Source organism: Gilliamella sp. LMG 34360 (assembly GCF_984568995.1).
In genome coordinates, this window is sequence record NZ_OZ474900.1 from 2,306,862 (window position 1) to 2,364,532 (window position 57,671).

The 57,671-nt window shown below is 35.2% G+C and carries 47 protein-coding genes, 1 pseudogene and 1 riboswitch; of the genes and pseudogenes, 40 read left to right on the forward strand and 8 right to left on the reverse strand.

Annotated elements, in window-relative coordinates; genetic code table 11:
- Nucleotides 1-94: 94 nt before the first annotated feature.
- From htpG to AC5LW9_RS10430, 7 genes are all read left to right on the forward strand, one after another.
- Nucleotides 95-1,972 (forward strand): molecular chaperone HtpG, encoded by a 1,878-nt coding sequence (gene htpG, locus AC5LW9_RS10400; RefSeq protein WP_144090971.1) that lies wholly within the window; start codon nucleotides 95-97, stop codon nucleotides 1,970-1,972.
- 201 nt (nucleotides 1,973-2,173) lie between these two features.
- Nucleotides 2,174-3,016: a BglG family transcription antiterminator LicT gene (gene licT, locus AC5LW9_RS10405; RefSeq protein WP_198228028.1), complete on the forward strand. Its 843-nt coding sequence runs from the start codon at nucleotides 2,174-2,176 to the stop codon at nucleotides 3,014-3,016.
- Nucleotides 3,017-3,220: 204 nt separating this feature from the next.
- The gene (locus AC5LW9_RS10410) at nucleotides 3,221-5,125 is read left to right on the forward strand and encodes a beta-glucoside-specific PTS transporter subunit IIABC (RefSeq protein WP_198228026.1); all 1,905 of its coding nucleotides are present in this window, start codon (nucleotides 3,221-3,223) and stop codon (nucleotides 5,123-5,125) included.
- 3 nt (nucleotides 5,126-5,128) lie between these two features.
- A complete protein-coding gene (locus AC5LW9_RS10415; RefSeq protein WP_198236733.1) occupies nucleotides 5,129-6,520 on the forward strand; it encodes a glycoside hydrolase family 1 protein in 1,392 nt (463 codons plus the stop codon).
- 82 nt (nucleotides 6,521-6,602) lie between these two features.
- A complete protein-coding gene (locus AC5LW9_RS10420; RefSeq protein ID WP_198228023.1) occupies nucleotides 6,603-7,430 on the forward strand; it encodes a histidine phosphatase family protein in 828 nt (275 codons plus the stop codon).
- 161 nt (nucleotides 7,431-7,591) lie between these two features.
- Nucleotides 7,592-8,932 carry a hypothetical protein gene (locus tag AC5LW9_RS10425; protein ID WP_493455854.1) on the forward strand — a complete coding sequence of 447 codons (1,341 nt, stop codon included), beginning with the start codon at nucleotides 7,592-7,594 and terminating at the stop codon, nucleotides 8,930-8,932.
- Between the two features lie 15 nt (nucleotides 8,933-8,947).
- Entirely contained in the window at nucleotides 8,948-9,718 is a 771-nt protein-coding gene (locus AC5LW9_RS10430; protein WP_198228019.1) for a histidine phosphatase family protein, read from the forward strand.
- Between the two features lie 63 nt (nucleotides 9,719-9,781).
- Here AC5LW9_RS10430 and AC5LW9_RS10435 read toward each other — a convergent pair whose 3' ends face one another.
- Nucleotides 9,782-11,068, reverse strand: a complete 1,287-nt coding sequence (locus AC5LW9_RS10435; RefSeq protein ID WP_216355837.1) for an MFS transporter — start codon at nucleotides 11,066-11,068, stop codon at nucleotides 9,782-9,784.
- A gap of 173 nt (nucleotides 11,069-11,241) precedes the next feature.
- Between AC5LW9_RS10435 and AC5LW9_RS10440 the strand changes: the two genes are divergently transcribed.
- From AC5LW9_RS10440 to AC5LW9_RS10455, 4 genes are all read left to right on the forward strand, one after another.
- A complete protein-coding gene (locus AC5LW9_RS10440; RefSeq protein ID WP_144090960.1) occupies nucleotides 11,242-11,781 on the forward strand; it encodes a methylated-DNA--[protein]-cysteine S-methyltransferase in 540 nt (179 codons plus the stop codon).
- Between the two features lie 345 nt (nucleotides 11,782-12,126).
- On the forward strand, nucleotides 12,127-13,263 hold the full coding sequence (locus AC5LW9_RS10445; protein WP_493455855.1) for a hypothetical protein: 1,137 nt from the start codon (nucleotides 12,127-12,129) through the stop codon (nucleotides 13,261-13,263).
- Nucleotides 13,253-13,390, forward strand: coding sequence for a DeoR family transcriptional regulator (locus AC5LW9_RS10450; protein WP_198228011.1), 138 nt, complete (start codon nucleotides 13,253-13,255; stop codon nucleotides 13,388-13,390). The genes AC5LW9_RS10445 and AC5LW9_RS10450 overlap by 11 nt, the downstream gene beginning before the upstream one ends.
- An 87-nt stretch (nucleotides 13,391-13,477) precedes the next feature.
- Complete coding sequence (locus AC5LW9_RS10455; RefSeq protein ID WP_493455856.1) at nucleotides 13,478-13,864, forward strand: IS3 family transposase; 387 nt, start codon at nucleotides 13,478-13,480, stop codon at nucleotides 13,862-13,864.
- A gap of 60 nt (nucleotides 13,865-13,924) precedes the next feature.
- Here the strand turns inward: AC5LW9_RS10455 and clpB are convergent, their stop codons facing one another.
- Nucleotides 13,925-16,495 (reverse strand): ATP-dependent chaperone ClpB, encoded by a 2,571-nt coding sequence (gene clpB, locus AC5LW9_RS10460; protein ID WP_086326918.1) that lies wholly within the window; start codon nucleotides 16,493-16,495, stop codon nucleotides 13,925-13,927.
- Nucleotides 16,496-16,780: 285 nt separating this feature from the next.
- A riboswitch (PreQ1 riboswitch) is annotated at nucleotides 16,781-16,826 on the forward strand.
- Nucleotides 16,827-16,829: 3 nt separating this feature from the next.
- On the opposite strand from clpB, the gene queD reads away from it, so the two are divergent.
- The 16 genes from queD to surE all read left to right on the forward strand — a co-directional run bounded on the left by queD (nucleotide 16,830) and on the right by surE (nucleotide 29,821).
- Entirely contained in the window at nucleotides 16,830-17,258 is a 429-nt protein-coding gene (queD, locus tag AC5LW9_RS10465) for a 6-carboxytetrahydropterin synthase QueD (RefSeq protein ID WP_086271988.1), read from the forward strand.
- Nucleotides 17,255-17,869 (forward strand): 7-carboxy-7-deazaguanine synthase QueE, encoded by a 615-nt coding sequence (locus AC5LW9_RS10470; RefSeq protein WP_086308665.1) that lies wholly within the window; start codon nucleotides 17,255-17,257, stop codon nucleotides 17,867-17,869. Before queD ends, AC5LW9_RS10470 begins: the two co-directional genes overlap by 4 nt.
- 1,090 nt (nucleotides 17,870-18,959) lie before the next feature.
- The gene (locus tag AC5LW9_RS10475) at nucleotides 18,960-21,893 is read left to right on the forward strand and encodes a type VI secretion system Vgr family protein (protein WP_493455857.1); all 2,934 of its coding nucleotides are present in this window, start codon (nucleotides 18,960-18,962) and stop codon (nucleotides 21,891-21,893) included.
- 79 nt (nucleotides 21,894-21,972) lie between these two features.
- Nucleotides 21,973-23,202 carry a hypothetical protein gene (locus tag AC5LW9_RS10480; RefSeq protein WP_493455858.1) on the forward strand — a complete coding sequence of 410 codons (1,230 nt, stop codon included), beginning with the start codon at nucleotides 21,973-21,975 and terminating at the stop codon, nucleotides 23,200-23,202.
- A gap of 88 nt (nucleotides 23,203-23,290) precedes the next feature.
- Nucleotides 23,291-23,680 (forward strand): hypothetical protein, encoded by a 390-nt coding sequence (locus tag AC5LW9_RS10485; RefSeq protein WP_493455859.1) that lies wholly within the window; start codon nucleotides 23,291-23,293, stop codon nucleotides 23,678-23,680.
- 22 nt (nucleotides 23,681-23,702) lie between these two features.
- Complete coding sequence (locus AC5LW9_RS10490) at nucleotides 23,703-24,092, forward strand: hypothetical protein (protein WP_493455860.1); 390 nt, start codon at nucleotides 23,703-23,705, stop codon at nucleotides 24,090-24,092.
- 22 nt (nucleotides 24,093-24,114) lie between these two features.
- Nucleotides 24,115-24,504, forward strand: a complete 390-nt coding sequence (locus AC5LW9_RS10495) for a hypothetical protein (RefSeq protein WP_493455861.1) — start codon at nucleotides 24,115-24,117, stop codon at nucleotides 24,502-24,504.
- A 22-nt stretch (nucleotides 24,505-24,526) separates the two neighbouring features.
- Nucleotides 24,527-24,919, forward strand: a complete 393-nt coding sequence (locus AC5LW9_RS10500; RefSeq protein ID WP_198237263.1) for a hypothetical protein — start codon at nucleotides 24,527-24,529, stop codon at nucleotides 24,917-24,919.
- A 22-nt stretch (nucleotides 24,920-24,941) separates the two neighbouring features.
- Nucleotides 24,942-25,331, forward strand: a complete 390-nt coding sequence (locus AC5LW9_RS10505) for a hypothetical protein (protein WP_086351358.1) — start codon at nucleotides 24,942-24,944, stop codon at nucleotides 25,329-25,331.
- Nucleotides 25,332-25,353: 22 nt separating this feature from the next.
- Nucleotides 25,354-25,743, forward strand: coding sequence for a hypothetical protein (locus tag AC5LW9_RS10510; RefSeq protein WP_334324411.1), 390 nt, complete (start codon nucleotides 25,354-25,356; stop codon nucleotides 25,741-25,743).
- Between the two features lie 22 nt (nucleotides 25,744-25,765).
- Nucleotides 25,766-26,152 carry a hypothetical protein gene (locus AC5LW9_RS10515; RefSeq protein WP_493455862.1) on the forward strand — a complete coding sequence of 129 codons (387 nt, stop codon included), beginning with the start codon at nucleotides 25,766-25,768 and terminating at the stop codon, nucleotides 26,150-26,152.
- Between the two features lie 22 nt (nucleotides 26,153-26,174).
- Nucleotides 26,175-26,564, forward strand: coding sequence for a hypothetical protein (locus AC5LW9_RS10520; RefSeq protein ID WP_493455863.1), 390 nt, complete (start codon nucleotides 26,175-26,177; stop codon nucleotides 26,562-26,564).
- Between the two features lie 22 nt (nucleotides 26,565-26,586).
- Complete coding sequence (locus tag AC5LW9_RS10525) at nucleotides 26,587-26,973, forward strand: hypothetical protein (RefSeq protein ID WP_493455864.1); 387 nt, start codon at nucleotides 26,587-26,589, stop codon at nucleotides 26,971-26,973.
- Between the two features lie 22 nt (nucleotides 26,974-26,995).
- On the forward strand, nucleotides 26,996-27,382 hold the full coding sequence (locus AC5LW9_RS10530; RefSeq protein ID WP_493455865.1) for a hypothetical protein: 387 nt from the start codon (nucleotides 26,996-26,998) through the stop codon (nucleotides 27,380-27,382).
- A 789-nt stretch (nucleotides 27,383-28,171) separates the two neighbouring features.
- Complete coding sequence (gene ypfJ, locus AC5LW9_RS10535) at nucleotides 28,172-29,029, forward strand: KPN_02809 family neutral zinc metallopeptidase (protein WP_493455866.1); 858 nt, start codon at nucleotides 28,172-28,174, stop codon at nucleotides 29,027-29,029.
- Between the two features lie 9 nt (nucleotides 29,030-29,038).
- Nucleotides 29,039-29,821, forward strand: a complete 783-nt coding sequence (gene surE, locus AC5LW9_RS10540; RefSeq protein WP_176714272.1) for a 5'/3'-nucleotidase SurE — start codon at nucleotides 29,039-29,041, stop codon at nucleotides 29,819-29,821.
- Between the two features lie 70 nt (nucleotides 29,822-29,891).
- On the opposite strand, the gene AC5LW9_RS10545 is transcribed toward surE, so the two are convergent.
- Nucleotides 29,892-31,100, reverse strand: a complete 1,209-nt coding sequence (locus AC5LW9_RS10545) for an MFS transporter (protein ID WP_039128428.1) — start codon at nucleotides 31,098-31,100, stop codon at nucleotides 29,892-29,894.
- A 215-nt stretch (nucleotides 31,101-31,315) separates the two neighbouring features.
- Between AC5LW9_RS10545 and AC5LW9_RS10550 the strand changes: the two genes are divergently transcribed.
- Nucleotides 31,316-33,658 carry a zinc/cadmium/mercury/lead-transporting ATPase gene (locus AC5LW9_RS10550; RefSeq protein WP_493455867.1) on the forward strand — a complete coding sequence of 781 codons (2,343 nt, stop codon included), beginning with the start codon at nucleotides 31,316-31,318 and terminating at the stop codon, nucleotides 33,656-33,658.
- Nucleotides 33,659-33,709: 51 nt separating this feature from the next.
- Here the strand turns inward: AC5LW9_RS10550 and birA are convergent, their stop codons facing one another.
- The 3 genes from birA to murB form a co-directional block, all read right to left on the reverse strand.
- Entirely contained in the window at nucleotides 33,710-34,663 is a 954-nt protein-coding gene (gene birA, locus AC5LW9_RS10555; protein WP_039128422.1) for a bifunctional biotin--[acetyl-CoA-carboxylase] ligase/biotin operon repressor BirA, read from the reverse strand.
- The gene (locus AC5LW9_RS10560; protein WP_086318450.1) at nucleotides 34,629-35,780 is read right to left on the reverse strand and encodes an MFS transporter; all 1,152 of its coding nucleotides are present in this window, start codon (nucleotides 35,778-35,780) and stop codon (nucleotides 34,629-34,631) included. The genes birA and AC5LW9_RS10560 overlap by 35 nt, the downstream gene beginning before the upstream one ends.
- Before the next feature lie 84 nt (nucleotides 35,781-35,864).
- On the reverse strand, nucleotides 35,865-36,875 hold the full coding sequence (gene murB, locus AC5LW9_RS10565; RefSeq protein ID WP_493455868.1) for a UDP-N-acetylmuramate dehydrogenase: 1,011 nt from the start codon (nucleotides 36,873-36,875) through the stop codon (nucleotides 35,865-35,867).
- A 576-nt stretch (nucleotides 36,876-37,451) separates the two neighbouring features.
- Here murB and AC5LW9_RS10570 point away from each other — a divergent pair.
- The 10 genes from AC5LW9_RS10570 to AC5LW9_RS10615 all read left to right on the forward strand — a co-directional run bounded on the left by AC5LW9_RS10570 (nucleotide 37,452) and on the right by AC5LW9_RS10615 (nucleotide 50,450).
- Complete coding sequence (locus tag AC5LW9_RS10570) at nucleotides 37,452-38,681, forward strand: phosphopentomutase (RefSeq protein ID WP_493455869.1); 1,230 nt, start codon at nucleotides 37,452-37,454, stop codon at nucleotides 38,679-38,681.
- 51 nt (nucleotides 38,682-38,732) lie between these two features.
- Complete coding sequence (deoD, locus tag AC5LW9_RS10575) at nucleotides 38,733-39,446, forward strand: purine-nucleoside phosphorylase (RefSeq protein ID WP_025315976.1); 714 nt, start codon at nucleotides 38,733-38,735, stop codon at nucleotides 39,444-39,446.
- A gap of 152 nt (nucleotides 39,447-39,598) precedes the next feature.
- Entirely contained in the window at nucleotides 39,599-40,852 is a 1,254-nt protein-coding gene (locus tag AC5LW9_RS10580) for a nucleoside permease (protein ID WP_086309204.1), read from the forward strand.
- A 291-nt stretch (nucleotides 40,853-41,143) separates the two neighbouring features.
- Entirely contained in the window at nucleotides 41,144-42,307 is a 1,164-nt protein-coding gene (gene add, locus AC5LW9_RS10585; RefSeq protein WP_086309205.1) for an adenosine deaminase, read from the forward strand.
- Between the two features lie 33 nt (nucleotides 42,308-42,340).
- Nucleotides 42,341-44,320: a bifunctional 2',3'-cyclic-nucleotide 2'-phosphodiesterase/3'-nucleotidase gene (locus AC5LW9_RS10590; RefSeq protein WP_493455870.1), complete on the forward strand. Its 1,980-nt coding sequence runs from the start codon at nucleotides 42,341-42,343 to the stop codon at nucleotides 44,318-44,320.
- A gap of 28 nt (nucleotides 44,321-44,348) precedes the next feature.
- Entirely contained in the window at nucleotides 44,349-44,744 is a 396-nt protein-coding gene (locus tag AC5LW9_RS10595; protein WP_086309207.1) for a cytidine deaminase, read from the forward strand.
- 169 nt (nucleotides 44,745-44,913) lie between these two features.
- Nucleotides 44,914-46,215 carry a pyrimidine-nucleoside phosphorylase gene (locus AC5LW9_RS10600; RefSeq protein ID WP_086309208.1) on the forward strand — a complete coding sequence of 434 codons (1,302 nt, stop codon included), beginning with the start codon at nucleotides 44,914-44,916 and terminating at the stop codon, nucleotides 46,213-46,215.
- A 29-nt stretch (nucleotides 46,216-46,244) separates the two neighbouring features.
- Entirely contained in the window at nucleotides 46,245-47,930 is a 1,686-nt protein-coding gene (gene ushA, locus AC5LW9_RS10605) for a bifunctional UDP-sugar hydrolase/5'-nucleotidase UshA (RefSeq protein WP_493455871.1), read from the forward strand.
- Between the two features lie 131 nt (nucleotides 47,931-48,061).
- Nucleotides 48,062-49,609 carry a YjjI family glycine radical enzyme gene (locus AC5LW9_RS10610; protein WP_493455872.1) on the forward strand — a complete coding sequence of 516 codons (1,548 nt, stop codon included), beginning with the start codon at nucleotides 48,062-48,064 and terminating at the stop codon, nucleotides 49,607-49,609.
- Nucleotides 49,584-50,450, forward strand: coding sequence for a YjjW family glycine radical enzyme activase (locus AC5LW9_RS10615; RefSeq protein WP_493455873.1), 867 nt, complete (start codon nucleotides 49,584-49,586; stop codon nucleotides 50,448-50,450). The genes AC5LW9_RS10610 and AC5LW9_RS10615 overlap by 26 nt, the downstream gene beginning before the upstream one ends.
- 597 nt (nucleotides 50,451-51,047) lie before the next feature.
- Here the strand turns inward: AC5LW9_RS10615 and AC5LW9_RS10620 are convergent.
- Both AC5LW9_RS10620 and AC5LW9_RS10625 read right to left on the reverse strand, forming a co-directional pair.
- The gene (locus AC5LW9_RS10620) at nucleotides 51,048-52,517 is read right to left on the reverse strand and encodes a hypothetical protein (RefSeq protein WP_493455874.1); all 1,470 of its coding nucleotides are present in this window, start codon (nucleotides 52,515-52,517) and stop codon (nucleotides 51,048-51,050) included.
- Nucleotides 52,518-53,306: 789 nt separating this feature from the next.
- A pseudogene (locus AC5LW9_RS10625) lies at nucleotides 53,307-55,478 on the reverse strand (Tex family protein); the annotation flags it as partial.
- 44 nt (nucleotides 55,479-55,522) lie between these two features.
- Here AC5LW9_RS10625 and greB point away from each other — a divergent pair.
- Both greB and AC5LW9_RS10635 read left to right on the forward strand, forming a co-directional pair.
- A complete protein-coding gene (greB, locus tag AC5LW9_RS10630; RefSeq protein ID WP_039128773.1) occupies nucleotides 55,523-56,005 on the forward strand; it encodes a transcription elongation factor GreB in 483 nt (160 codons plus the stop codon).
- Nucleotides 56,006-56,271: 266 nt separating this feature from the next.
- Complete coding sequence (locus AC5LW9_RS10635; RefSeq protein ID WP_493455875.1) at nucleotides 56,272-57,372, forward strand: YcbX family protein; 1,101 nt, start codon at nucleotides 56,272-56,274, stop codon at nucleotides 57,370-57,372.
- The last annotated feature ends 299 nt before the right edge of the window (nucleotides 57,373-57,671 follow it).

The following is a 57,671-nucleotide window of genomic DNA, read 5'->3' on the forward strand; positions in this document are numbered from 1 at the left end:
TAAATCGATAAAAATCATATAGTTTTGTCGATAATAACGTTATGCAGCAGATAGCGTGAATTGAATTAACTAAATATAGTAGAGGAACTAGTCAATGAGTAAGCAAGGCACTGAAACTCGTGGATTTCAATCTGAAGTTAAACAAATTCTACATTTAATGATCCATTCTTTATATTCCAATAAAGAAATCTTTTTAAGAGAACTAATTTCCAATGCATCTGATGCAGCCGATAAACTTCGTTTCAAAGCATTAGAAAACCCAGATTTATATGCAGGTGACGGCGAACTTGGTGTGCGCATTTGGGTAAATAAAGAAGCAGGTACCCTATCAATTTCTGATAATGGTATTGGTATGACACGTGATGAAGTCATTGAAAACTTAGGAACCATTGCAAAATCAGGCACTAAAGCATTTTTAGAATCCATTGGAAGCGATCAGGCTAAAGATAGCCAATTAATCGGTCAATTCGGGGTTGGTTTTTACTCTGCCTTTATTGTTGCCGACAAAGTTACAGTGAGAACCCGTGCAGCAACCGCCAAAGCTGACCAAGCCGTTATGTGGGAATCAGCGGGAGAAGGTGAATATACCATTTCAGATGATAATAAAGAAACTCGCGGTACCGAAATCACTTTACATTTGAAAGAAGATGAAAAAGAGTTTTTAGATGATTGGCGTCTACGTTCCATTATCAGCAAATATTCTGATCACATTTCATTACCTGTTGAAGTGCAAACTACCGATGAAGAAAGTAAAGAAGTTAAATGGGAAAAAGTTAATAAAGCTCAAGCACTTTGGACACGTAGTAAATCTGATATCACTGATGAAGAGTATAAAGAATTTTATAAACACCTATCACATGATTATGCTGATCCATTAAGTTGGAGCCATAACCGAGTTGAAGGTAAACAAGAGTATACCAGTTTACTGTATATTCCAGCTAAAGCACCGTGGGATATGTGGAATCGTGATAATAAACACGGATTAAAATTATATGTTCAACGTGTATTTATTATGGATGATGCTGAACAATTCATGCCGAACTATTTACGTTTTGTGAAAGGTTTAATTGATTCAAATGATCTTCCATTAAATGTATCGCGTGAAATTCTACAAGATAACAAAATCACCCAAAGTTTACGTAATGCGTGTACTAAACGCGTACTACAAATGCTTGAAAAATTAGCCAAAGATGATAAAGAACAATATCAACAGTTCTGGGGTGAATTTGGTTTAGTATTAAAAGAAGGTACAGGTGAAGACTTTGCTAACCGTGAAGCGATAGCTAAATTATTACGTTTTGCTTCAACCCACACTGATAGTGATGCACAAACTGTATCGTTAGAAGATTACATCAGCCGTATGCAAGACGGTCAAGAAAAGATTTACTACATCACAGCGGACAGCTATGGTGCTGCAAATTACAGCCCTCACTTAGAGCTATTCCGTAAAAAAGGTATTGAGGTATTATTATTATCCGATCGTATTGATGAATGGATGATGAGCAACCTAACTGAATTTGATGGTAAACAATTCCAATCAGTCAGTAAATCAGACGAATCTATTGAAAAACTAGCTGATCAAGATAGTGAAGAACAAAAACAAGTTGAAAAAGAACTTGAGCCATTTATTGAAAGAGTCAAAACAGTATTAGGTGATAAAGTTAAGGAAGTTAAAATAACTCATCGTTTAACTAACACACCTGCTGTTGTCACAACCGCAGCGGATGAAATGAGCACACAGATGGCCAAATTGTTTGCTGCTGCTGGACAAAAAGCACCTGATATCAAATATACGTTTGAAATTAATCCAGATCATAAACTGGTGAAACGTATAGCAGATACTCAAGAAGAAAGTGAGTTCACTGATTGGGTTGAGTTATTACTTGATCAAGCATTACTTGCTGAAAAAGGTTCATTAAGCGATCCAAGTAAATTTATTCAAACTATGAATAAGTTATTAGCACAAGAATAAATAAAACATAAAATTGCGCCCCGATAAGATTGACTTAATCGGGGCTTTTTTATAGCTACTTTGGTTCATTGATAGAAAAAGAATTTATTGGCAACTAAATTCTGGCAAAAGTTTGATATTAATCACACTTTTTTAATTTTTTGCTTTTCATTTTTATTTAGCTATTCATAATAAAAAAAATTAAAAATTATCCTTAATTTAATGAAAGTTCATAAAATATTAAATAATAATGTAATTGTTACACTGGATGATAAAGGAAAAGAGTTAATCCTTACTGGGCGAGGTATTGGTTTTAAAAAACGCGAAGGTGATTTAATCGATATCAATCTGATCGAAAAACAATTTTCTTTAGATAACAAAGATATATTGCCTAAATTTAATGAATTACTTTCTGAAATTCCTTTGGAGGTGTTAACCACTTCTCAAATTATAATCAATCATGCTAAAGAATTTATGGAAAGTAAACTGCAAGACAGTATTTATATTTCACTTACTGATCACATCCATTTTGCTATTGAACGCCACAAGCAAGGATTTGATATTCCTAATGGCTTTTTATGGGAAATCAAGAAATTCTATCCGAAAGAGTTCCAAATTGGTCTTTATGCATTATCCGTCATTAAAAAACGCCTTGGTATAGAACTACCAGAAGATGAAGCAGGCTTTATTACCTTTCATATTATTAATGCACAACTAAATGGCACCATGCCCAATATTGTCAATATGACCAAAATCATGCGCGAAATACTTAATATTGTTAAATATCATTTCAGCATTGAATATGATGAAGATTGCCTATCTTACCAACGATTTGTAACACATTTAAAATTTTTTGCGCAACGAATATTAAGTAAAGGAACACAAACGCAACAAGATTCTTCACTATACGAAATTGTTCGCCAAAAATATGATCAAGCTTACTTATGCACTAAACAAATTGATTTACATCTGATTCAACAATATCAACACCCACTTACTGATGATGAAAGTCTATACTTAACTATTCATATAGAACGGTTGAGAACTGAATTAAAAAAACCATAAATGTGAGATATATCACAATTTATTAATCACAGTTTGAGAAGTCATACCATGCCATAAAAAATTATGCTAATCTAAACATCTCATTTACTGGATTGTTATTGCATAGTAAATTATTACTATGTAAGCAAAACCTAGATCTCTTGATAATAAGAGATCTAGGTTTTTTTTTGCGCTATTTAAGCGTTAAACAAATAAGGATAAGGAATGAAAAACAAAGAACTTGCCGAATCAATCATTAATAAAGTTGGTGGAAAAGACAATATCACAAGTCTAGTTCATTGTGCTACTCGTTTACGTTTTGTATTAAAAGATGACAGTAAAGCTGATGCAGAATCACTCAAAAAACAAAAAGGTGTGATTACTGTAGTAAAAAGCGGTGGACAATTTCAAGTAGTAATTGGCAATCATGTTGCCGATGTATTCAGTGACATAATGCAATTAACCAATCTTAATGAAAATAATACAACCAATGCTGCCCCTGATAAAAAAATGGGAGTTTTTTCAAAACTAATTGATTTAGTTTCCGGTATATTTATTCCTGCGTTAGTTGTAATCGTCGCCGGAGGTATTTTTAAGGGGATAATCGCTTTATTGCAAGTTGAAAACATTGTCTATGAGGGTTCTCCAACTTATAACTTCTTGTTCGCAATTGCGGATGCGCCATTTTACTATTTACCGGTCATTTTAGGTTTTTCAGCTGTTAAAAAGTTTGGCGGAAATCCCTACGTTGGTATGGCATTAGGTGGAGCATTAGTTCATCCCAATATTGTTGGCATGCTAGGTGGTGCATTTGAAATACAAACTTCATTATTTATGATACCTATTAAATTGATTCCTTATGCATCGTCAGTGTTCCCTATCATTATCGCTAGCTGGTTCTATTCGTTATTAGAACGTAATTTTAACAAGATTATGCATGATTCATTTAAAAAATTCATTGCCCCATTGCTTGGTATCATCATTACCGTACCATTAACGTTTGCCGTTATTGGTCCAGTTGTATCATTTTTAAGTGATATTGTGGCTGCTGGTATCATCTACGTTTATCAACTTAACTCAGTAGTTGCATCGATGATTTTAGCCGGACTTTGGCAAGTAATGGTTATTTTTGGAATTCATTGGGGGATGGTACCATTTGCAATGAACAATTTTACCCTTTACAACGAAGATTTTATGATGCCTATCTTGTTCCCTGCAGTATTTGCGCAAGTCGGTGCAGTATTAGCGGTCATGTTACGCAGTAAAGACCCACAAATGAAAGCGTTAGCCAGTTCGTCGGTATTATCAGGCATTTTTGGTGTAACAGAACCGGCTATCTATGGAATTAATCTACCATTAAAACGCCCATTTGTGATTGGCTGTATCTCAGCAATGATTGGCGGTGGTATTGTTGGTTATTACCATTCGGTTATCTATTCATTCAGCTTTATTAGTATTTTCTCATTCTTACAATTAATTCCGCCAACTGGAATTGATGAAAGATTCTATGCGGTGGTATTTGGTTCTCTCATTTCATTCGGTGTTTCAACAACTGTAACTTACCTGTTTGGTATACCAAAAGATAAAAAAGCAGCCGATGAAAATCAAACTCAAAAAAATGAAGATAAAAAACAAACCGATGAAGTTAAACAAGTCGACACTATCACTATTTCAAGCCCAATGACAGGTAAAGTGATTCCATTAACTCAAGTTAATGATCCTACTTTTGCTGGTGAACTAATGGGTAAAGGTTCGGCAATCATCCCAACAATTGGTCAAGCATTAGCACCAGAAGACGGAGAAGTGGTATCTCTATTTAGAACCAAACATGCTATTGGATTTGTAACTGATACAGGCGCTGAAATACTCATCCATATCGGTATCGACACCGTTAAATTAGATGGACAACATTTTGAAGCACACGTTGAAGCGGGTAGTAAAGTTAAAAAAGGCGATCTATTAGTCAGCTTTGATATTGAGGCCATTAAACAAGCTGGATTTGAAGTCACTACCCCAATAATCATAACTAACAGTGATGACTATAAAGATGTGCAAACTATTTTTATGCAAGATGATATTCAATCTGGCGATGCATTACTAGCATTAAACAAATCCGAAAATAAGGAGTAATACATGTCTAAACTATTTCCTAGTGATTTTTTATGGGGCGGCGCAATTGCTGCCAACCAAGTTGAAGGAGCATACCGAGAAGGCGGTAAAGGCTTATCCACATCGGATTGTACGCCAAATGGCTTATTTGGCGACATTGTAGACCGTAATAAAAACGATATTACTAGTATTAAAGATCGCGCGATCGATTTTTATCATCGCTACCCAGAAGACATCTCTTTATTTGCTGAAATGGGTTTTACCTGCCTACGTACATCCATTGCATGGACGCGTATTTTCCCGAACGGTGATGAACTAGAGCCAAATGAAGCTGGTCTTGCTTTTTATGACAAATTATTTGATGAAATGCTCAAACATAACATCACGCCATTGGTCACATTATCTCACTATGAGATGCCCTATTATTTAGTCACTCAATATGGCGGTTGGGGCGATCGAAAGGTAATTGAATTCTTCACCCGTTATGCTAAAACAGTCTTTGAACGCTATAAAGATAAAGTAAAACATTGGTTAACGTTCAATGAAATTAATATGTCTCTACATGAGCCGTTCACAGGTGTTGGTCTTGATAGAAACAGTACTAAAGCACAAATTTATCAAGCGATTCATCATCAACTTGTTGCGAGTAGCCAAGCTGTAAAATTGTGTCATCAAATTATTCCTGATGCCAAAATTGGCAATATGCTACTAGGTGCACTGGCTTATCCACTCACGCCAAAACCTGAAGATGTTTGGGCAACCTTACAAGAAAATCATGGCTGGTTATTCTTTGGTGATGTGCAAGCTCGTGGTTATTATCCTACTTATATGACTCGTTATTTTAAAGAGAACAATATTGAGTTAGAAATTACGGATCAAGATCGTGAAGATCTAAAAGAAACTATCGATTTTATCTCATTCAGTTACTATATGAGCTGCTGTGGTACCGCAGATGATTCTTTACGCCAAAAAGGTAATATCTTGGATATGGTGCCAAATCCATATCTAAAAGCATCGGAATGGGGTTGGCAAATCGATCCTATCGGCATCCGTTATCTACTTAATATGCTCTATGAGCGTTTCCAAAAACCATTATTTATTGTTGAAAATGGTCTAGGCGCTAAAGACAAATTAGAGGCTGATGGCACCATCAATGATGATTACCGTATTAATTATATGAACGATCACCTAGTGCAAGTGCGCGAAGCAATCAACGATGGTGTTGAAGTGATGGGCTATACCAGTTGGGGACCAATTGACTTAATCAGTGCTTCAAAAGCGGAAGTAACTAAACGTTATGGATTTATCTATGTCGATTTAAATCAAGATGGAACAGGCACTTTAACGCGTTATAAAAAGAAAAGTTTTTATTGGTATAAATCAGTAATTTCATCCAAAGGGGCGAATTTGAAATAATAATGATGCGGGTAAGTGATTAATTATCCTTACCTGCTAATTGATTTAGCATACCAATAATTTATGCGATACGAGTCTAACAATGAAAAATAAAACAATAAAAAAAGCATTAACCATCGGACTATTAGTTCTAACAACACTTACAACTGGATGCAGCTCCCCATCAAGTAAAGTGTCAATTGATAACGAAATCAACAATAATGAAGAGATTACCATCTATTTTGCACGTCACGGTAAAACCTTATTCAATACCTATGATTTAGTACAAGGTTGGGCGGATTCACCATTAACCGATAAAGGGATTGAAGTTGCGCGTTATTTAGGAGAAGGATTTAAAGATAAGCAAATCCAATTTGATGCCTACTACACCAGCGATGCGGGACGTCAACGTGAAACCATGCAAGTACTATTACAACAAATAGGCGTCCAAGATTATCAAATTCAAGAACTCAAAGGATTACGTGAAGTCTTTTATGGTGGGTTTGAAGGCGGCACCAACGCAAAAATGGTCTCTGCTTCAATGAAGTCACTTGGCTATAAATCAGTTAATAACTTCTATAAAAGCTATGTAAATGGTCAAATTCCAGTGGCAGCACTTACAGATGCTATTGCGAAAAGTGATCCTAAACATGAAGCGGAAAACTTTGAACAAGTTAAAGAGCGTACTCAAAATGCACTCAATACCATTATAAAAACGGCACAAGAGAAACATCAAAAAAATATTTTGGCGATTTCATCTGGCATGTCAATGCAAGTCATGATTTCCGATCTCACCGATGATCCAATTAAAAATAAACCATTATCTAATGCAACTGTCGTTAAAATCGTTTACCAAAATGGTAAATACAATGTCGTTGAAATTGGCAATATGGAGTATGTGAATTTAGGTAAATTATCTTTAAATAAATAAGTAATAAGGATGGAGGAAACAATCAATAACTAAAAAACAATTAAAGTGGAAAGATAGGATTGTTACTGCTTTTGCAGACAAAACCTAAATGTTTAGTAAAAGTAAAAGCCCCATAAATACCAAACATTTTTAAATTAGGATAAACAGTTAGGAAAACAACAATGAAAATCAAATATCTAACATTGGCACTATTGAGTATAAACAGTTATGCCGTATTTGCTAGTGAATCATCTTATCATTATCAACCCAAATCCCTATCTGATGAAACATTTTTTAAAGATAGTAAATTTGAATTTTCAACACGTAACCATTGGAAATATTTAAAAGAAAATGCATCTCAACCTAAGGAAGTTCATAGTGCATGGGGGGAAGCATTTACGTTTAATTATAAATCTGGTTATTTATTTGATACACTTGGTTTTGACTTCACTTACGACAACGTAATAAAACTTGGAGCGAGTGACTACTTTGCAACTCGTAATTTACTCTATAACGTTGGTAGGCAGCCGAATAAACACAATGCCCATGGATTTAATAAATTTACTCAACGCTATGCTAAAATCAAGTTGGGCAATGAAGAAGTTAATTTTAATGGTAAAGCGGGTTGGCATAGTTTAAAAGATACGGGTGTCATGAGTTCATCACAACATTTAACTCGTTATAGTTATTTAGGTTACAGTGGTGTATTTAAGTATTCTAATTTAGCATTATCATTAGTCTATATTGACAGTGCCTTTCCGCGTGAATCATCCCAAAAAGTGCATTTTTATAGCTTAGACAGAAATTACGTAATTGACAATATTAAATCAGCTGGTATTGCCTATAAAGATAAAACCATCAATATTGATTATTCATATGGTGAGGCGAAAGATTATATTAAACGTCATGCAATTGAATTTTCCTATAAACCAACAGAAAAACTTACCTTAGGTTCACAAATTTATGGTAGCACCGCGCTTAAAAATCATGACAAAATGAAAGCGAATGTTCGCGATTTTGATGATTCAGCTTGGCATTATGGCGCGGACATTGAGTGGAAAGAATCTAAATGGAGCGCCAAGTTTGGTATTGCTTATACCGATGCTAATCGCAAAGGCGCTATAGGTTATTATGGACGTCATCTAGGTAGAAATAATCGTGGGCGCTATAACGGCATGGCGGCTACAGGTGCCGACTATATGCGTGATGGGGAACTAGTATTCTCAAGCATATTAAGTTATGATTTATTTAAAGATAATACCACAGGTTTATTCCTAAACTATAGTGAATTTAACTATAAACACAAAACCCTAAAAAATGGAGAAATAAATGTGTTCAACTTCTGGAAACCTTCCAGTGGAACATTTAAAAATCTATCGATTCTGGCAAAATTTGGTTATGGTTGGTCTTATAAAACTTTGAGCACTAGAGATATTACACCAAAATTAAGAGATGGTCGTGCTCAGCGTTCACCATCATTATCTGCAGAAACCGTTATTGATTATCGATTTAATTTGTTATAACAAAAGGACGAAACTATGAAAATCAAAAAATTTATTAAGCTTGTCAGCTTATCCGTAATTCTTTCCGCTTCAATTGCTCAAACGTTTGCTGCGGATGTGAATTTATATGTAACTCGCCATGGTAGAACCATGTTCAATAACGTCCACCGTGCACAAGGTTGGTCAGATACTCCATTAACCAAACCAGGAATCGAAGTTGCTGAGCAATTAGGACGAGGCCTAAAAGATGTGAACTTTATTGCTGCTTATTCAAGCGATTTAGGTCGTGCTCGCCAAACTGCTCGCATTGTTTTAGAGTCAAAAGGTCAATCACTACCAATTAACGAAATGGAAGCGCTTCGCGAAACATGCTTTGGTGAATATGAAGGTGATCTTGATCCTAATATGTGGGGACCTGCAGGTAAATATTTAGGCTATTCAGGCCATGAAGAATTAATGGAAGATTTCGGAAAAGGTAAAATCAGATTAAACAAAATTATGGATGCCATTGCCGCAGTTGAAAAATCTGGTGAAGCAGAAGACTACAACAAAGTAAAAACTCGTATGCAAGCTGCATTAAAAGTAATTGCTGAATCAGCCAAAGCTAATGGTGGTGGTGATGTACTAGTGGTATCACACGGTATGGCGATCACAGCCATGGTTGAAGAATGGCTTGATACCCCGGTCAAAGGTGGATTAGGTAACGCAAGTGTTACTAAAATTCGTTATACTGATGACGGTAAATTTATTGTCGAAAGCTTGGGCGATATGAGTTATGTCGAAAAAGGTAAAGCGCTTGGCAAATAATTGTAACAAGAACTAAATACCAAAAAAAAGACTCACCTTGGTGAGTCTTTTTATTTTTAATCATTATTGAGTAAAGTCACTGTTTAAAGTCTCTTTTATGAGTAATGTTGCACAAATACTGATGATTGAAGCAACGGCAACATAATACCCCACCCAAGATAAATCACCATTTGCTACCAAATAATTGGCTATAATAGGTGCAATAGACGCCCCTAAAATACCGCCAATACTGTAAGCGGCCGAAGACCCCGTATAACGGACATTGGTTGGAAAGATTTCGGGCAAAAAAGCTCCCATAGGAGCAAACACCACCCCCATTAAAAACAGCTCAAGAGATAAATAGATCAAGACCAATAATTCTGAACCACTTGCCATAAACTGCGTCATAACTGTGCCTGATAATGCGACGAATAACAAGCCAATAACAAGCACAGGTTTACGCCCATATTTATCACTTAAGCGTGCAGAAATTGGAGTCGCTATCGCCATAAAGACAATGGCAACACATAAAAAACCTAAAAAATGACCTTTAGCAATACCCAGATATTTAGTACCATATTGCAATAAAAATGCAGTAGTTATATAAAATAAAGTATAACAACCTACCATTGAAAATGAACCTAACGCCAAAGCTTTCCAATGATGAACAAAGATGTTAAACGCAGGAACTTTAACTTGCTGTTTGCTGCGCAATGCGTTGGCAAAAATGGGACTTTCAACCAATTTTAAACGCACATATAAACCAATAATCACCAATACTGCACTTAATAAAAACGGAATTCGCCATCCCCATTGTAAAAATTGTTCATTGGAGAGTGATAAAGTGACCAACAAAAACACACCATTAGATAATAAAAAACCAATCGATGGTCCTAACTGAGGAAACATGCCAAACAATGCTCGCTTATTTTGTGGAGCATTTTCAGTTGCCAGCAATGCTGCCCCACCCCACTCACCACCCAGCCCTAATCCTTGTGCAAGTCTTAAAATACACAGCAAAAACGGCGCCCAAAAACCAATAGCATTATAGCTAGGTAATAATCCAATTCCGGCCGTTGCCACACCCATTAATATAAGAGAAAACACCAAGGTAGACTTACGCCCTATTTTGTCACCAAAGTGCCCAAATAAAATGGCGCCAATTGGACGGGCAACAAAGGCTATACCAAAAGTAGCAAAAGATTGTAACGCCTGAGCAGATGGCGAACTGTCAGGGAAAAATACCGGTCCAATAACTAAGGCAGCGGCTGTTGCATAAATATAAAAGTCATAAAACTCAATCGCTGTGCCGATAAAACTGGCTAAAGCAACACGAGACATCGAGTTAGCAGGTTTAGTGTTTGAATCCATAATCCATCCTTTCAACATTATTGTTATTGTAAAAGTCGTTAAAGACATTATAGTCAGAGTTAATACTTTTTACATATTCAATAAAAAAAGTAATAACCATAGGCATAATATAAGAAGTCGCTATAATAGAATTTATGCATCTTTACCTAATAATTTACCTAATAAGGATAGCTATGTTTTATCTAGACACCTATTATTCCCCAATGGGATTAATCACGCTTGCTAGTCAGCAAAATAAATTGGTTGGGGTTTGGATCGAAGGTCAAAAATATTTTGGGCAAATCGTAGATGCCCAAAAACAATATCAACCCAATCTACCCATCTTTAACAAGACTAAATTATGGCTTGATGACTACTTTAATGGTAAAAAACCGACTATTGAAACACTACCCTTAGCGCCACAGGGTACTCCTTTTCGACATTTAGTTTGGGATATTTTATGCCAAATTCCTTATGGTCAAGTGATTACCTATGGCGACATCGCAAAACAGATCATGCAAAAAACCAATACCGCAAGCATGTCTAGCCAAGCTGTTGGTGGGGCAGTTGGTCATAATCCAATATCAATCATCATTCCGTGCCATCGCGTAATTGGGGCTAAAGGTAATTTGACTGGGTATGCAGGCGGAATTGATAAAAAAATTGCCTTGCTTAAACTGGAAAATATAGATACTTCTCAATTTGTTATTCCAACAAGAGGAACGGCACTTTAACTAATTAAAAAGATTAGTCTGAACTATTTTATTAACATAAGATAATCAATCAGTTTGGCTGAAATTGCTGAAAACATGCATTATTGCTGATTAAATATTTAAAGATATAAATAAATTATTAGATATTTACAATTGTTTAGAATTCGACTTAAGTTGGTATTGTCAACAATTAACATCCATCAATAAATGATATAAAACATAGTAATCAGTAGAATAAAAGAGATGATTATAGCTTAGGCTATCACCATTAGCATTTAACCTTTGAATTTAACTGTACAAAATCACTTAAGACATTATACTGTGGCATAGTTAAAAAATAGAATAATCAATCAATAACCGAATAAAATGAGAAATTTACTGCTCAGCTTATTATTAATACTATCTTTCCCTGCATTAAGTTCTATTTATGTTTATAAAGGTTACATTGCTGACAACCCAATTAGGTTATATTTAGAAACCTCATTAAATGAAGTTAATAAACATCAGGTTAATAAAGGGGTTTGGGTTTATCAAAATGATCCTGAACTACAACTTAATATTTTATCTGCTGAATGTGAATATATTCGCTCATGTACTGAAGACGATCATCCTAACCGTTTAGTTTTATATGATAATCAAGATATCTATCTCGATAATATTGCGCATAAAATAAAAGTTAAAGATTCAAGTCACTATTTTAAATTTATTAACATGCACATTGGACAAGCTGAAGACCAAAAATTTTTGCCTGAAACATTAAATGGTTATTGGTTCGATGGAAAAAATCATCAACAATACTCCGTAGTATTACACAAACAATTGGTAATCAATGACCAACCTAATACAGAATTTAATCAGATTGAGTTATTACAATTAGAATCTCTAGACAAGCTCTATTTTACGGCTGTTTTGTCAAAGCAGAAAAACGATAAAATTAAGTTAGTTGGTATTAATGTTTACAATAAAAAAAATCATAAACTACTGCAACAAATACAAAATTTAAATTACAGTTACAACAAATTTAACAGTATTGTCATGCAAGATATTAACTTTGATGGTGCACCTGATTTAGCCATTAAAAAGTATCATTCTAATACCAGATTGGGGGATAACTATGACTATTATCTCAATGACAACGGTAAGTTCAAAGCGACAAACTTGTGGGGAAGTGACCTCTACTTCAATAACAAAGACAAATCAGCAACTGGCACAAAAAAATGTTATGATTATGACGAAAATGAGCAAAAAATTATGATCCAAATTGATAGTGTTTATCACTATAGGAATAAACACTATATTCATAAAAAAAATCAATGCCAGACACATCATTTTAATACTAACGTAAGCCGTCAATGTACCGAAAATGAATACAATGCCTGCTTATTAAAACGAAATAATATCGATTTTGAAAATCCACACTATATAGGCGAAGACAATATATATCACAAGAATATGGCTTGGGATAAAGGTAAATTAGTCGATGGAGTTATAGATGATGATTGATTACGATGCAATTCCTAAACAACGACAATCTTATATTCAACAGTTGTTAAACGAAAATGGAAGAGTCGTAAGCGCAGATTTGATTAAATTATTGGGTGTTTCAGAGCATACCATTCGTCGAGATTAACAAAAACTGGCGCAAGATGGAATCTGCAAAAGAGTATACGGTGGTGCAGTCAGTCATTTAAAACAATCAGCAAGCTTTGAAACAAGAATGACACAAAGTGTTGCCGAAAAGTCGTCCGTCGCCAAGCATTGTGCTGAGTTAATCAAAGCGAACACGTGTATTTTTATTGATGCAGGTTCCACTTATTTAGCCATGGCAGAATATATCCCTAGTGACCTAGAATTAACCATTGTCACCAATTTACCGCAAATAGCATCATTACTCAGTAGTCGCACTAATGGCGAATTGATATTACTTGGCGGTAAAATAAACCCGCAAACTGGCAGTACTATGGGTTCTGAGACTGTAAATCAAATACATAATATGGTTTTTGATCAAACCTATATAGAATACTACAACACCAAACGGATTAAAGCCAAATTAAAAGGCCTGACTTCGGTTGAATATCGAAATCAGGCCTTACAAGCCGCTTAATGAAAGTGTCCAACTTTATGGGATCACTTCAAAGGTCGGTTTTTTCAAGTGATAAGAATGTTACTGTTTAGCTACAATTTCATCACCTTGTAAATCAAGATGAATGGTTTTACCTGGAACTAACTTACCAGATAATATTTGTTGCGCTAATGGATTTTCAATCTCTTGTTGTATTGCACGTTTTAACGGTCTTGCACCATAAATTGGATCGAAGCCAACTTTAGCAAGTTGTTCTAACGCAGCATCCGAAATATCCAATTGGTAACCACGTTCATCTAAGCGTTTTTCAACGTGCGCTAATTGAATTTTCGCAATCGCTTTGATATTTTCTTGACCAAGTGGATGGAATACCACCGTTTCATCAATACGATTAATGAATTCTGGTCTAAAGTGTTTAGTTACAACCGTCATTACTAACGCTTTCATTTCATCATAGCTTAACTCAATTTGACCTTGAATCAAATCTGAACCTAAATTAGATGTCATGATAATAACGGTATTACGAAAATCAACCGTACGCCCTTGTCCATCGGTTAAGCGTCCATCATCTAATACTTGTAATAAAATATTAAAGACATCCGGATGTGCTTTTTCAACTTCATCCAACAAAATGACTGAATAAGGACGACGTCTTACGGCTTCAGTCAAATAACCGCCCTCTTCATATCCTACATATCCCGGAGGCGCACCAATTAAACGTGCCACTGAGTGTTTTTCCATAAACTCGGACATATCGATTCTGACCATTGCATCTTCGCTATCAAACATAAAGTTAGCCAAAGCTTTACAAAGTTCAGTTTTACCAACGCCCGTTGGCCCCAAGAACAAGAAAGAGCCAATTGGTTTATTTGGATCAGACAATCCTGCTCGACTACGACGAATCGCATTGGCTACCGCAACAACGGCTTCGTCTTGACCAATCACACGTTTATGTAACGCATCTTCCATATGTAATAATTTATCTTTTTCACTTTCCAGCATTCTTGAAACAGGAATACCCGTTGCTTTAGATAATACTTCGGCAATCTCGTTATCGGTGACTTTATTACGCAATAACTTCATAGTCTTGCCTTCAAGCTGTGTTGCTGATGCGAGTCTTTTCTCAAGTTCTGGTATTTTGCCATATTGAAGCTCTGACATTTTATTAAGATCACCAGCACGGCGAGCTTGTTCTATTTCAGTTCGTGCTTTTTCCAACTCAGCTTTGATTGTCTGAGTACCAGAAACAGCAGCCTTCTCTGACTTCCACTCTTCTTCAAGTGACGCATACTCTTTTTCTTTCTCAGCAAGTTCATCGTTTAGCATCTCTAGTCGTTTTTTACTCGCATCATCAGACTCTTTTTTAAGCGCTTGTTGTTCAAGTTTAAGCTGAATAATACGGCGTTCAAGTCGATCTAATGATTCAGGTTTTGAATCCATTTGCATACGAATACTCGATGCAGCTTCATCAATTAAGTCAATGGCTTTATCAGGAAGCATACGATCGGAAATATAACGATGCGATAACGTTGCTGCCGCCACAATTGCCGGATCGGTAATTTGTACATGGTGATGTAATTCATAACGTTCTTTTAAACCACGCAAGATAGCAATGGTGTCTTCAACAGTTGGTTCAGCCACATACACTTTTTGGAATCGACGCTCTAAAGCGGGATCTTTTTCAATATATTGACGGTATTCATCTAACGTTGTTGCGCCAACACAATGTAATTCGCCGCGAGCTAAAGCAGGTTTTAACATATTACCTGCATCCATTGCGCCATCACTTTTACCTGCACCGACCATGGTATGGATTTCATCAATAAATAAAATAATGCGCCCTTCTTCTTTGGCTAAATCTTTTAAAACGGCTTTTAAGCGTTCTTCAAATTCACCTCGATATTTAGCGCCAGCAATTAAAGCACCCATATCTAAAGACAATACGCGCTTATTACGTAATCCTTCAGGTACTTCACGGTTTACAATGCGTTGTGCAAGTCCTTCAACAATTGCGGTTTTACCTACACCAGGCTCACCGATTAACACTGGATTATTTTTAGTACGGCGTTGTAATACTTGAATTGTACGGCGAATTTCTTCATCACGCCCAATTACTGGATCGAGCTTACCTTGTTCAGCACGCTCGGTTAAATCAATAGTATATTTTTTCAACGCACCACGTTGATCTTCGGCATTGGCATCGTTCACGTTATCACTTCCTCTTACTTGACTTACGGCCTGATTTAATCTGTCTTTTGTGATCCCTGATTTTTTAAGAATATCACTAAGACTACCCTTTTCGTCTAAAGCCGCTAAGATAAAGAGTTCAGACGAGATATAACTATCGCCATTTTTTTGTGCTAATTTGTCACAAAGATTTAAAACGCGGACAAATTCTTGTGATGGAATAACTTCACCACCCACGCCTTGGACTTGTGGCAATCGATCAATAGCTTGATTTAATTCTTGCTGTAACATTGCAACATTAGCGCCAGCCGCTGCCAGTAAAGGCTTGACACTGCTACCTTCTTGGTTAAGCATAGCGGATAAAACATGGACTGGTTCTATATATTGATTATCTTTACCCAATGCTAATGATTGCGCATCAGCTAAAGCTTGTTGGAATTTATTAGTGAGTTTATCTAACCTCATATTAACTATCTCCTGAGCAATAGATTTGGCTTAAATGCTTTAAGCAGATAAACCATTTGCATGGTTACTAAATGAGTGTGGAAAGATAAATTTCAAGAGTTTTTTATGAAAATTTTTTACAAAAAATCGACAATAAAATTAATTTATATTCTGTTGTTGAAATAAGCAAAATATAAACGTTCAATTTTACACCATTAGTGTAATAAATATTGCTCGGAATAACAATTGTAAGATGACAATTAAGCATTAATCCATTATATTAGCCGCTCTATTTTGTTAGGTGGTCTAACCGTGGTTCGTAATCCATCCCACGAAAAAAAACTAGGAATTATACATGTTCAAAATTGCTAAAGAATTTCAATTCGATGCTTGTCATATGTTAGACGGGCACAACAAAAAATGTCACAACCTGCACGGTCATACTTATCGCTTATTAGTCGAAATTGAAGGGGATCTAATAGATAACGGTTCTAGCGCTGATATGGTGATGGATTATGCTGATTTAAAAGCAATAGTGAAACAGCATATTGTTGATCCTCTCGATCATGCTTATCTATATAATCAAAATAATCCAAATGAGTGCCGTATTGCTTCATTATTAAAAGAGATGAATCGCAAAATCTTCGCCTTTCCTTGTCGCACTACTGCCGAAGGTATGAGTAAATTTATTTTTGATTGCCTGTCACAATATTTACCCATCTCAATGATCAAACTCTGGGAAACACCAACGTCTTACTGCGAGTATCATCGGAGCGAAAAATGACAGAATTTCGCATTGTTGAAATCTTCGAATCATTACAGGGCGAAGGTTACAATACAGGCATGCCCGCTATTTTTATCCGCTTTGCTGGTTGTAATTTAAATTGCGTTTGGTGCGATACTAACTTTCGCCAATACACCCGTTTTACATTAGAACAGTTATTGACGAAAGTTAAACAATATACGAGCAAAAACATCATTATTACCGGTGGCGAACCAACTATGGTTAAAGCGCTACCAGAGTTACTTTTACCACTAAAACAGGCTGGTTACTATATTGCTATTGAAAGTAATGGATTAGGTAAAGTCGATCCTCTAATTGACTATATCGCCCTTAGCCCTAAATTCTGCTATCAAGCACGGTATCAAAAAATCATACAACCAACTGCAAGTGAAGTGCGAATTGTTGCCGAAAATCATGCGGACTTTCTCCCTTTTTGCCAATATATTGAACAAAATATTCAAGCAAAACGTTATTATCTTTCCCCTTGCGAAAAAAATGGTGAATTTAATATGTTTGAAACAATTGAATTACTTGGCAAGATTAACCAAAACCGCAACGACAACAAGTGGCTACTCAGTATTCAAACGCACAAGTTTGCAAATATAGAGTAACCTTTTTAAAGAAGTTCATTGTTTTTCTTATCATTTAGATGTGCAAGAAGAAGATGAAGATAAAGTTATCTTTAAATCGCATTTTTATTTATACAAATTAAATAAGAGCAATAAATTATTATAAGCATTGTATTTAACGGGCTTATAATTCTAGTGATGCTTATTAGGTTATTCTCAAGAAAATATCAACAATAAAAAATTGAGTTTGTAGTAACCAATCAATTTGTTGAATATAGTAAGAATGTAATCAAAAGCAAATCAATTAACTTCACATTTATTTTGTAAAAAATATTCAGGAGTGTATACCATTTCATTTTTTGCTTATACTCAACATTTTATTTGTAGTTCAACTTATAAATAAAATAATAATAAACATGGCGAGTTATTTACCATACAGCATTTATCACTAATTGATACTGAGACTGCACCATAAAATATGAACGCCTTATAAGTCTTTTTTCAACCTATCGATTCTTAAAATTAAATTCAGATATTAATAAAAAGTAAAACGGTATACACTCCTGAATATTTTTTACAAAATAAATTATAAATTATTAATATAATTAATTTTTTAAATTAACGTTAATCCAATGATTCAATCACATTAAAATCTTATTTATTGTTTATCAGTATTTTTCGGTAATTGTACAGTCCGTTATTTTTGTCAAAAAGTTTCAGGTTATGGGTATGTTTGAGTAAAAATGATTTTTTAGTTACAAATCTTAATAAAAATTCGGTGCAAAATACTCAATAAAAAATCTGCAAAAGCCAAATTCTACTAATCCTTTTTTGATCATGTTTAGACGACAATTTGTTATCTATATTCTAATGATATTATTAGTAATATCAGTAAGTTATCCATCTAATTTGAATTTAAAGATTTTTTTAAAAAAAGGTTGCAAAATACCCTAAACAGTGTATTTTATATTCTTTTTTAGATTATTTTTAGATCTGACTAATTTTAACACCTTACTGACTATTGGCAATTTTTATAATAATTATTAACAGGTCAGATAAAAATAATAATAAATAAATAGTTCAGTAAAACAAAGTTGTATTTGCTATATACATGAAATATATTGAGGATAACATGGATAAAGGATTAGCCGATCTGGTAAATCAATTGGGCAATGGTTTAAAGCAAGGTTTAGTTAACGGAGTCGGTCATAATCGTTATACGTTAAATATTGATGGTTTGCCTGCTGAGGTTTCAATCCTACAGGTTGAGGGTAATGAGCAACTTAATCAGCCTTGGCACTATACGATTACTTTCACCAGCTCGGATAAACAACTTTCTGTTGAGTCATTTCTTAATCAAAATGCCCGTTTGAGTTTTAATCCTGCTAATTCTGGCAGTTTAAGCGACTTTGCAACTCAAGGACTTAATGCACTTAATTCCTTAACTTCGGCGAATCCATTAGATGCATTAAAACAGTCTGAGCCATTAAAACAGTTAGATAAACTTAAACAATCTAATCCACTCGATTCACTTAATTCTTTAACCCAGTTTAATCCGCTTAATCCGTTAAATTCACTATTATCTCAAGGTGGCTCACACACTCTTTGTGGTGTGATAACCCAGTTCAGTCAATTATCAGTCAGTAACGATGAAGCCCATTATCAGGTTGTCTTATCCTCGCAATTAGCCAAACTGGCATTAAGTCATAACTGCGCTATTTTTCAGAATCAAAGCGTTATCAGTGTGGTTGAAGAGGTCTTGCGTGGTCATGGTTATACCGGGATTGATTATCGTTTAGCGCTTAAAGAGCAATATCCTGAGCGTGAGTTTATTACCCAGTGGCAAGAGAGTGACCTTGAGTTTATTCAAAGACTGCTTGCTGATGTGGGGGTCTATTTCCGGTTTGAAACCCATGGTGAACACAACTGTGATGTGATGGTCATCAGTGATTATGAGCAAGGTTATCAGCAGGTGGCTGATATTGTGTATAAACAACCGAGCGGCACACTGGATAATGGCGTTGAAAGTGTCTGGGATATAACCTTACACAGTCAGATGGTGGAATCTTCGGTACAAGTACAAGATTATAACTACCGCGATGCGCAGGCGAATTTACTCGGTGAAGTTAACAGCCAACAGAAAGATAACACCACTTACGGTACCGATTATCGTTATGATGAGCACTATAAAGGGTTAAATACCAATGGTGACAACAATAATGGAATTGATAGTGACACCAACAATAATAATTATGACAATGATTATGAAAACAGTGGTGATATCGATACCGATGACAGTCAAGGCAGTAACAGTAATGTCAACGGCAATAATAGCGATAACACTAACAATAGTAATAGCAATAACAACAGCAGTGATATTAACCATAATCAAGCTAACACCGGTAATGGTGTTGAAAGTGGAGAATGGTATGCCCGCATTCGCCATGAACATGCAATTAGCCGTCAAATTGTTATCCGGGGTAAAAGCAATCAGGCCAATTTAGCCCCGGGTCAACATATCCGCATCAAAGGCAGTGCGATTGCCGGAATAGATGAGGGGGTAATGATATTAACGGTGCAAGGACAGGGAAACCGCAGTGAGGCTTATGAACTGAGTTTTACCGCCATACCTTACCAGCCATTAAAACCTTACCGCCCGGAGCCGATTCCTTTTCCGACTATTGACGGCACTTTACCGGCACGGGTAACCAGTCCGAATAATGACACCTATGGTTATATTGATACACAAGGGCGCTATCGGGTTAAATTTAACTTTGATTTAAAAGAGTGGCGAAACGGTGAAGAGAGCTTATGGTTAAGACTGGCTAAACCGTATGCAGGCAGTACCTATGGTTTTCACTTTCCACTGATTGACGGCACAGAAGTTGCGGTTGCGTTTACTAACGGTAATCCGGACCGACCTTATATCGCACATGCGATGCATGACAGTCAACACCCTGACCATGTGACCACCATAAACAAACACCGAAATGTAATTCGTACTCCTGCTAACAACAAACTGCGGATGGATGATAAGCGCGGACAAGAGCACATCAAGTTAGCGACCGAATACGGTAAAACCCAGCTTAACATCGGGCATTTAGTTGACCAAAACAAAGAGCAGCGTGGTGAGGGATTTGAACTTCGCACCGATGAGTGGGGAGCGATTACGGCCAATAAAGGCTTATACCTGACCAGTCAGACCGAGCCTAAGGCACAGGGTAAACAACTTGATATGCAAGGTGCCATTACCCAGCTTGAAAATGCGTTATCAATTGCCAAAGCACTGCAAAATGCAGCAACTGCCTCTGAAGCCCATGGTGCGGATACCGACAGTCAAGAGCAACTTAAAGCGACATTAACCCAATTAGCCCAAAGTGGCATTCTTGCTTATGCACAAGAGGGCATCGCTTTAACCAGTCCGGAAAACATCCAACTGTCAACGTCGAATAGCGTTTCAATGACCAGTGAAAATCAAACTGACATCAATGCGTTAAAAAACATTACCGTCTCATCAGGTGAATCCATCGGTCTGTTTGCTCATAAGTCGGGAATGAAAGTCTTTGCCAACCAAGGTGATGTTAACGTGCAGGCGCAAAATGCCAACCTGAATATGGCCGCCAAACAAGATATTAAAATAGACAGTGTGGATGGAAAATTAACGGTCACCGCAAGTGAAGAGCTGAAGTTAATGTGTGGTGGTTCATACATCAAAATTAGTAGTGCTGGGATTGAACTGGGCACCGCTGATAATGTTTATATAAAAAGTAATGCATTGCAGAAAATGGGACCAGCAACGAAAAATATACTTGAAATATTATTACCTAAAGCTATCCCAAACGAATTTTCATCAAGTAAAACATATAGCTTAAAATACCTTATGGTAAATGATGAAGATCAACCATATAAAAACACAAAGTATTTAGCCTTTATGGAAGATGGTTCAGTTAAACAAGGGCAAACAGATGATAAAGGATATACGGAAAGATTTTATACCAAAAAAGAAGAAAAAATTGCGATTCGCTTATTGATAAGCAAAACAAGCAATGGCGAGTTTATCAATTAGTAAAGAATTAAGCTAAAAAATATTAACTCACTAACTTTTAGAATAATGATATAAGCTTAATCTTAAGGATGAAAATTACATGACAATATACAACATATCAACATATATTAAGACTAAAACTGATCCTAAATATATTGTTTATGAAATGGAATTATATAAAATTGATGATAAAGGTAATAAAGTTTATGCTTTAAAATCAACAGGAAAACAAAATTTGCAAGCTGATAAGAGGACATCAGTGCACTCTTCATTAGATATTTCTGACCCTGAAAATACATCTTATATTTTAGAACTCAATCTTTTTCATAAAATAGGTAACGATGAATATGAAGTGTTACCAGAACCTATGACAGCAATTATACCTCTAAAAGGTTTTTTAACACCTGATAAAAAATGGGGGCTATCAAGGGAATTTGAATACAATGAAACGACTGAAAAAACCCAAAATGGTCATGTATTCATATACAGTGTAAAAGTGAGCTTTAAATCGAGAGCTTTTGAGACTAAAGAACACCCTGTTGGTGATCCACTGGATCCTTTTAGCAAAGAAGAAATTGAAAAAGGCTTGCAATCAAGATTAGCAAAAGTGGATTATCCTAATCAGCGTTATTCTAGTTTATGTGGACCAGCTGCGTTTTTTTATTGTTTATTGATCGATAGACCAGATCTGTACAAACAGATGGTGAAAGAACTTTGGGAATCGGGCAAAACTAAAATTGGCACATTAAAACTAGAACCTAGTTCTGATTGTCGCCATCCGAAAAACTTTTTTGATTATGATGATATACAAGGATATTCACCAAAGGTACCGGCTATAGATTGGATAACTTTGGCAAGTCTAAGGGATACAGAAAATAGTTTTTTTGATTATGATTCTCCTGATGATCAAGTTCCTGGTATTACAGTAGCAGGAGAGCTTAAAAAGTGGTTTAAAAAAGCTGGCGCTGAAATTGTGTACGAAATCAATACAAAGATAATAAATCATATAACAGGCCCTAAATTAACTTTAAAAGATTTATGTCGCTTAAATTATTATATTGGTTTAGGTATGCATGTAGTCGTATTGATAGCAGCGCGAATGTTAGATCGAGGAAGTGGAGCTCCTACTAAAAATCACTGGATTGTATGGAATGATAAATTAAAACTGCTAAATGGTCAGGAGATAACAGAACATTCAATATTAACGGAACAAGTACAACTTGAGTTGTTTTCATGGGGTAACGTGAGTGACCAATTAAAATTTGGCACGACTTTAGCAGATGTTATGCGATACTCTTTTGCAGCTTTAATGGTAAACAAGATACCATAAACTAAAAATTAAATGGCATTGAAACAAATAGGGAAGTGTTTAAAAAAACACTTATTAGCAACAAATTTAATTAGACTGAATAAATTATATGAAAAAATTACGATATCACTTAATGTTAATCATTGGACTTTTTCTGGCTACTTTCCTTACTGGTTGTTTTTGTACAGAAAAAGTTGAAGTCCTACCGAAGTCGTCGTTACCCAATGCCATATTAGGTACTCCCTATTATGCTGAAATTGAAGTTTATAATGGTCGTGTTATTAATGACTCTTTTCACTATCTTATTACACCTGAAAACTCAGGACTAGAAATATCTCCGACTGATTTTGGTACACATGTTTCCTTTAATGATCTTAAAGTAAAGGGAACACCTAAAGTTGCAGGAAAAATAACAATAAAACTTGCTGGATTAACTTACGGTACAATGTGTCCGGGGAGTAAATTTATTAAAACTTATACCATTAAAGTTGAGCAATAGTATCAGGATTGGTCTAGATTTTATGAAAAAATTACGATATCACTTAATATTAATCATTGGACTTTTTTTAACTACTGTTCTTACCGGTTGTTTGTGTTATAAACCAGAAGTTCGACCAAAAACATTACCCAATGCCTCATTGGGAAATCCCTATTTTGCTAAAATTCAAGTTTTTGGTGGCCACGCTAATCGCCATGACTTTTACTATGATATCCAACCAGAAAAATCAGGCCTTGAATTATCTCCTAGAGGTTTAGGAACAGAACACGTTTCCTACAATAATATTGAAGTAAAAGGAATCCCTAAAATTGCAGGAACAATCACAATAGAACTTTTTGGAGGCACTTACGGAACAAATACATGTCCGGGAAAAGACTTTAAGAAAGTTTATACCATTAAAGTTGAAGAATAGTATCAGGATTGGTTTAGATTTTATGAAAAAACTTCAACATCATTTAATGTTAATCATTGTACTTTTTCTGTCTACTTTCCTTACAGGTTGTTTTTGTACAGAAAAAGTTGAAGTCCTACCGAAGTCATTACCCAATGCCAAATTGGGTGCCCCCTATTATGCTGAAATTGATATTAACATTCGTGTTATTAAACGCCATTTTTACTATCAAATTGAACCAGAAAACTCTGGACTGGAATTATCTCCGACTGATTTTGGAACAGAATATGTTTCCTATAATGATTTCGAAGTAAAAGGAACGCCTAAAGTTACAGGAACAATCAGAATAGAACTTTCTGGAACTACTTATGGAACAAATACATGTCCGGGAAAAGACTTTAAGAAAGTTTATACCATTAAAGTTGAAGAATAGTATCAGGATTGGTTTAGATTTTATGAAAAAACTTCAACATCATTTAATGTTAATCATTGTACTTTTTCTGGCTACTTTCCTTACAGGTTGTTTTTGTATGCAAAAAATGGAAGTTCGACCAAAGTCGTTACCCAATGCCACATTGGGTACCCCCTATTACGCTAAAATTGAGGTTTTTGGTGGCGTTGTTATAGATGAATTCTTTGCCTATCATATCAAACCAGAGAAATCAGGACTTGAATTATCTCCTAGAGGTTTAGGAACAGAATATGTTTCCTATAATGATCTTGAAATAAAGGGGACACCTAAAGTTACAGGGACAATCACAATAAAACTTTCTGGAGGCACTTACGGTACAATGTCATGTCCGGGAAGAGACTTTAAGAAAGTTTATACCATTAAAGTTGAGGAATAGTATAAGGATTGGAATAAATTATATGAAAAAAATACGATATCACTTAATGTTAATCATTGGATTTTTTGTGACTTCTGTTCTTACTGGTTGTTTTTGTGATAGAGTAGAAGTTCGACCAAAAACATTACCCAATGCCACATTTGGTACCCCCTATTTTGCTAAAATTCAAGTTTTTGGTGGCCACGCTAATCGTCATGACTTTTACTATGATATCCAACCAGAAAAATCAGGCCTTGAATTATCTCCTAGAGGTTTAGGAACAGAACACGTTTCCTACAATAATATTGAAGTAAAAGGAACCCCTAAAATTGCAGGAACAATCACAATAGAACTTTTTGGAGGCACTTACGGAACAAATACATGTCTGGGAAAACCCTATAATAAAGTTTATACCATTAAAGTTGAGGAATAGTATCAGGATTGGTCTAGATTTTATGAAAAAAATACGATATCACTTAATGTTAATCATTGGACTTTTTTTAACTACTGTTCTTACCGGTTGTTTGTGTTATAAACCAGAAGTTCGACCAAAAACATTACCCAATGCCACATTGGGTAATCCCTATTACGCTAAAATTGAAATTTTTGGTGGCGTGGCTATAGATCGTCACTTTTCCTATCATATTAAACCAGAAAAATCAGGTCTTGAATTATCTCCTACTGATTTTGGAACAGAATATGTTTCCTATAATGATCTTGAAGTAAAAGGAACCCCTAAAGTTGCAGGAACAATCACAATAGAACTTTCTGGAGGCACTTACGGAACAAATACATGTCCGGGAAAACGCTATGATAGAGTTTATACCATTAAAGTTGAAGAATAGTTTAAGAATTGGTCTAGATTTTATGAAAAAATTACAACATCACTTAATGTTAATCATTGGACTTCTTTTAACTACTGTTCTTACCGGTTGTTTTTGTACACAAAAAGTTGAAGTCCTACCGAAGTCATTACCTAATGCCACATTGGGTGCCCCCTATTATGCTGAAATTGATATTAACCTTCGTGTTATTCAACACCTTTTTCACTATAAAATAGAACCTGAAAACTCTGGACTGGAATTATCTCCGACTGATTTTGGTACACATGTTTCCTTTAATGATCTTAAAGTAAAGGGAACACCTAAAGTTGCAGGAGCAATCACAATAAAACTCTCCGGAACCACTTACGGTACAATGTCATGTCGGGGAAAGAAATTTAATAAAACTTATATCATTAAAGTTGAAGAATAGTATCAGGATTGGTTTAGATTTTATGAAAAAACTACAACATCACTTAATGTTAATCATTGGACTTTTTTTAACTACTGTTCTTACCGGTTGTTTGTGTTATAAACCAGAAGTTCGACCCAAAACGTTACCCAATGCCACATTGGGTAATCCCTATTATGCTAAAATTGAAGTTTTTGGTGGCCACGCTAATCGCCGTCACTTTTACTATGATATCCAACCAGAAAAATCAGGCCTTGAATTATCTCCTAGAGGTTTAGGAACAAAACGTGTTTCCTATAATGATTTTGAAGTAAAAGGAACGCCTAAAGTTACAGGAACAATCAGCATAGAACTTTCTGGAACTACTTATGGAACAAATACATGTCCAGGAAGAGACTTTAAGAAAGTTTATACCATTAAAGTTGAAGAATAGTATCAGGATTGGAATAAATTTTATGAAAAAATTACAACATCACTTAATGTTAATCATTGCACTCTTTCTGGCTACTTTCCTTACTGGTTGTTTTTGTACACAAAAAGTTGAAGTTCTACCGAAGTCATTACCTAATGCCACATTGGGTGCCCCCTATTATGCTGAAATTGATATTAACCTTCGTGTTATTCAACACCTTTTTCACTATAAAATAGAACCTGAAAACTCTGGACTTGAATTATCTCCGACTGATTTTGGTACACATGTTTCTTTTAATGATCTTAAAGTAAAGGGAACACCTAAAGTTGCAGGAGCAATCACAATAAAACTCTCAGGAACCACTTACGGTACAATGTCATGTCGGGGAAAGAAATTTAATAAAACTTATATCATTAAAGTTGAAGAATAGTATCAGGATTGGTTTAGATTTTATGAACAAAATACGATATCACTTAATGTTAATCATTGGACTCTTTTTAACTACTGTTCTTACCGGTTGTTTTTGTATGCAAAAAATGGAAGTTCGACCAAAGTCGTTACCCAATGCCATATTAGGTACTCCCTATTATGCTGAAATTAAAATTTTAGATGGCATAGTTATGGATGATTTCTTTTCTTATCATATCAAACCAGCAAGATCAGGACTTGAATTATCATCTTCTTATTTTACACCTAATAGTTCTTATAATTACCTAAAAGTAGAAGGAATACCTAAAGTTACAGGAACAATCACCATAAAATTCTCTGGATTAACTTACGGTACAATGTGTCCGGGAGTTGAATTTGATAAAACTTATACTATTAAAGTTGAAGAATAGTATCAGGATTGGTCTAGATTTTATGAAAAATCTACAACATCATTTAATGTTAATCATTGGGCTTTGTTGACTACTGTTCTTACAATTTTTGTATTGAAAAAATGGACGTTCGACCAGAGTCGTTACCCAATGCCCTATTTAAAAATAAACAAGTCTAAAATTGCAGTTATCGTTATTTATCAGGTTTATAAAATTGTGAGATATATTTTTAAAGAAATTACTTTAGAATTTAAAATATACCAATATATCTAGAATAATAAATACAATACGTTCATTACACATTGAAATATATGGACATTATCAGATTGATAGTATTAATATTCGATCGTTCAAAATCCTATTCACCATCGAAAAGTAAAGTTGAAATATCATAACGATTCGTAGTTTTTGAAGTATAATGAATTTAAAAATCTCTACGGTTAAATTTTCTTTAATTGATAATTAGCGTAATATCCCATTGAGATATAAAAACGCCATTCAAATAAAAAATAATTTTTATAAAATATCCATCTTCTGTAAAAATTAGTCTGATTTTAAATACAATACAAACTATAAAAAGAACGTAATAGTAATAACGATAAACATCTATCCATTATAAACTGGAGTTAGTTTTTTTTTAAACAATTTAAAAGATAAGTGATATACCTACTTAGTATTATTTTGATACAGATAATTACACAGATAAAAGTAGATTAATCAATGCATTATTTGATATTAAATTAACTTAATCTAGTATCCTACCCTTTTATCCTTTAAAATAATTTAAGCAAAACTGATGAGGTGTTCCCTATGCGTTGGAGAGACCAAAGAGAGAGTGATAATATTGAAGATCGCCGCTCACAATATGGAAGCGATTCAGGAATAAGGATCCCTATAAGTGGTAAAGGTCGAGTTGTTTTATTTATCGTAGTTTTGGTTGCTGGTTATTATGGTGTTGATTTGACCGGCTTACTTAATCCTAATCTAATTGACTCCAATAGCTCATCACTAAGCTCAAATCAATATTCCATCAATGATGAAGATGCTGCTAAATTTACATCGGTCATTTTAGCGAGTACTGAAGATTACTGGCAACAAGAGTTTAATCGTTTAGGTAGAACCTATACTCCTCCCAAATTAGTCTTATATACGGGTTCAACAAGAACATCGTGTGGTGTTGGTCAGACTTTTATGGGGCCATTTTATTGCAGTGTTGATAAAACTGTCTATTTGGATATTTCATTCTATCAAGAGATGAAACAACAACTTGGTGGTGGTGGTGACTTTGCCCAAGGTTATGTCATAGCACATGAAATTGGTCATCATGTACAAAATTTACTGGGTGTGTTCAATAAAATAGAACAATTAAAGCAAGGCCAATCTGAAGTGTTCGCCAATCAATTATCGGTTAAATTAGAGCTACAAGCCGACTGCTTTGCTGGTATGTGGGGGCATGCAATGCAACAAAAAAATATTTTAGACGTTGGCGATATTGAGCAAGCGTTAAAGACTGCTGAAGCGATTGGTGATGATCGCTTACAACGTCAAAGTAATGGTTACGTTGTGCCAGATAGTTTTACACATGGTAGTTCTAAGCAACGTTATACTTGGTTTAAACGAGGATTTGATAGCGGTGATATCAATCAATGTAATACTTTTGCTGAATAAGGAAATAGAATGATGTTTAATAAATTAGTAAATCGCGTTTTATTAGTCAATGATGATGGTATTGATGCATCTGGCATTAAAATTTTAAAGGATGTAGCACATAAAATTGCTCATGAAGTTTGGGTAGTAGCACCAGCAATTGACCAAAGTGGTGTATCATGTTCGGTCAGCTTAAAAGCGCCTTTTCGAGTTGCAAAACGTGATGAACAAGAATACGCAGTTTATGGAACTCCCGCCGATTGCTCATTATTTGCTATAAAGCATCTAATGGCAGATAAGTTGCCTGATCTCGTGCTATCGGGCATTAATAATGGCTCAAATGTTGGATTTGAAACGGTTTTATCCGGTACGGTTGGCGCAGCTATGATGGCAACAGCTTTAGGAATACCATCAATTGCCTTAAGCCAATGCTCTACTGAAGATAACCAACCAACAATATGGGATTGTGCTGCATACCATGCTGAATCAGTGATCAGCAAACTACTATCATTATCTACTCCTAAAAATATCTGTTTTAACGTTAATTTTCCTGCTTGTGATGCTCATCAGATTAAAGGATTAAAAATCACTAAACAAGGTGATTGTGATGTCAGTCGTTTTGTGGTTGCACCAACTAAAGATCCTGAAGGTCATGATTATTTTTGGTTTAGAGCTAAGCGTAATCAGCAGGTGTTTGATGATAATAAAGAGTTGGATGCGGCTAATGGTAATTTCATTGCCATTACACCTATTGGTTATGAAAGAACAAATTATGCTTTTTATGAAACGTTATTAAAAGAATTTGATTGTTAATAATTGATTTTGATATCGTCTTCCAATTCGTTTTGGAAGACGAACAAATAAAAGATAATGGATGGCTTACTTAAGGTGACCGTTTCTTTCCATCTTTAACCAGTGCACAAAACAGCAATGAAACAGCAACCATCACAAGCGCAATCCAGTAGATAGCTTCATGCCCATATTCATCAGAAACAAACCCTTGCAAAACACCTGCCAGAATAACGCTAAAAATAATCCCGTTATTAAATAGTGTCGAAGCTACGCCCATTCTAGTTGGTAACAAATCCTGAAAGTAGATAATACCAATATTAGCCACAATTCCGATAAATAATGCATTAAATATCTGTAGTGCTAACAAAGCAAATTTACTGGTAAAGAAAATCATGCCAATATAAAAAAATAAGCCACAAATAATGGCAATAAAAAATAGATTTCGCTTGCCCAAATAAGGCACTAAAAATCCAGCAATAAGCATCACAGGAATTTCAATACCCGCTGCTAACCCCATTAAAATGCCGGGTAAAGAGTCGGGAAGATGTAAAACTAAGTCAACATAAAGTGGCATGTCGATAATGTACATCATGTTAGCTGTCCACATAAATACTGTAGATAATAATAAACAAACGACATTTCTGTTTTTCCAAAGTGGTATATTAGCCGCTTGTAATTCAGCTGCACTGCTGAGTTGTGAAGTAGGATTTTTTTCGACTGATGGTAAGAATATTGCAACAAATAACATTGCAATTATAAACATGGACATTGCGGTTAGATACATTACAGTAAAGCCAAAGCTTAAAGCTAAACCGAATGAAATTGGCGGACCAAATACCCATGCCAACGATAACTGAGCACGAATTAATGAGTTAAAAGCAACCACATTACGTCCTGATTTGACCGCATATTCACGCGCTAAAGCAAAAACTTGCGGCATGCCGGCCGATGATAATGCGGCAAATAAAACCCCCAGCGTAATCAGTATAAAATAGTTGCGCGTAAACGCAAACGTAACGCTATTGGCAACCCCCATTAAACAGCAAAATATGACGATATAACGTCTATCCCCTTTTTTGTCCGAATATTTTGCTAATAGAAAACTGCCTACAATGCTGGCTAAAGCATTTATCGAAAAGAAAAGACCGACTAAATGGGAATTTACATTAACTTCAAAGGTTAAGAAACGGCTTAAGGTAGGTGACTGTAATGCCCCTGCAATACCAATAATAAAGGTCGTAATTAGAAAAGCTAAAAAGACAATGCTCTGTTTTTGGCGAAAGGATGAAGCTTTGGACATAAACTTTCTCTATCATTTTATTTTGTACAATTATAAACATAAAAAAGCGAGGGATACAGTAGAAGAAAGAAATAAAAAATGGTTATTTTTAGATTTGTTTCGTCACTTGTCATGTACTCAAAATTTTTGATCTAACGATCAAATAAATTAAAAAAAGATATCTTTTTATTTTTTTGAGCGTACAATCAAAATCATCCACGAAGCGAGGTAACGTTATGTTATATAATAACAAATCCACACAATCCCACCATGAAAATCACGCTCATTGTCATAGCGATTGTCAAAATATTGCTCATAATCATACACATGACACCCATCATTCCCATGATGCAAATCACAATCATTCTGGGGACCATTGCTGTGAAGGGCATGATCATGGATCAACGCAAAAAAATGAGATAGAAGATCCTCCCGAAGATCCCGAGCGGAAAAGCCAAAACATTAAATTGACTTGGAAAATTAAGGGAATGGATTGCGTTCATTGTGCAAGTAAAATCGAAAATGGTGTTAAAACACTGCCAAACATTAATCAAACCAAAATTATTTTCTCTACAGAAAAATTAATCGTTTTTGTTCCTAAGCATGACGATGCAGTAATAAAAATGATTGAAGACAAAGTAGTAGAATTAGGGTATACCCCAATTTTTGAAAGCACCCCTAATCACGCACATCATCACGAGCATTCACATAGTTTTGATAAAAAAGCATTCATACCGTTAGCGGTTTTAGGTTCATTAATTGTGATAAGTTACCTTATTTTATTAGTGAATCATACAGCAGGTGAATATGCTTTTATCCTTACTGCGATTGTCGGATTGATTCCGATTTTGAAAGAGGCTTTAGTATTAACGCGAAGTGGTACACCATTTGCCATTGAATCATTGATGAGTATTTCAGCTATAGGTGCCCTATTCATCGGAGCGGCCGAAGAAGCCACCATGGTACTCTTCTTATTTATGATTGGTGAGATGTTAGAAGGCGTTGCGACCACTAAAGCCAAAAAAGGAATTTCATCCCTTGTGCAGCTAATGCCTGAAGAAACGGTGGTTATTATTGACGGCAAAAGGAAAACGGTTGCCAGTCATAGTTTAAAACCTGACGATATAATCGAAATTTCATCTGGTGGGCGATTACCTGCTGATGTTATTTTAGTGAGTGAACAAGCTAACATTGATGAAAGCGCCTTAACTGGGGAATCAATTCCGGTCAATTATCTATCTGGCGATAAAATTTTAGCCGGATCGCTGGTTGTGGATAATACCATTCAACTAAAAGTTATCTCGCAATCAGGACAAAATGCCGTAGATCGCATTTTACAATTAATTGAAGATGCTGAAGATCGTAAAGCACCCATTGAGCGATTTATTGATAAATTTAGCCGTTACTACACTCCAGCGATCGCTCTGTTTGCGCTATTGGTCATTGTCATCCCTCCGTTATTATTTAATGAGGATTGGTACACTTGGGTTTATCGTGGATTAACTCTATTATTAATTGGTTGCCCTTGTGCGTTGGTAATATCAACACCGGCCGTTATCACATCGGCGCTATCCAATGCGGCTAAGCAAGGTGTATTAATAAAAGGGGGGGCAGCTTTAGAGCATATTGGTTCGATTAAAATGGTGGCATTTGATAAGACCGGCACCTTAACCGAAGGCAAGCCACAAGTCACCGATGTTATCGCACAATCTGTTACCCAACAACAGCTACTGACTCTTGCAGCAGCCATTGAAAGCGGTTCACATCACCCTTTAGCGAAAGCAATTGTTGATTATGCAACTAAGCAACAGATTGAAGTCAACGAAGCAAGTAATCGTAAAGCTAATGCGGGCGTGGGTATTCAAGGCGATATCAATAATGAAACCTATTATATTGTTGCGCCAAGTAAAGTTACTACGGTATCGATACCCTTAAATGATGAAAATGCACAAAAAATCCATCAACTGGAAAGCGCCGGTAAAACCGTCGTGGTACTAGTGACACAACAAAAATTAGTCGGAATGATTGCCTTGCAAGATGTGTTACGCTCTGATTCTATTACTGCAATAAAAGCGCTTAATGAGTTGGGTCTTAAAACCTTAATGCTTACGGGTGATAATCAACGTTCGGCAAAAGCCATTGCAAGTCAATTAGGAATTGATTATCGTGCTGAGTTATTACCAGCAGATAAATTGGTTGAAATTGAAAAAATTCGTAACACAACTTCAATTGCCATGGTTGGGGATGGTATTAACGATTCACCCGCAATGAAAGCGGCGACCGTTGGCATTGCTATGGGCAGCGGTACCGATGTAGCGCTAGAGGCAGCCGATGCCGCATTAACCCAAAATAGCCTACTAAGTTTGCCTAATTTAATTCGTTTAACTCGTTTTGCTAACCGTAATATTAAGCAAAATATCACTATTGCATTAGGGATCAAGTTGGTGTTTTTGTTAACAAGTTTATTCGGTTATACCGGATTATGGTTAGCGGTATTAGCGGATTCAGGAACAACAGCCATCGTAACAGCCAATGCTTTAAGAGTGCTTGGTTTTAAAAGTAAAAAAGACAAAATTTAATTACTGATTTATAAACTATTCCATTGAATAAATGGAATAGTTTTTTATGGGTTACTCATCACCACGCAATGAGATTTCACCACCAATATGTGCATTGATTTTGCCATCTTGCTCCAACATTAAAGCGCCTTGCTCATTGATACCTTTAGCAATGCCTCGGATAACATTATCGCCAATAAGCAGTTTTACGGGACGATTAGCAAAGTTATCTAATCGATTCCAATCACTAATAAAAGGCGCTAAGCCCTGTTTTTCAAATTCAGATAATTTAATGTTTAAATTTTTGACAATACGCGCGACTAACAAATTACGATCGACCTTACCTAAATTTGCCCATTTTTGGTTGACAATATTAGGATCTGGATTAGTCATCATTAAGTTGACACCAATACCAATAATGGCATGCGCACAATCACCCGTTTTACCCGCTAACTCAATCAATATTCCCGCTAATTTTTGATCATTAAGATAAAGATCATTAGGCCATTTTACTTTAATATCTTGACCCGATAACTCCCTTAAAGTATCTGCTATCACAATTCCAACAACTAAGCTCATTCCCATAGCGGCAGCCACGCCCTGCTCTAACTGCCAATACATGGAAAAATAGAGATTAGAGCCGAACGGTGAAAACCATTTTCGTCCACGACGACCGCGCGCTTTTGATTGAAACTCCGCTACACAACAATCACCCGAGTGAAGTTGGCCAATTTTATCGAGTAAATATTGGTTAGTTGAATCAATAATGGGTAAAATTTCGCAACGACTATCCGCTTGATAATAGTGATCAATTTTACTCTTATTTAATAAATCAATCGGGGCAGTTAAGCAATAACCTTTACCTTGAACCGAAGTAAAATCCAGCCCCCATTCGCGCAGTACTTTCATATATTTATTGATTCCAGCACGAGTTATTCCAAAACTCGCTGCAAGTTCTTCACCTGAATGAAACTCACCGTCCGCTAAGATTTCAATTAATTTGAGTGGATTTTGGTGGCTGCGCATCGATTCCTCTTTTTTTAACTAATAGGGCAATAAAATAAAGCGAGATTATAGCAAAACTTACAAATAAATAAGTATTATTCGTTTTATCCATAACAAAAGCAATCACTGCTGGGGCAATAAGGCTACCTAATGTATTAGTTAATAACATGGCTTGATTCATTGCCACAATATCTTGCTTTCTAACGCATGAACATGCCCATGCCATAGAGATTGGATAAATGGTATAAATTGTTGCGCCTAATAAGATAATTGCTAATGTATCAAACCAATTAAATATCAACATTACACAAGCCAATAACATAAGTGTTGATTCAAACAATAATACAATTTGTCGACCAAATTTATCGGCACACCAATTAGCAGGCATTTGTGCTATTACACCAGATAAAATTAGCAAAATCATCCAATTGGCAACTTGAGTGTCGTTATAACCTAAATGAGAATAATAAGCAGGTAATAACGAATACAGCGATCCGATTAACATGCCAGCAATCACACAACCAATTAAACCAATGCGTGACGGTTTATTGACAATCATGGGAATGATATTAAAACTGCTTTTTTTACGTTTAGGTAATTTATAATGGGTTAGCAATATAAATAATATCGCAAGTCCCATTAGTAAAGCGGTCACTAGACCAAAATACAATACATTTTGCGGAAAATACTGTAATAACGCTTGTCCTAACACCGTGCCTAAATAATAAGTAGTTAGATACACCGCCAACATTTTTCCACGAGTACGCACTGTACCTGTTACTAAAATACAACTTTCAATAACAACCCAAGTCACTGCGCAAGCAATACCAATAAAGAACCGCCATATTACCCAGCTATAAAAATCCATTGAAAAACTCAACCCAATGGTAGCAATAGCAAAAATAATACAACTGTAAGTATAAGTATAACGGGCATTAAATTTACTGATGAACCAATTCGCAAAAATGGTACCAATCAAGTTACCAGTAAAGTAACTTGAGCCAACTAAACCAATTTGCCCTAGTGAAAATTCATTACGCACTAACCATAGGGGTACTTGGGTATTAAGTGCCGATAATGCAATTGTCACAAATAATAAGCTTGTTAATAAAATAGGAAATGAATATGAATGTTTCATCGTCTTTTACAATATCATTGTTTAATTATAAATTGTTGGTTGCAACCTAAATGACTGACAACCTAAATTTATAACCGTTGTTATTTATAAAAAGTTGTCTACATCAATTTCAGCTATTTTGCCAATAAAACGGATTTCAGGTGAAAGATTAACTGAAAATTTTCGTAATACGGCATTTCGAACATAACGTGCTAATTCAACCACATCTTGCGCGGTTGCGTTATTTTTATTGACTAATACAAGTGCTTGATTTTGATGAACTGCAGCGCCACCCAATTGATAGCCTTTTAGACCAGATTGATCGATAAGCCAACCTGCAGCAAGTTTGACTTGATTATTTACTTGTGGATATATTGGCATAGTTGGGTAAATTTCAAGTAGCTTATCGGCAACTTTTTTATCAACAACTGGATTTTTAAAAAAACTACCGCCGTTACCCAGCACCTTTGGATCAGGCAGCTTACTAAGCCGAATTTCACAAACCTTATCGAAGATCATCTTAGGGGTAATACTTTTTGGATCAAAGTTACGCAATTCGCCGTAGGTTAATACAGGTTGCCACTGTTTAGGTAATTTGATACCGACATAAATGACCGCATAACCATCAGCATATTGCTTTTTAAAAATACTTTCCCGATAGCCATATTGACCATCTGTTACCTTAATGATGTTTCCTGTAGCAAGTTCCAATAATTCCACATAATCCGCCACTTTTTGAAACTCAACTCCATAAGCGCCAATATTTTGGATTGGTGCAGAACCCACACAACCTGGAATTAATGCTAAATTTTCAAGTCCTGCGATATTGTGTTCAATAGTGTGTGATACAAGTTGATGCCAAATTTCGCCTGCCCCTACTTTTAAATGCCATGCTTGTTCCGTTTCGGTGATGGTAATGCCTTTAATTCGATTCACAATCACAATGCCTTCAAAGTCACAAGTAAAAAGTGTATTACTGCCTTCACCAAGAATCATAATGGGCAGATTCTGGTGATTATCTTGCCAAACCTGCATTAATTGTTCGACCGTTGTTACGGTCACAACTTTTTGAGCATAAACTTCAAGATTAAAAGTATTTGGGATTCTTTGTTTCATCAACTACAACCTTATCTGGGTGGAAATAGACCGCCAATTTTAAATTGCTTTCAGTGTTTTATTTGATTTTATTGAGATGTCTATCACATATGGCAACATATATTATCACATTGGTTAATCTTATATTATTAATTATTTACTCACTCATTATTATAAGATTCTTGGAACTCAAAATATGTACATTTATTAACATTTTAATTACAAAAATGTGATAATGATCGAATTTGGAGGATCAATTAATCAAATAAACCGTTAAAGTAATGCTTAAATCTTTTTTGTTTTTTTAGATCATGTATTATAGATATATGAGCGATGTTTTTTTAAAATTACAATTAAACAGATTACTGTTAACAGATACATTTAGTGCAAATAATAGACGTTATCATCAAGATATCATATCAAAGGTGTAATTACTTAAATGAGTATTATAAAATAGACAGCTAAGTATGAAAGTAAGTATGAAAGATTGTTCAAGTGGCTGTTCTTCCTTAACCCGTACCCATATAAGCGAAAAGTAAAATGCGAGTACGAAGATAACTTGTAGCAAGATCCGTTTTTGATAAGTTCGAGGAAATTATGAAAAGAGTTTTTATTATGATCCTAGATTCATTCGGGATTGGTAGTGCCAAAGATGCAGCAAAGTTTGGAGATGAAGGTTCCGACACATTAGGTCATATTGCTGAACAATGCGCATTAGGCAATGCAGAACAAGGACGCAGTGGTACACTTAAATTACCTAATTTGGGTAAATTGGGATTAATTGAAGCAGCATACGAATCAACAGGTCATTACCCTAAAGGTATGCAAACCGAAAGCGAAATTATTGGTGCTTACGGTTATGCTAGCGAAATTTCATCTGGTAAAGATACGCCATCTGGCCATTGGGAAATTGCTGGAGTTCCAGTACTGTTTGACTGGGGTTACTTCACCAATACAACCAATAGCTTTCCTCAAGATCTATTGGATAAAATCGTTACCCGCGCAAAACTTCCTGGTTATCTTGGTAATTGCCACTCATCAGGTACCGTTATTCTTGATGAACTTGGCGCTGAACACATGGCGAGTGGCAAACCTATTTTCTATACATCAGCTGATTCCGTTTTCCAAATTGCTTGTCATGAAGAAACTTTCGGTTTAGACAGACTTTACGAAGTGTGCGAAATCGCACGTGATGAACTTAATAAAGGTAATTACAACATTGGTCGTGTTATTGCCAGACCTTTTGTTGGTAAAAAAGCAGGTGAATTTGTGCGAACCGGTAATCGTCATGATCTAGCGGTTGAACCACCTGCACCAACTGTGATTAAAAAACTGGTTGACGAAAAACAAGGCAATGTTGTTTCGATTGGTAAAATCGCCGATATTTATGCTCACGTTGGCATCACCAAAAAGATTAAAGCAACCGGCATTGAAGCATTATTTAATGCATCGTTAGAAGAAATCAAACAAGCTAAAGATAATACCATTGTATTTACCAATTTTGTTGATTTTGATTCCTCTTATGGACACAGACGTGATGTAGCTGGTTATGCTGCTGCATTAGAATATTTTGATAGTCGCTTACCTGAAATGTTAGCGCTCATTGAACCAGGCGATCTGTTAATTATCAGTGCAGATCATGGTTGCGATCCAACTTGGGCCGGTACTGATCATACTCGCGAACATATTCCTGTTTTGGTGTATGGTGATAGTGTACCAGTAGGCTCATTAGGTCATCGTGAAACGTTTGCCGATATTGGACAAAGTGTCGCTGACTATTTTGATTTATCACCAATGGAATATGGTAAATCTTTTATTAGTAAGTAAGCAAATGAAGTTAATGTAATACTTTTTTGAATTGAAGATCAGGAGAATTAGATGTCTACCCCACATATAAACGCTGTTGATAATGCTTTTGCAGAAACAGTTTTGATGCCAGGCGATCCGCTACGCGCAAAATTTATTGCTGAAACATTTTTAGAAGATGCACAAGAAGTCACAAATGTAAGAGCCATGTTAGGATTTACTGGTTATTACAAAGGGAAAAAAGTTTCAATCATGGGGCATGGCATGGGTATTCCATCTTGTTCTATCTATGCAACTGAACTGGTTAAGTTCTACGGTGTTAAAAATATCATTCGCATTGGTTCTTGTGGTGCCATTAGTCCTAATGTAAACCTTGGTGATGTGATAGTGGGCATGGGTGCTTGCACCGATTCAAAAGTCAATCGTTTACGTTTTAAAGATAGTGATTTCGCTGCAATTGCCGATTTTGATTTAACCTGTAATGCTGTTAATGCTGCTAAAAATTTAGGTGTAAACGTTAAAGTAGGTAACCTATTTTCAGCTGATCTTTTCTATAGTGTCGATCCTGAAATGTTCGATATCATGGAAAAATACAACATTCTAGGCGTAGAGATGGAAGCTGCAGGTATTTATGGTGTAGCGGCAGAATATGGTGCGAAAGCATTAGCAATCTGTACGGTTTCGGATCACATCCGTAAAGGTGATGCTATGTCACCAGAACAACGTCAGATTGGTTTTAAAGAGATGATAACTGTTGCGTTAGAATCTGTACTATTAAATCAATAATTGAAAATGGCAGATCAACTGCCATTTTTTTTAACTAAATATTGATAGCTTGAGCACTATAAAATTGATAATAGTGCTTGTTTATATAAATTTATTCATTAGTAATTGTTAGGCGGAAGATTATCAAATATGTCATTTAATAAGGAATCAAAATGAATATTAAGTTTAAACTTAAAATTATATTTTTCTTACAGTTTTTCATCTGGGGGAGTTGGCTGATCACCTTAGGTTCTTACATGATGGAGACATTACATTTTAATGGTGTAACCGTAGGTTCAGTTTATGGCACAATGGGGATAGCTTCTTTATTTATGCCTGGCTTACTTGGAGTTGTCGCAGATAGATGGATTCCAGCTAATCGTTTATTTATGCTTTGTCATTTAATTGGTGCCATCACGTTATTTATTGCAGCATCAATCACATCACCTTTTTTGATGGTAGTGATAATTTTGATTCATTGCCTTGCGTTTATGCCAACCATCGCAATTTCTAACTCAATTTCCTATTCTTGTTTAGAAGCACAAAATCTTGATGTTATTTCGCAATTTCCGAAAATAAGAATTTTTGGAACTATCGGCTTTATTGCAGCCATGTGGTTAGTGAGTTTCTTAGAATATGGATTAAGTAATATGCAACTTTATATTGCGGCGGCTGGTTCAGTTTTACTTAGCTTATATTCATTAACACTACCATTAATTAACATTACTAAAGACAACTCAAATAGAAAGTCTTTAGCAAGCTCTTTAGGTTTAGATGCATTCGTATTATTTAAAGACCCTAGAATTGCGATCTTTTTTATCTTTGCCGTATTCCTTGGCGGTATTTTACAAATAACTAATACTTTTGGTAACCCATTCTTACTTTCGTTTAAAAGCATTCCAGAATATACCGAAAGCTTAGTAGTAAAATATCCTTCGGTGTTATTGTCTATTTCGCAAATGTCTGAAGTGGTGTTTATTCTGTTTGTTCCATTTTTTATGAAACGACTTGGCATCAAATATGTCATGTTAATCAGTATGCTTGCTTGGGTAGCTCGTTTTGGTTTATTTGCTTATGGTGATCCATCTCCAACTGGCTTTATATTACTGCTTTTATCAATGATAGTTTATGGGTGTGCATTTGATTTTTATAACATTTCTGGCTCAATGTATGTTGAAAAATCAGTCTCACCAAGCATCCGTAATAGTGCGCAAGGTCTATTTATGATCATGACTAATGGTATCGGGGCATATTTAGGTTCGACAATTAGTGGCTTTGTTGTTGATTATTACACAACGGATGGTCTTACTGATTGGCGTACAGTTTGGCTAATTTTTGCTGGTTACTCTTTATTGTTGGCTATCGTGTTTATGATTATTTTTAAAAACGATGACTTAAATAAAACAACTACAGCCAATAATAATTAATTATTTATGGTGTTTTAAATAAAACTTTCCATAATCAAAATACTGGCAACAACCTTGGTTGTTGCCTTCTTCAAAAATATTTAATGAGTTAAAATGACTTTTATTGCATATTACTGCATAAAAACTAATTAAGTCACACAAAATGTATGGTAATAAGATGTCTGTTCAAGGTAAAATAGCAAAGATTATGATGAGCAAAGCTAAGGTTACTATACTAAGCTTTCCAATAAGTGTTTTTCATATCATTATTATTTGTACTCAATTGGCAAAATAAACTAGATTAAATATTAAATGAATACACATACCGTACCAAAAGTCATTTTACATGAGCATATTGAAGGTAGTATTACGCCTTTTATGGCTCAACAGTTAGCCAATAAAAATAATATCGTTTTCCCTGAATCATTATGTTATAAAGTGGGTCAATACGATGCAAACGAGTATAAAAATGGTCGTTATTGCTATGATGAAACTGACTTTGTTCAATTCATTCAAACTTATGACACTGTTTCCAATTTTGTAAAAACACCCGAAGATTATTATCTAATTACTTACGATTTTCTCATTAGAAACGCCAAGCAAGGATTAATCTATTGCGAGCTTTTCTTATCCCCTTTTCATATCTGTACTACCGAAATTGATGGCGAAATTATTTGGAACAAAGAAAGATTCCAACAAACACTCAACCAAATGGACAACGCCATTATTGCTGTACAAAAAGATTATAAGATTACGGTAAGGTATCATGTAATCGGTGTTAGGCATCTAGGCGCTAAAATTGTTTATGATACATTACGTTTTATTAAAGAAAATCCTCACCAATTTATCACTGGATTTAATATTGCTGGAAACGAACGTTTTGGTCATTTTGATGATTTTAAAGATGCACATGAGTTAGCAACTCAGCTTAAACTAAAAAAATCCTATCATGCTGGTGAAATTGAGTCTGCTGAAAGTATTATTCAAGCGCTTAAACACGGCGCACAAAGAATTGGTCATGGTATCCGTGCTATTGAGAATCATAACCTAATTCAGGAGTTGATTAATAAAAAAGTTACTTTAGAAATCGCATTGACCAGTAATCGGATACTCGTTAATGAACTTCATGGGGATATTCGAAATCACCCTGTACGTCAGCTTTATGATTATGGTGTACGCATCACATTAAATACCGATGATGCTGGAATTTTTGGTACAGATATTGAAAAAGAGTACCACCTTGCCTCATCCATTTTTGGTTTTTCAAGATTAGAATTATTGGATATTACATTATGTGGTATTGATGCCGCCTTTGTTGAAGATTCAGTAAAAGAACAATTAACAAATTATGTTTTGTCATTGTTTACCTTAGATGACAAACAAACACTACAAAAAGCAGTCAATGATGCAAGATATCATCCTGCAATAATAGAACGATTTATTAAATACCAAAAGTCACTACCAATAACAAGTTAGTGGATAACAAAGTCAGAAAAATAGGAGATTTATATGAAAAAAAACAAATTAACTTTATCCCTTTTAACCCTATTCATTTCTGGCTCCCTTCAAGCCGCAACCGTTGATTTAAGAATAATTGAAACCACTGACTTACATGGCAACATGATGAACTTTGATTACTTCAAAGATCAGCCTGTTGATACTTTTGGATTAGTCAAAACGGCAAATCTAATTCATCAAACAAGAAGCGAAGTAAAAAACAGCGTACTTGTTGACAATGGAGATTTGATTCAAGGTAGCCCTATGGCTGATTATGCCTTGAACAAAGGTTTAAAAGATGGTGATATTCATCCTGTTTATAAAGCGATGAATACACTTAATTATGTTGTTGGCAATATTGGTAATCACGAATTTAATTTTGGTTTAGATTATTTACAAAAAAGTCTTTCAGGGGCGAAATTCCCTTATGTTAATGCCAACGTTTATGATGCCAAAACTGGCAAACCTTACTTTCAACAATATATTATTATTGATACCCCTGTTGTTGATAGGGAAGGTAATCAACAAATCATTAAAATTGGCTATATCGGATTTGTGCCGCCACAAATTATGCAATGGGACAAGCTTAATTTAAATGGAAAAGTAGTAGTAAAAGATATCACTGAAACTGCAAAAAAATTAGTCCCTGAAATGAAAAAACAAGGTGCTAATGTTATTATTGCCATTCCACACTCTGGAGTATCTGCTGAACCATATAAAGCGTTAGCGGAAAATTCCGTCTATTATTTAAGTCAAGTTGAGGGTATTAATGCCATTATGTTTGGTCATTCACATGGCGTTTTCCCGAGTGATGATTATAAATCCTTACCTAATACCGATATCAAAACAGGTAACATCAATCATGTCCCTGCCGTTATGCCTGGTCAATGGGGTAGTCACTTAGGTGTAGTTGATTTAGTACTTGAGGGTGATAACTCTACTTGGAAAGTGACATCAGGGAAATCAGAAGCTCGACCTATTTACGATTTAAAAAATAAAAAAGCCTTAGTACAAGCCGATCAACAGATTGTCGAAATTTTAAAGCAAGATCATCAAGGTACGCGTGAATTTGTAGGTAAACCAATTGGTAAAGTTTCTAGCGATATCAACAGCTATCTAGCGCTCGTTGAAGATACATCCGCACTACAAATTATTAGTGATGCACAAATTAACTATGTAAAACAGTTTATTCAAGGCGATCCAGATTTGGATGGATTACCAATTTTATCAGCGATTGCACCATTTAAAGTTGGTGGAAGAAAGAACGATCCAAGCGCATATGTTGATGTTAAAAAAGGTGATTTATCATTTAGAAATGCTGCCGATATCTACCTTTATCCAAATATTTTAAGTGCAGTTAAAATTACCGGTAAAGATGTTAAACAATGGCTAGAATGTGCAGCCGGTATATATAATCAAATCGATGTTAATTCGACTCAACCACAATATCTAATTAATTGGGATAAGTTTAGAACTTATAATTTCGATACAATTGATGGCGTAAGTTATCAAATTGATGTCACAGCACCACCGCGTTATGATGGCAACTGCAAGTTAATCAATCCAACATCGGAAAGAATAAAAAATCTAACTTATCAACAACAGCCTATTGATCCTAATCAAGTATTTTTAATTGCGACCAATAATTATCGTGCCTACACCGGTACGTTCCCTGGTACAGGTGAAAATAATGTTAAATTCAACTCACCGGATGATTTAAGGGTCATTTTGTCTGCTTATATTACTAATACCACAAAAAAAGCGGGTATGGTTAATGTCACGGTAGATAATAATTGGCGAATTGCACCAATTGTTAGCGATAAAAAACTGGATATTCGCTTTGAATCTTCACCAACGGATGAAGCAAAAGCTTATATAGAGAAACATTCGCTTTATCCTATTAATTTTATTGAAAAAGATGAATTAGGCTTCGGTGTTTATCGACTTGATTTACAATCATCGGTTAACGCAAAAGCCAAAAATCAAAAATAGTACTATTAAGACCTGAAGGATTATCGATATGAAAATTGAAAAGTTAATCGAACTTGCTAAAACTGCTCGCACAAGAGCCTATGTGCCTTATTCTAAATTCCAAGTTGGCGCCGTGCTCATTACTGAAGACGATGAAGCAATTTTAGGCTGTAATGTCGAAAATGCTTCTTACGGATTAGCCAACTGCGCTGAACGCACAGCCATTTTTAAGGCAGTGTCAGAAGGCAAACGCAAGTTTAAGAAATTAGTGGTAATTGGTGATACCGATGGCCCTATTTCACCTTGTGGTGCTTGTAGGCAAGTTATCAGCGAATTTTGTGCTAAAGATATGCCCGTAATTTTAACCAATCTTCAAGGGAAAATCCAAGAAACTACCGTAGGTGAATTATTACCTTGGTCATTTTCGCCGAATGATCTTGATTAGTTAAAATCAATTGCAAGTAAAATGGATAAAAATAGATAAAAAAAGCACATTACTGTAGTTAAAAATTTTTGACTATATTTTCAAACATAATCGGTACAGACGTTTATGTAAATTTTATATAATCAAATAGATAGAGTAATTTGATTAATTGTTTTAAGTGAGAGATATAATGAGATTTGTAGATATTATTGAAAAAAAACGTGATGGTAATGCATTAACCACAGAAGAAATTCAATTTTTTATTACTAACTACACCAATGGCACCATTCCTGATTATCAAGTGAGTGCATTATTAATGGCGATTTACTATCAAGGTATGACATCAAAAGAGTGTGCAGATTTAACCAGTGCTATGATGTATTCAGGTGATACGGTTGATCTATCCTCAATCAATGGTATTAAAGTTGATAAACATTCAACCGGTGGCGTAGGTGATACAACAACTTTAGTACTTGCACCATTAGTTGCCGCATTAGATGTTCCTGTTGCAAAAATGTCTGGACGTGGTCTTGGCCATACTGGTGGCACAAATGACAAATTCGAATCGATCCCTGGATTTAAAATTGAATTAGGCAAACAAGACTTTATTAATCAGGTAAATGAAAAAGGCGTTGCGGTAATTGGACAATCAGGCAACTTAACACCAGCCGATAAAAAATTGTATTCACTACGAGATGTAACGGCTACCGTTAATTCTATCCCATTGATTGCAAGCTCAATTATGAGTAAAAAATTAGCTGCAGGTGCTGATGCGATTGTCTTAGACGTTAAAACTGGAGACGGCGCCTTAATGAAAAACATGGCTGATTCAGAAAAATTAGCTCATGAAATGGTGAATATTGGTAATCAAATTGGTCGTAGAACCATGGCGATTATTTCAGACATGTCACAACCACTTGGTTTTGCAATTGGTAATGCCCTTGAAGTTAAAGAAGCCATTGACACTTTAAAAGGTCATGGTCCGGCTGACTTAACTGAATTGGTGTTAACACTTGGCAGTCAAATGGTCGTATTAGCCAATAAAGCCAAAACACTGGATGAAGCTCGTGAAAAACTACAAGAAGTCATCAAAAATGGCAAAGCTGTTGAAAAATTCAAAACATTAATTGAAGCTCAAGGTGGAGATAGTTCAGTTGTTGATAATCCAGAAAAATTAGCAAGCGCTCCTTACCAAATTGCCTTACCAGCACTTAAATCAGGTTATGTTTCAAGAATTATTGCTGACCAAATTGGTATTGCAGCAATGCAACTTGGCGCAGGTCGTGCAACCAAAGAAGATGTTATCGATCCATCTGTTGGAATTATGTTACACAAAAAAGTAGGTGATAAAGTCGCCGAAGGTGAGGCATTACTAACTATTCATGCTAATACTGATAAAATTGATGCGATTAAACAAAAACTCTACGACAATATTACCATTAGTGATAATGCGATAGAACCGCAATTAATTTATAAAGTGATTACGGAATAACTATTACACCTAAGGATTTAGGAGGCACCATGCATCATCCACAATTATATAAAAAACTAACGTTTATTGCCGTTTTGGGGTTATTTTCGGTTAATGCTTTAGCTGATGTAACTAAGAAACAATCAACCGAGCCAACTTGGCAAAAAGATAAATCTTACCGATTTACAATTTTACATACCAACGATCACCATGGCCGTTTTTGGCAAAATGATATCGGTGAATATGGACTCGCAGCCCAAAAGACGGTTGTTGATGAGATCCGTAAAGAAGTTGCAGCAAAAGGTGGTAAATTATTGTTATTATCGGGTGGTGATATTAATACTGGTGTCCCTGAATCTGATGTACTGCAAGCGAAACCCGATTTTATTGGTATGAACGAAGTGGGTTACGATGCTATGGCGGTGGGCAATCATGAATTTGACCATCCATTAAGGATCATTCGTGAACAACAAAAATGGGCTAAGTTCCCATTTTTATCAGCGAATACTTACTTCAAAAACAGTGATAATCGGGTTTTTGATGCCTATAAAATGTTTAACTTAAATGGTATCAAAGTAGCGGTATTTGGATTGACTACTGATGATACGATCTTTTTGGCTTCACCTAAAAATACCGACGGTATTGAATTTCGTAAAACCTTACCTGAAGCACAAAAAATCATTACTCAAATCAAAAAAACCGAACACCCTGATATGATCATTGCTGTTACTCATATGGGACATTATGAAAATGGTGAGCACGGTTCAATGGCACCTGGCGATGTTGAATTAGCTCGAGGGTTGCCAAACGGTGAATTAGATATGATTGTGGGAGGACACTCACAAAACCCAGTTTGTATGGCTAGCCCAAACAAACGTATTACCGAGTATGTACCAGGTACACCTTGTGCGCCAGATCAACAAAATGGCACTTGGATTGTTCAAGCCCATGAGTGGGGCAAATACGTTGGCCGTGCCGATTTTGTCTTTTTAAATGGCAAAATTACGCTACAAAATTATCAATTAATTCCAATCAATCTGAAAAAAGAAGTAGATAATGGTAATGGCACTAAGCGTCTTGAATATTACACGAAAGAGATACAACCACACCAAAATTTGTTAGAAACCCTAAGACCTTATCAGGAGCAAGGTAAACAGCAATTACTCGCTAAAACGGGTGAATTAATTGGCCGTTTAGAAGGTGATCGTAGCGTAGTGAGATATCAACAAAGTAATATGGGACAGCTACTACTCAGTGCGTTCATTGAAAAAACGAATGCTGATATTGGTATTATGGCTGGTGGTATGATTCGTGATTCACTTATTGAAGGTCATATCACTTATCGCGATATTTTAAAAGTTGAGCCTTTTGGTAATACTGTAGTCTATTTTGATTTAACTGGTCATGAGTTAATGGAATATCTTAAAGTTGCATTAAGTAAAAAACAGGGTTCAGGCGGTTATACTCATTTAAAAAATATCACGTTAACGAGAACTGGCGATACGATTAGTGATGTTAAAATTAAGAATGAACCCATTGATTTGCAAAAATCTTATCGCATTACGACCCTTGACTTTTTAGCTGCGGGCGGTGATGGCTACCCAATTACCAATACTTTACCAACTTATGTTGATACGGGTTATCGAGATGCCGATGCAGTAAAACAGTATTTTGAAGCGCATTCACCAATCAAGGCGACAGATTTTGAACCGTCGAATTTTATTTTAGAAAAATAATTTTACGGTTTTAAACACGATTTTTAGGAAATAAACAGCACTGATAATATTGATTTTCAGTGCTTATAACTAAGTAATTAGTCATAAAGATTTAATTTTGCTCTCAGCATATAGGTAATATAGAGGTATTTATGAACATGACCGAATTTCAACAAAACTGTTATAAAATTGTGACCGATCCTAATTTGTCACCAAAACAAAAATCTAATTTACTCGCCTTAGCAGCAGAAAATAATTTACCTTATGTTGATTTGGATAGTGATACTAAGCAAGCTTTAGATGAGCGTGTGATTTGTGACATGTACGAAGGTCATGCACCTTACAAGCCTCGTTATGTATTACCTGATTACGCAAAATTTCTTAAACAAGGATCTGAGTATTTAGAACTTGAACCTGCAAAAACATTTGATGATGCATTAAATATGCTTACTATTGCTTATCACCATGTTCCATCGGTAACAGGTATGCCTGTTTATTTAGGCTGTCTAGATCAAATCTTATTGCCTTATGTTGGTAAGCTTAGTGAAGAGGATCTTTATCAACGTTTAAGACATTTTTGGATAATGCTCGATCGCAATTTACCTGATGCATTTATGCATGCGAATATTGGTCCGACTGACAATGTTATCTGCCGTATTATTTTACGCGTCGACAGAGAACTTAAACAGGTCGCCCCTAACTTAACGTTTATCTATGATGAGAAAATTACTCCAGAATCATTGCTATCGGTTGCAATAGAAAATATCTGTGAAACAGCTAAGCCACACATCGCTAATAATGAGATGATCAAAAAAGATTTTGATGATAAAGATTATGGTGTGGTTAGTTGCTACAACTCATTACCGGTTGCAGGTGGTGGCAGTACTTTATCTCGAATTAATTTAAAAGAGGTTGCATTACGCAGTAAAAATATTGACGATTTTCTACAAAATACTCTACCTCACTATTGTCAGCTACAACTCAATTTGATTAAAGCTAGATCTGCATTTCTTTTCGAAAAATCTAACTTTTTCACTCATAGTTTTTTAGTGAAAGAAGGCATTATAGACGCTGATCGATTCGCTCCAATGTTTGGTATCTATGCAATGGCTGAAGCGGTCAATATTTTGCAAGAAAAATCTAACCTTGCTGGACGTTATGGTAAGGATGAAGATGCCAATGACCTTGCCTCAACGATTTCACAACAACTTGCGGGGTTTGTCGATAGTCATGAAATCAAATACGCATGGCGAAGCAAAGCTATGTTGCATGCTCAATCAGGTATTAGCACTGATAGAGGAGCAACACCAGGATTACGCATTCCGTATGGTCATGAACCTGATCCCGTTACGCATATTATGGCACTGTTTAAACATCATCATTACTATACATCGGGTATCAGCGATATTTTAACGATTGATGAGACCATTAAAAGTAATCCATCTGCCCTACTGCAAATATGTAAAGCTGCGTTTCAATTTGGTTTCAGAGAATTTACCGCCAACATCAGTGGTAATGATTTGGTGCGTGTAACAGGTTATATGGTTAGACTTTCAGATATTGCCAAATATAAACAAGAAGGCTCTCGTATTAACACGACATTCTTAGGTAGTGAAGCAGCCGAAGATACCGTAAATAATAGCTATCTATGCCGTACTCCGCGAGTCATCAGTCATGAACAAGTCATGGGCAATCGTTAATAAACTGTTACCATTTTCTTGTGTTGACGGACCGGGTAACCGATTAGTCATATTTTTACAAGGTTGTAATTTTAAATGCTTAAATTGCCACAATCCTTATACCATATCATTATGTAAGGAGTGTGGTGACTGTGTAAACACCTGCCCACATCAAGCATTATCTTTTATTAATCATAAGGTCATCTGGCAAACTTCGGCTTGCCAGCAATGTGATACTTGTATTAATACTTGTGGTTATCATTCTACCCCTATGACCTATAAATATAGCCTTGAAGATATTTTAATTATAATTCGTAAATATCTTCCCTTTTTAAATGGGATTACGGTCAGTGGTGGCGAAGCAACCATGCAGTTACCATTTATCGAAAAATTATTTAAAACCATAAAACAAATGAACGATCTAAAACATCTAACTTGTTTTATCGATAGTAATGGGTATTTAGCACAAACAGGCTGGCAAAAAGTAGCCGATACAATGGACGGGGCAATGATTGACCTTAAAGCTTGGAATAATCAAGTACATAAAAAATTAACTGGTCGAGATAATCTGCGTGTAAAAAACACGATAACCTACCTTGCGAAAATTAAAAAATTATATGAAGTTCGATTCTTAGTTATACCAGAACATACCGATCTTCAAAATAATGCCAAGCATCTTGCGCAATTTTTAACAGAAATCAGTCCCAATATCAAAGTTAGAATTAATGCTTTTCATAATCATGGTGTTCATGGTATTGCCAAAACTTGGAAATCTGCCACTAAACAGCAAGTGGAAACTTTTGCAGATCAATTAAAACACTATGGTCTGAAAGATATTATGTTACCAAGTGTTTATTTATGACGCTTGAATCTTACTATAATTTAAGCATGACTAAATTTTATATTTTTTATGAACATTGCTTAATTAATTGATGATTATTATCATTTTTCATGAAATTAACCTACTTTTAATATTATTGTTTTCTTTCCAATATATTCATATGATTTACTTTTACTAAAATTTCAGCATTTATGTTAGTTGTTTTTTTCATTTAAGAACATGCTGAAAATAATACTACCCGTTTTTATGATGTTATCTAGGTTGATGCTAAAGTCAAAAATAAAATAGATTGTCTACAAGGTATTGTTGTTATGCCCTGCATGTTGGCAACACAAAACAACGTTTGGTTGGGGTAAAAAAACATGTAGGTCAATGATCAATTAAGTCATTTTCACACCTACCTATCAAACCAATGAAACTGTATGTAAATACGCGTTTGTTTATATGATAATTGGCTTATTAGTAATCGTCACTTTAGTCATATTTTGCCAACAAAAGGTTAAACTTATTTCTATCCCGATACAGAATGTGCTCAGTTTTTTGTATTGACATGGTAAACTTGCTGAAAGATTACAATATTTATTGTTCTTTCCAGCAAGTCATCATTTTAATTAATTCCTAATATTTAATACACATAGTATAGGCACTGTCTGGTTCTACAATGACATTACCCTCAGCTACTCCAACACTGTAAGCATGGACAAATCCATTAGAATCAACCCTAGGGGACATATCTTTGGTGAAATAAAAATCATAATTAAATAATCTTTGGTAATCGGTGAGGCCTGCCATCATATCGCGCAAGTCACCATTGATTGGTGCATAATAGAAGATTTTACCCCATTCTCCCATTAAGCTATTGCCAATAATTCGCTTAAAACCATTTCCTGCCAAATACCAATTGTCATTATTATTATTATCATAAGAAAGCGGTGAATTGCTCAGTTCGGCTCGGGTTGGTAAGCGGTCACCACTGTTTTGGCATAAACTTTGCGCACCAGAGAGAGAGACGAAACTAAGATTACCAGTATGTACATAAAACCAATGAAGGATCGAGAATTGATAGAAGAATGTTGCATTTGTTTGAGTGTTGGTGACTTGAATCACAAAATCATCACCACTATTAGGAGCGTTATTAGTAAAAATAAATTCACTTTTTGAGTCTGGAACCGAACTGCGTGGTACATTTTTTAGTGATGAATTTGGATTTTTAAGAAGTTTATAAGTATATTGTGATATCGATTTTAAAGGTACAACTCTAAATCGAGCTGATGGAAATGCCGTTGTAGGAAAGTATCTTCCGTTGTTATCAGTTGCAGTCGCGTTAAATCCTTTATGGGGAACAAATTGATTTGTATCATAAGGATCAGTTCGATTTATCCAGTCAGCTCCCCAAGGAGCATTTTGACCTCCTTCTGGCCAACCATTTCTCATAATAAGTCCTAATACACCAGGCTGGATGTAACATACACCATCGTTGGTAGTAACTGGAAATGTTTTAGACACTTGTCTTGATTCGGAATCGGTTGGTATTCCGTATTGAGTTCTAGCATAAAATTGAACAGTTACAGTAACCGACGAATCACCTTTATAAGAACTACCTGTACATAAATTATCCCCTAATGGGTTGGTTGAATTCGAAGCGATAACATTATTATTCTGATCTTTCCACTCAGAAGTGATACTTTGAATAATGAAACTATTTGATGATTCTAAATAATCTCCATCACGATCACTAATATCTGCATTGGTTAATTGCGATAGATCAACATCAAATGAATAATTACTTGGTGAGGTATTAAAAGCAAGCGAAAGTTTTTTATTCGAATCGGGGGCTATAACTATGGGGTCAATATTTTTCAAATTTAACTTCACTTGAATACCATTTAAAATTTTAGTATCCGCTGTATCAAGTATTGATGGTGGAGTACCCTGTATGTAATTGACAGTAGTAACTGTCAAATAGGCAAAACAGGCATGCCCATAACTGAGTAAGACAGCAAACATTAAAATATTTAGCATTAAGTGAGCTAAACTAAATTTTTTATAAAAACCAAGATTTTTATTCATTGCTACTCCGCTTTTCATAAACTACTCCACCTATCCGAATTAGATTATCGTCAATAGAATCAAGTTAGCGAACAAACATGCTTACAAAAGGTATATGACAAAAAGGAGAACATGCTCCATTATATGTATCATTGATACCTAATATTTTAAAATCGAGAATGTGACAAAATATAAAAATTTATTATATAGAACTGATTACTTTAACTAATTGTAATTTTTGACTATTTATTTAAATTTAATTTTTTATCCTAAGATTTCCATTACAAGAGAATCCTACTGAATAAAACTAAATAAAACTTTAAAAAAATACGTTATGAAATTTTTGGAATTAAATATCTTTTTACTTTAGTTTCTAACAAAGTTCATCACTAAATATTTATTAAAACAATTAATAAAAAAATATTAGAACCAAAAAAATACTAAGAAGAGAAAATAAGAAAAAATAAAACTAAAATTGTTAGAGCTAATTTTAATCATTTAATTTTATAAAAGCAAATATTTCAGCAATAGATTCATTCAATAAAAAATTACCTTAATTATTAATAACTGATTTTACGTCATTTTAAAAGAATCCTTCTAATCTGATTTTAAGCTCTTATTTTGAACAAGACAGGCCGATATAAATAAAGTTCCCATCATAAATATATGATATTAATGATGGGAAATCGTTAATTACTTCCCTTTTTTAAAGGCAGCGGCAAAGGCGTTACCCATAGCGCTATTGCTTAATGTCGATCTATTATTATTTTTAGAATGGTTAGCAGGTTTACTATTAATTGATTTATGTCCTTCCTGTTTTGGTGTAGCAGGATCATCAAGTCGCATTGATAAAGCAATACGTTTACGCGCAATATCAACTTCGACAACTTTAACTTTGACAATATCACCGGCTTTTACAACTGTTCTAGGATCATCAACAAATTTATCCGACAATGCCGATATATGGACTAACCCATCTTGATGTACTCCAATATCGACAAAAGCGCCAAAGTTAGTTACATTGGTAACCGCACCTTCCATAATCATGCCAATTTTCAAATCTTCCATCGTTTCGATATTATCAGCAAATTGTGCCGTTTTAAATTCAGGTCTTGGATCTCGACCCGGTTTATCCAATTCTTTGATAATGTCTGTCACGGTTGGAACACCAAAGTGATCATCGACATAATCGATAGCTTTAAGTGATTTCAAATAGCTTGAATCACCTAAAATCTCTTTTAATGTTTTGTGATTTTTATCCAAAATTCGCTCAACTACTGGGTAGGCTTCAGGGTGAACCGCTGAGGCATCAAGTGGATTTTTACCATCCATAATACGTAAAAAACCAGCACACTGTTCAAACGCTTTAGGACCTAAACGGCTAACTTTTAATAACTGTTTGCGATCGATAAATTGGCCGTTCTCATTACGCCAATCAACAATATTTTGGGCGATCACTTTATTCAGTCCAGCAATGCGCGCAAGTAACATCACTGATGCAGTATTCAAATTAACGCCAACGGCGTTTACACCATCCTCGACAACAGCATCAAGCTTTTTAGCTAATTGAGTTTGACTCACATCGTGTTGATATTGTCCCACACCAATTGATTTTGGATCGATTTTTACCAGTTCAGCTAATGGATCTTGTAAACGGCGAGCAATGGATACCGCACCACGAATTGATACATCTAGATCAGGAAACTCTTGAGCAGCAAGTTCAGATGCGGAATAAACCGATGCACCGGCTTCGCTGACAATGACTTTTTGCCCTTTTACTTCTGGATACTTTTTCTGAACATCAAGGTAGAAGCGTTCAGTTTCACGAGATGCCGTACCATTACCAATGGCTACTAATTCCACTTGATATTTGATGCAAAGTGCAGCCACCACCATTGCTGCTTTATCAGCTTGTCCTGTATGCGGGTAAATCGTTTCAGTTGCAACAAGTTTACCGGTCGCATCCACAACGGCAATTTTTACACCTGTTCGCAAACCGGGATCCATCCCCATAGTGACTTTCATACCCGCAGGTGCAGCCATTAACATATCGTGCAAATTTGCCGCAAATACATTAATTGCTTCTTCTTCTGCGCGTTCGCGCAAAGTAGTCATAAGTTCGGTTTCCATGTGCATTAAAATTTTAATACGCCATGTCCAATTGATCACGGCTTTACGCCATTTATCAGCTGGCTGATCATTAAATCGAACCCCAAGATGTTCAGTAATGATCTGCTCGCAATAACTCTCTTTTGGTGTTTCTTCAAATTGAGGATCAGCATTTAAAGATAGTTGTAAAAAACCTTCATTGCGTCCTCGAAACATCGCTAATGCACGGTGAGAGGGTACTTTGGAAATAAGTTCACTTTGTGCAAAATAATCACGAAATTTTGCCCCCTCTTCTTCTTTACCAGTAACAACTTGCGAAACCAAATGCGCATTATTCCAAAGATAATGACGCACTTTAGCCAATAATGTCGCATCTTCTGCAAATCGTTCCATTAAAATATAACGAGCACCGTCTAATGCGGATTTAGTATCAGCAATGCCTTTATCCACATTAAGATATTGTTCAGCTTCATTCTCAGGGTTTAACATTGGATTTTGCCATAAGTTATCAGCTAATGGTTCTAATCCAGCTTCGATCGCAATTTGACCACGAGTGCGTCGTTTTGGTTTATAAGGCAAATAGAGATCTTCAAGTTCAGTTTTACTTAAGGTTTGTTTAATACTTTGACTAAGTTCTGGCGTCAATTTTCCTTGTTCGTCAATTGACTTTAAAATGGTCTGTTTGCGATCTTCAAGTTCGCGTAAATAACTCAAACGGTTGTCTAATGTACGTAACTGGGTATCATCAAGCCCACCGGTTACCTCTTTACGATAACGGGCAATGAAAGGAACGGTACTGCCTTCATCTAATAACTGTATGGCAGCTGAAACTTGTTCTGGTTTTACAGTGAGTTCACCAGCTATAATATGGCTAATTTGATTATTTATCATGGTATCTCAGTATATCTTATCGATTAACGGAATTTAATTTAATCATGCAAAAAGCTAATTATATAACAAGAGAAGGCTATTTGGCACTTGATCGTGAATTGAAATATTTATGGAGGGAAGAAAGACCTCGTGTTACTCAAGCCGTATCAGATGCCGCAGCACTGGGTGATCGCAGTGAAAATGCAGAATATATTTATGGAAAACGCCGATTGAGAGAAATCGATAGACGTGTTCGATTTTTAACAAAAAGGTTAGAGATATTAACTATTGTTGATCCTGATCCAAGACAGGAAGGCAAAGTGTTTTTTGGTGCTTGGGTCAAGTTAGAAGACGAAGCGGGCGAATCGCATATTTATCGTATTGTCGGCGCTGATGAATTTGATCCTAAAAAGAATTGGATATCAATCAATAGCCCTGTTGCACGAGCGTTAATTGGCCATAAAGTTGATGATGAGATATCGGTCAATACACCAAATGGCAAAACCTTTTTTTATATTTTAGAGATCAGTTATTCTAAATTAAGTTAATATTGAGATTAAATAGATATAATTATAAAAAAGGAAGAACTTAAAAATCTTTTCCTTTCTTTTAAATAAACACTTTTAAATGATATCGATTTAAGGTTAAAACTTGAGGAAATAATGATTAATGTAGATATGGTTTTTTTACAGAGATGATTAAATGTTCCTCATCCAATAATCAATAAAATGTAAACTATAAAAAGTTGTTAGCTACTAATTATGACTTATAAAGGTTACAATTAGAATAATTTATATTATTTATTATTAAAATTATGATTTATGTCAATCAGTTATATATATATCCAATTAAATCGCTTTCAGGTATATCACTTCAAACAGCCAATACTGTTGATGGAGGTTTTGAACACGATCGAATCATGATGATTAGTGAACCTGATGGAACATTCATAACCGCCAGACAATTTCCCCAATTGTTAAAGCTTCGAGCCTCAGTAATAGGTAATGATGTTTCTGTTTCATTGCCTTTGTTAGAAAAAATTTGTTTTAATTTGGATGAGTTTTCTGAAAATAATGAACCAACCGAAGTTTGGGGTAACCATTTCACTGCGCAAATTGCACCAATTAGAGTTAATCAATTTTTTAGTCACTTTCTTCAAAAGGATGTGCAGTTACGCTGGGTTGGTCATAATCTAACAAGACGAACCAAACGCTATCCACAAATACCGGTGAGTTTTGCTGACGGTTACCCCTATTTGTTATTAAATCAGGCTTCATTTAATTATTTGCAGCAACAGTGCCCTGTTAAGCTCGATATTCAACAATTCCGAGGTAACATTATTGTTGATGGCGCATTACCTTTTGCCGAAGATGGTTGGAAAACAATTAAAATTGGTGAAGTCATCTTTGATATCGTAAAACCTTGTACTCGTTGTGTGTTAACAACGTTCAATGTCAACACAACCGAACCATTACCTAATAATGAACCTTTAAAAACATTGGGTTATTTTAGATCTGATTTGGAGGGAAATATCAATTTTGGCATGAATATGATTGCTCGAAATCATGGAACGGTATCGGTTGGAGATAAAATTGAGATACTTGAACGACAACCTGCCAATAGTTATGTTAAAAACTTTCCTAAAGTAGAAACAAACAACTATCAATCTTGCAGTATCTCTTTTGAAAATACAAAATTTGAAGGTAATAATCAACAAACACTGTTAGAACAACTTGAACAGCATCATATTTCACTTCCCTATTCTTGTCGAGCCGGTGTATGCGGTCGTTGCTCTGTGTTATTAAAGAAAGGGCAAGTAAAACCATTAACGCAATCTGGAATTAAGCGCAATAACACTATTTTAGCGTGTAGTTGTATTCCTATGAGTGATATCATCATTAAACTATTAAAATAATTATCCAAAAATCAAATGTTTAAATAATAAATTCAAAAAATTAATGAATGTAAGTATTAAAATTATCCTATAAAGATAAGGTGACACTGGCATGTTTAAAAAATTTTTCTATTTATGATAAACCTTTTCTTATTGATGCACGAGATGAGCAGCTAAAAGAATCTAAAAAGCAGGATTAAGATCATCTTTAATGAATTTATATGACTTTCATATTAATAATAAAATATATTGGCTAACAGATAAACGCCAAAACAAAAAGTGAATCATCACTGCAAAAATGACCTTTTTAGGGCAACGCT

Excerpts from the sequence above, each read along its gene's own strand:
- htpG (WP_144090971.1), top strand. The coding sequence starts at position 95 with ATGAGTAAGCAAGGCACTGAAACTCGTGGATTTCAATCTGAAGTTAAA.
- licT (WP_198228028.1), top strand. The coding sequence starts at position 2,174 with ATGAAAGTTCATAAAATATTAAATAATAATGTAATTGTTACACTGGAT.
- AC5LW9_RS10410 (WP_198228026.1), top strand. The coding sequence starts at position 3,221 with ATGAAAAACAAAGAACTTGCCGAATCAATCATTAATAAAGTTGGTGGA.
- AC5LW9_RS10415 (WP_198236733.1), top strand. The coding sequence starts at position 5,129 with ATGTCTAAACTATTTCCTAGTGATTTTTTATGGGGCGGCGCAATTGCT.
- AC5LW9_RS10420 (WP_198228023.1), top strand. The coding sequence starts at position 6,603 with ATGAAAAATAAAACAATAAAAAAAGCATTAACCATCGGACTATTAGTT.
- AC5LW9_RS10425 (WP_493455854.1), top strand. The coding sequence starts at position 7,592 with ATGAAAATCAAATATCTAACATTGGCACTATTGAGTATAAACAGTTAT.
- AC5LW9_RS10430 (WP_198228019.1), top strand. The coding sequence starts at position 8,948 with ATGAAAATCAAAAAATTTATTAAGCTTGTCAGCTTATCCGTAATTCTT.
- AC5LW9_RS10435 (WP_216355837.1), bottom strand. The coding sequence starts at position 11,068 with ATGGATTCAAACACTAAACCTGCTAACTCGATGTCTCGTGTTGCTTTA.
- AC5LW9_RS10440 (WP_144090960.1), top strand. The coding sequence starts at position 11,242 with ATGTTTTATCTAGACACCTATTATTCCCCAATGGGATTAATCACGCTT.
- AC5LW9_RS10445 (WP_493455855.1), top strand. The coding sequence starts at position 12,127 with ATGAGAAATTTACTGCTCAGCTTATTATTAATACTATCTTTCCCTGCA.
- AC5LW9_RS10450 (WP_198228011.1), top strand. The coding sequence starts at position 13,253 with ATGATGATTGATTACGATGCAATTCCTAAACAACGACAATCTTATATT.
- AC5LW9_RS10455 (WP_493455856.1), top strand. The coding sequence starts at position 13,478 with ATGACACAAAGTGTTGCCGAAAAGTCGTCCGTCGCCAAGCATTGTGCT.
- clpB (WP_086326918.1), bottom strand. The coding sequence starts at position 16,495 with ATGAGGTTAGATAAACTCACTAATAAATTCCAACAAGCTTTAGCTGAT.
- queD (WP_086271988.1), top strand. The coding sequence starts at position 16,830 with ATGTTCAAAATTGCTAAAGAATTTCAATTCGATGCTTGTCATATGTTA.
- AC5LW9_RS10470 (WP_086308665.1), top strand. The coding sequence starts at position 17,255 with ATGACAGAATTTCGCATTGTTGAAATCTTCGAATCATTACAGGGCGAA.
- AC5LW9_RS10475 (WP_493455857.1), top strand. The coding sequence starts at position 18,960 with ATGGATAAAGGATTAGCCGATCTGGTAAATCAATTGGGCAATGGTTTA.
- AC5LW9_RS10480 (WP_493455858.1), top strand. The coding sequence starts at position 21,973 with ATGACAATATACAACATATCAACATATATTAAGACTAAAACTGATCCT.
- AC5LW9_RS10485 (WP_493455859.1), top strand. The coding sequence starts at position 23,291 with ATGAAAAAATTACGATATCACTTAATGTTAATCATTGGACTTTTTCTG.
- AC5LW9_RS10490 (WP_493455860.1), top strand. The coding sequence starts at position 23,703 with ATGAAAAAATTACGATATCACTTAATATTAATCATTGGACTTTTTTTA.
- AC5LW9_RS10495 (WP_493455861.1), top strand. The coding sequence starts at position 24,115 with ATGAAAAAACTTCAACATCATTTAATGTTAATCATTGTACTTTTTCTG.
- AC5LW9_RS10500 (WP_198237263.1), top strand. The coding sequence starts at position 24,527 with ATGAAAAAACTTCAACATCATTTAATGTTAATCATTGTACTTTTTCTG.
- AC5LW9_RS10505 (WP_086351358.1), top strand. The coding sequence starts at position 24,942 with ATGAAAAAAATACGATATCACTTAATGTTAATCATTGGATTTTTTGTG.
- AC5LW9_RS10510 (WP_334324411.1), top strand. The coding sequence starts at position 25,354 with ATGAAAAAAATACGATATCACTTAATGTTAATCATTGGACTTTTTTTA.
- AC5LW9_RS10515 (WP_493455862.1), top strand. The coding sequence starts at position 25,766 with ATGAAAAAATTACAACATCACTTAATGTTAATCATTGGACTTCTTTTA.
- AC5LW9_RS10520 (WP_493455863.1), top strand. The coding sequence starts at position 26,175 with ATGAAAAAACTACAACATCACTTAATGTTAATCATTGGACTTTTTTTA.
- AC5LW9_RS10525 (WP_493455864.1), top strand. The coding sequence starts at position 26,587 with ATGAAAAAATTACAACATCACTTAATGTTAATCATTGCACTCTTTCTG.
- AC5LW9_RS10530 (WP_493455865.1), top strand. The coding sequence starts at position 26,996 with ATGAACAAAATACGATATCACTTAATGTTAATCATTGGACTCTTTTTA.
- ypfJ (WP_493455866.1), top strand. The coding sequence starts at position 28,172 with ATGCGTTGGAGAGACCAAAGAGAGAGTGATAATATTGAAGATCGCCGC.
- surE (WP_176714272.1), top strand. The coding sequence starts at position 29,039 with ATGATGTTTAATAAATTAGTAAATCGCGTTTTATTAGTCAATGATGAT.
- AC5LW9_RS10545 (WP_039128428.1), bottom strand. The coding sequence starts at position 31,100 with ATGTCCAAAGCTTCATCCTTTCGCCAAAAACAGAGCATTGTCTTTTTA.
- AC5LW9_RS10550 (WP_493455867.1), top strand. The coding sequence starts at position 31,316 with ATGTTATATAATAACAAATCCACACAATCCCACCATGAAAATCACGCT.
- birA (WP_039128422.1), bottom strand. The coding sequence starts at position 34,663 with ATGCGCAGCCACCAAAATCCACTCAAATTAATTGAAATCTTAGCGGAC.
- AC5LW9_RS10560 (WP_086318450.1), bottom strand. The coding sequence starts at position 35,780 with ATGAAACATTCATATTCATTTCCTATTTTATTAACAAGCTTATTATTT.
- murB (WP_493455868.1), bottom strand. The coding sequence starts at position 36,875 with ATGAAACAAAGAATCCCAAATACTTTTAATCTTGAAGTTTATGCTCAA.
- AC5LW9_RS10570 (WP_493455869.1), top strand. The coding sequence starts at position 37,452 with ATGAAAAGAGTTTTTATTATGATCCTAGATTCATTCGGGATTGGTAGT.
- deoD (WP_025315976.1), top strand. The coding sequence starts at position 38,733 with ATGTCTACCCCACATATAAACGCTGTTGATAATGCTTTTGCAGAAACA.
- AC5LW9_RS10580 (WP_086309204.1), top strand. The coding sequence starts at position 39,599 with ATGAATATTAAGTTTAAACTTAAAATTATATTTTTCTTACAGTTTTTC.
- add (WP_086309205.1), top strand. The coding sequence starts at position 41,144 with ATGAATACACATACCGTACCAAAAGTCATTTTACATGAGCATATTGAA.
- AC5LW9_RS10590 (WP_493455870.1), top strand. The coding sequence starts at position 42,341 with ATGAAAAAAAACAAATTAACTTTATCCCTTTTAACCCTATTCATTTCT.
- AC5LW9_RS10595 (WP_086309207.1), top strand. The coding sequence starts at position 44,349 with ATGAAAATTGAAAAGTTAATCGAACTTGCTAAAACTGCTCGCACAAGA.
- AC5LW9_RS10600 (WP_086309208.1), top strand. The coding sequence starts at position 44,914 with ATGAGATTTGTAGATATTATTGAAAAAAAACGTGATGGTAATGCATTA.
- ushA (WP_493455871.1), top strand. The coding sequence starts at position 46,245 with ATGCATCATCCACAATTATATAAAAAACTAACGTTTATTGCCGTTTTG.
- AC5LW9_RS10610 (WP_493455872.1), top strand. The coding sequence starts at position 48,062 with ATGAACATGACCGAATTTCAACAAAACTGTTATAAAATTGTGACCGAT.
- AC5LW9_RS10615 (WP_493455873.1), top strand. The coding sequence starts at position 49,584 with ATGAACAAGTCATGGGCAATCGTTAATAAACTGTTACCATTTTCTTGT.
- AC5LW9_RS10620 (WP_493455874.1), bottom strand. The coding sequence starts at position 52,517 with ATGAAAAGCGGAGTAGCAATGAATAAAAATCTTGGTTTTTATAAAAAA.
- greB (WP_039128773.1), top strand. The coding sequence starts at position 55,523 with ATGCAAAAAGCTAATTATATAACAAGAGAAGGCTATTTGGCACTTGAT.
- AC5LW9_RS10635 (WP_493455875.1), top strand. The coding sequence starts at position 56,272 with ATGATTTATGTCAATCAGTTATATATATATCCAATTAAATCGCTTTCA.